Here is a 57,671-nt window from a genome sequence, read left to right as displayed (position 1 = left end):
CGTCCAAATCAATCAAATAGGCTTTATACTTTTTCATGCTGAAATTCCTCTCTGTTTCGTTGCTTATTCCCCTTTAAAAGCGTTAACCGGGCCGAGTTCGTTTGCCAGGTAAGTACGCACATCTTCCGGAAACCGTTCGAGTGCCTTGAAATTAGCCGCAAGCACTTCCTGAAGGGTGCCGTAATCCAGATCTGTATACCCCCGGACAAGCTGCTTCCTGAGCGCGATGACAGCCGTCAGCTGCTTTGCCGATTCAGCGGAAACCACATTTTCATCTTCCAAAATGTCAATGATGTCTTCATAGCTCCCCGGATCGCGCATAATAAACCCGTCAATGATCGCGTTTCCGACATCCAGAACCGATTCGATGACGGTTTCTGCAATTCTTTCCAAAGCAGCCTTTTCGATTTCCGTCTGCCAGGCCGGCTGCGCTTGAAACAAGGCAAGCCGTTTTTCCATAAATGACAATATCCCGTTTATTTTTTCACGATCGACAAAATACATCCTGTCACCTTCTGCCTAAAGTTTATCAAATGGCGGTGCCGGGCAAAACTTATTTGGCAACGATTTTCTTTGCGACAAAATAGGCACAGCCGAAATTGCAGTATTCATAAAGATATTCCGTGAGTGTACTGATTCTGGTGTCAAAAGTGGATTTCGGATTTCGGTCATCAAAAAAACCGCGCAGCCGCAGCTGTCCGTAACCCCAGTCGCCGACAATATAGTCGTACTTTTCCAGTATTTCACTATATCTGCTTCGGAATGCTTCTTCATTGTAGCCATTCCGGTAATTGGCAATAATCTCGTACGTATGGCGGTGGATGGTGACCAATTTCAATTCCTCCATTTTCCCCGTGTGCCTTCCTGCCTTATTTTATTATAACGAAAAACCGCCCAAATTCTAAGCGGAACGCGAAAAATTTTTTCAGCCCCATTGAACGGAAAAACTGCGCCCATTAAAGTGCGCAGCCCGTTTCTCAAATTTTTTGCGTCTGTTCCACGTTCCCTAAAATATGCTTTGCTTTTGCAGCGGCACTGACCTGTTCATCCGCATGGTATGAAGAGCGGACAAGCGGACCGGATTCGCAGTGGCTGAATCCTTTTTCAAGTGCAATTCTTTTTAATTCGGCAAATTCATCTGGATGGTAATATTTGACCACTTTCATATGTTTTTTCGTCGGCTGTAAATATTGCCCGAACGTCACGATGTCCACATCGTTGGCGCGCAGGTCATCCATCGCTTCCGCCAATTCTTCCATCGTTTCGCCGAGGCCGACCATAATGCTTGATTTAGTCGGAATCTCCGGCTGCATTTCCTTTGCCCGCCGCAAAAATTCAAGCGACCTGTCATACGTGGCGCGGGCGCGGACCCTTCTTGTCAGCCTCCGGACGGTTTCAATATTGTGGTTTAAAATATCCGGTTTTGCATCCATCAATGTTTTTAAACTTTCGTACCGGCCCTGCAAATCGGAAGGCAGCACTTCAATGGTGGTAAACGGGTTCATGCGGCGGATCGCTCGGATCGTTTCAGCCATCACCGCTGCACCGCCGTCTTTCAAATCATCACGGGCCACCATCGTCACAACCACATGCTTTAAGTTCATTTTTTTCACCGATTCAGCAACCCGTTCCGGTTCCTGCCAGTCGAGTTCGGACGGCAACCCGGTTTTTACGGTGCAAAAACGGCAGGCGCGTGTGCACGTATCGCCCAGAATCATGAAAGTCGCAGTCCGCCTTGTTCCCCAGCATTCATGGATATTCGGGCATCTCGCTTCTTCGCAAACCGTATGTAAGTTTTCCGTACGCATTAATTTCTTCAGTCCGGTATAATTTTCATTCGTATTGAGCTTGATTTTCAGCCATTCGGGTTTCCGCAAAATCTCTTCCTGTTTGTTCATTTTCCATCTCTCCCACCGGGTTCGTTCTCTCTCACTTTACCACATTCGTCCCTTTTTTGAAAAGAAAACGCCACCGGTTTTTCCAATATTTAATATTGATGAAAATCCGCTTCTCTTTCCACAATAAGCGTAAGAGGATTTTCATATTGCGGTTTTTCTGTTTCGACAACATTGATAGAAAGAGGGTTTTCGCATTGCGGTTTGTTTTGCTTTTCTGCCTTGTAACAGGGCTTTCATTTTCTGCCCTTCATGCCCAAGCAAAAGAAATATCCGATAAAGAAATGTACAAAAAACGGATGGAACTTTATCAGCATATGGAGGCATTTACCCAGATTCCGTGGTACAATTTGGCAGCCATCGACCAGTATGAACGGAGCATCCGGTTTGTCCGTTCCGACCTACCGAAACCAGCCGGCCTTATTTCCATTTATTTTCCCCCTGAAAAATGGTCCGGGCTTGCCAATCCGAACCACAATGATACCCATCCGCTTTCGATTGCGTTTTTCGGCGGGATCGGAAAGGACGGGAACGGGGATGGGAAAGCTGACCGCAACGATGATCTTGACGTGCTTTTTACACTGAGCGAGTATTTGTTGCGGTATGGAACGGATGATGATGACTTTGAAATTGCGCTGTGGCATTATTACAAACGGGATAAAGCCGTACAGCTGATCACGGAAAAGGCGAAGATTTACAAGACATTCGGCACCATTCAGCTGACAGACAAGGCGTTCCCGATCCCGCCCGGATACAATTACAGCTATCGGAGCACATGGGGCGACCGGCGAGGCTGGGGCGGCCGCCGTATCCACGAAGGGACGGATATTTTTGCAGATTACGGCGTCCCGGTACGTGCGACTTGTTACGGGGTGATTGAATTGAAAGGGTGGAACAAGTACGGCGGCTGGCGCATTGGTATCCGTGATTTGAACAATTCGTATCATTATTTTGCCCATTTAAGCGGTTATGCAAAAAATTTACATGTCGGCCAAGTCGTCAAACCGGGCATGTTGATCGGCAGCGTTGGCAGCACCGGTTACGGCCCGCCCGGCACATCCGGAAAATTTCCGCCGCATTTGCATTATGGCATATACAAAGACAACGGCCGAAGCGAATGGTCTTTTGATCCTTACCCGTCCTTAAAGAGATGGGAATTACTTGAGAAACAGCGGAAATAAGGAACGCTGGAGCGAGCGCAGCGCTTTTTATTTCGTGTTTTTTGGCAGTTCGATGAGCGGCTGCGCTCCGCCACCGTTTCCATTATAAAATTGCGGGACATCGCCATTATAGTTACCCATTGCAAGCGGGACATCATGTGTATAGGTGATGACATCCGATGCAAACGGGATAATGACCTGCATTTTGATTTTGATTTCAACATAAATATAAAAAAATGCGTTGTTAATGCCATATTCTTCTTTTTTCACTTTAATATTGGAGCTTTCAACATCCCCCACCATTTGAAAGGTCACGGGAATATCCGGCCCCATGTTTCCGAGCAGAGCAATATCGGTCACTTTCCCGAGCGGAACGGAAAAAATTTCAGGTTTTGATTTTTTCTTTTTCCCGAGCATGCCGTCGTTTGATATTTCTTCAAGAGACGTAATGTCTCCTTCTTCCACTTCTTTAAATTGGCGGGTAATCTGGTTTTCAATTTCAGACTGGGTGACGGCCAATTCCCGCGGGTCAATCGTATCCAACTTGCTGTTTTTTCCGCCACTCACATGGTCTTTGATCGCTTCGTTCGTGACATATGAGGCGATTTTTTTCATTTCCGACTCGGCGTACCGCATTAAAGTAGGTTTTATGCCTTCGTCAATAATGACAATGCTGATAATAGTGGTAACCGTAAAAAATGCGATGGAAAGCAAAAGCACGTACCGCGTCGGCAAGGGTCCCCGCCGTTTTGAGGTGCGGAATTTTCGCATAAAAAATCCCCCCCTGCAAGCAAATGTATGTCTGCATAAGGGGGATTATGATCATATTAAAAAGCGTGGGTCCGGATGTTGTGCTGAAGGACATTTTATGCTTTCAGGCACAGTGGTTTGTCTTTCATGATCTGGATGAAGGACATTTCGCTGGTTCACGGCTCATGTTTTGTCTTTCATCGACCTGATGAAGGACATTTTGTTGTTTCACGGCACGCGTTTTGTCCTTCATTGCCCTGATGAAGGACATTTCGTTGTTTCACGGCACGCGTTTTGTCTTTCATCATCTCGATGAAGGACATTTCAGGGGTCCTGGCACTGCGTTTTGTCTTTCATCACCACAATGAAGGACATTTCGCTAATTCTCGGCACGCGTTTTGTCCTTCATCACCCTGATGAAGGACATTTCACTGGTCCTTGGCTCTCGTTTTGTCCTTCATCACCACAATGAAGGATATTTCGCTGTTTCACGGCACACGTTTTGTCCTTCATCACACGGGAAGGACGAATGCAACATCATCTTTTGTGCTTCAACCTAATCGAACGTTTAAATCATTTTTAACAATGCTTGTTTCCCGATCATGCCGGCGGTAACCCCGATCTTTTCCGCTTCATGGGTGACCGACTCGAGCGGTGCTTCCAGCAATTGTTCAATCGTCTTCACACCGACTGCCCTGCCGGCGATAATATGGCGGTCCTTTAGTTGATCATTCAACAAGCCCACATCGAGCGCGCCGCACATAATATAGCCTTTGTCGCACGATACGGCCAGCAAGGTTGTTTTCGGCAGCCGGACAGTTGTCGCGATAAACGTATGTCCCCCGATCTCAACAGGTGTTACGGTTACCATTTCCATCCGCCCCTTTCTTTCATATTTTATGAAAAGAGCGGTGAAAAGTGCCTGCCAGCCAATGTGCTGCCATATTACATCCCAAATTCGATCTTTGGAAACTCCATTGACCGTCGCTGCTTCTAAGAAGCCAGGAAACTGCCATTGATTCATTGCTACATTGCTTTGCGCATGGGCATTTCATCCTACTGACCATATTCCTGCAATAACTTCCATTCCATCACATCACGCAAAAATTCCGGCATAAAATAATGGATTTTCGCCTCCCGGATATGCGGGAAAAAGTCGCCAAATGTATACATATCAATCGTACCAAGCCTGTAGATACGATCCGGTTCCAGCGGCCTGCCCCCCACCTCTATTTTCCGCAAAGCATGATTGAAACCGATATTCCGGTAAATAAACCGGCCCATGATTTTCCCGCGGAAGCCGAGCCCCTTCAGCTCCAGATGCGGCCATTTCGGGTCGAGCGTTGAAAGAAGTACTTCCTGAAGTTTTTCGCCCGTCAGCTCGATCAGACACGGGTTAATCGGATGCGGGAGAATCCGGTGGAGATCAAATTTCGTGACCGGCCCGTGTTCCAGACTGTCAAGCACAAGGCCGGCATTCAAAAATGCGCAATCGGCATCGCACCATTCCATGACCGCATCACAAAGCAGGCCCGCAAGCCGGTTTTCCTTGAACCAGTCCGATTCCAGTTTTTCCGGTAAATACACGAGTTTTTGATTCAATAATTTTTTTCCTTCAAAATAATAATGTTCAATCTCGGCCGCTTCTCCGGGCGGTTCCTGGAAGTTCCCGGTCGGTAAAGCACGGGCTGACTGATAGACGATTTTTTTGGCAGCCGGATCGATTTCAAGCTTGACATGCCCGATATAATAGCCGTATTTGCCGGCTGCCGCAAGAAGCGTCCGCCCGTCCAGTTCACCTTTTGCCAACACATGGTGCGTATGCCCGCCCAACACAAGGTCCACTTCCGGGTACAGCTTTGCAATAAGGCGGTCTTCATGAATGCCGAGATGCGATAAGACGATGAGGATATCCGCCTCTTTTTTTAAAATATTCATTTGTTTCCCTAGTTCTTCCAGTGGATTAGAAAGCTGCCAACCCAGCAGCCGGTACAGTTTATAAAATCCTGCTGTCACACCGGTTACCCCGATTTTGACACCGCTTTTTGTCGTGTACAGTTTCCGCGGCACTGCCCACTGCGGCCGTTTCCCGTTTTCATCGAACAGGTTGGTAAGAATCACGTCAAATTGTGCTTCCTCATACAATGTGTCTAGCGCCTCGTGCGGCATCGTAATCCCTTCATTATTTCCAATGGTCGCAGCCAAGTACCCCAGTTGATTTAAAAGCCGGACATTTGCCTTGCCCATGGTCCCTTCTGTATACGGATGCCATCTGTCGACGTGGTCGCCGAGGTCAAACAGCAGCATCTCTTCATTTTGCCGGGCATGCTGCGCCTGTTTCCTCTCAAGAAAATGCCGGATTTTCGGCCAGTTTTCAAAATGGCTGTGGATATCATTTGTATGGTATATATGTAAAATTTCGTTCATATTTGGTCCCCTTATCATCATGAGGGTAATCTCGTCATGCCGTTTCATACGGCCGCTTTTTATCCTTTATGCTTATGCAGTTTATTTTACCACGATTTTCAAATTGGCGCCCCATGAAAAAACAGCCGTGCGGAATCCGCAAGCGGCTGTTTTTTCTGCCATCACCGTCTAAAACTAGGCTTTACAGCAATATATGAGGGGTGATTTGTGGGTAAATCGCACCCCTACGTTCAAAAACTCTCTATAACCGTTGATATATCAAGGTTATCCAATCGAACCTTCCATTTCAAACTTGATCAAACGGTTCATTTCGACGGCGTATTCCATCGGGAGTTCTTTTGTGAACGGTTCGATGAAGCCCATAACGATCATTTCCGTTGCTTCCTGTTCGGAAATGCCGCGGCTCATCAAGTAAAAGAGCTGTTCTTCCGACACTTTTGATACTTTTGCTTCGTGTTCCAAAGAAATATTGTTGTTTAAAATTTCGTTATAAGGCACGGTATCTGATGTGGACAGGTGATCCATAATCAGCGTGTCGCATTCGACATTGGAACGCGCGCCGTCCGCTTTCCGGCCGAAATGCACCATGCCGCGGTATGTGACTTTTCCGCCGTGTTTTGAAATCGATTTGGATACGATCGTGGACGACGTATTCGGCGCAAGATGGTACATTTTCGCGCCGGCATCCTGGTGCTGGCCTTTTCCGGCGATCGCGATCGACAGCGTCATACCGCGCGCCCCTTCGCCTTTCAGCAGCACGGAAGGATACTTCATCGTCAGTTTTGAACCGATGTTGCCGTCAATCCATTCCATTGTCGCATTCTCTTCACATACGGCGCGTTTCGTTACAAGATTATAAACGTTGTTCGCCCAGTTTTGGATCGTCGTATAACGGCAATACGCATTTTTCTTAACGATGATTTCAACGACTGCGCTGTGGAGCGAGTTTGTCGAGTAAACCGGCGCCGTGCAACCTTCGACATAGTGGACGGAGGCACCTTCGTCAACGATGATAAGGGTCCGTTCAAACTGCCCCATATTTTCCGAATTGATCCGGAAATAAGCTTGCAGCGGGGTATCCACTTTTACACCCGGCGGAACGTAAATGAAAGATCCTCCCGACCAGACAGCCGAGTTTAAAGCCGCAAATTTATTGTCCGTCGGCGGAATGACGGTTGCCCAGTATTTGCGGAAAATATCTTCATTTTCTTTTAAAGCGGAGTCCGTGTCTTTGAACACAATCCCGAGTTTTTCGAGATCCTGCTTCATGTTATGATAAACGACTTCCGATTCATACTGTGCGGAAACGCCGGCCAGGTATTTTTGTTCCGCTTCCGGAATGCCAAGTTTATCAAATGTATTTTTGATTTCCTGTGGTACTTCATCCCACGAACGGCCGGCATGTTCCGTCGGTTTGACGTAATACGTAATGTCGTCGAAATTTAACGCGGAGAGATCGCCGCCCCATTGCGGCATCGGTTTATTGTAAAAGTGTTCAAGAGACTTCAGACGAAAATCAAGCATCCATTGCGGTTCTTCTTTCATTTTTGAAATTTCTTCCACAATTTCTTTCGTCAATCCGCGTTTTGCACGGAAAATGGAAACATCTTTATCATGAAAGCCGTACTTGTAATCACCGATTTCCGGCATTTTTTTAGCCATCAGCCATCATTCCTCCAATCCTTTTTCGCTTCTTACCCCTTTTTCCATTGCTTTCCATGCCAAAGTTGCACATTTGATCCGGGCAGGGAATTTGGATACGCCGTGTAACGCTTCAATATCGCCAAGATCTTCAGCCTCTTCATAGTCTTTTCCCTGCACCATTTCCGAGAAAATGTGGGAAAGTTTCAGCGCTTCGTCTACTGTTTTTCCCTTTACGGCCTGCGTCATCATGGAGGCCGATGCCATCGAGATGGAACAACCTTCACCAGTAAATTTCGCATCTTGGATGAGGCCGCCCTCCACTTTCAATGTCAAATGAATCCGGTCGCCGCAAGTTGGGTTATTCATATCGACTGTCAGGCTTCCATCTTCCAAACTGCCCCTATTCCGCGGATTTTTATAATGGTCCATAATCACACTGCGGTAAAGCGCATCAAGATTAGAAGACATTTGTAAAATACTCCTTTGCTTTCACGATACCGGCAACAAGTTTGTCAATATCTTCTTTCGTATTGTATAAATAAAAGCTTGCACGTGCGGTCGCTGTCACGTCCAGCCATTTCATCAACGGCTGTGCGCAATGGTGGCCCGCGCGGATCGCAATGCCTTCCGCATCGAGGATGGTCGCGGCATCATGCGGATGCACGTTTTCTAAATTAAACGTCACAAGGCCGGCGCGTTCGTCTGCGCTTTCCGGGCCGTACACCGTAATCCCTTCTATTTCAGAAAACTGACTGAGGCAATAGGCACTTAAATCCTGTTCATGCGCCGTAATTTCATCAAGCCCGATTTCTTCGAGAAAATCGATGGCTTCCCCGAGCCCGATTGCACCGGCAATCACCGGAGTGCCGCCTTCAAACTTCCACGGAAGTTCTTTCCAGGTGGAATCGTACAGGCCGACAAAATCAATCATTTCGCCGCCGTATTCAAGCGGTTCCATCTCTTCAAGCAGCGCCTTTTTGCCGTACAGGACGCCGATGCCGGTCGGACCGCACATTTTGTGACCGGAGAAAGCAAGAAAGTCGCAGTCAAGATCCCTTACGTCCACTTGCATATGCGGCGCACCTTGGGCGGCATCGACGACCATGTAAGCACCATGGCTGTGTGCGATTTTCGCTATGTCTTTTACCGGGTTAATGGTGCCAAGCACGTTTGAGACAAGCGCTGCAGCCACGATTTTCGTCCGCTCCGTAACCGTTTTTTCCACATCTTCAAGTCGCAGCGTACCGTTTTTTTGCATCGGCACATATTTCAAAACGGCGCCTTTTCTTTTGGCGAGCTGCTGCCACGGGATGAGGTTGCTGTGATGCTCCATGTAGGTAATGACGATCTCATCGCCTTCCTGCACTTGTGCATCGCCGAAACTGTGGGCAACAAGGTTCAGCCCGGCTGTCGTCCCTTTTGTAAAAATGATTTCTTCCGTTGATTCGGCACCGATAAATTTGCGGACTTTTTCGCGCGCGCCTTCGTAATGGTCAGTCGCTTTTGTCCCAAGCGTATGGACGCCGCGGTGAACGTTCGAATTATATTCACGGTAGTATTGGTTGACGGCTTCAATGACACGGAGCGGCTTTTGTGAAGTCGCAGCACTGTCTAAATAAACAAGCGGGTGGCCGTTTACTTCCTGGTCCAATATGGGAAACTGCCGGCGAACTTCATTGATATCCATTATCTGACTTTCCTTTCAATGACTTCCGTCAATTGTTTTTTTACACTTTCGATCGGGAGCTGTGTGACAACCGGTGCAAGAAAGCCGTGGATGATCAGCCTTTCCGCTTCATTTTTCGAAATCCCGCGGCTCATCAAATAGTAAAGCTGAACCGGATCGACACGGCCGACAGATGCGGCGTGACCGGCCATCACATCATCTTCATCAATGAGCAACATCGGGTTTGCATCGCCGCGCGCTTTTTCGCTTAGCATGAGCACGCGCGATTCCTGCTCAGCGTCCGATTTGCTCGCGCCGTGCTCGATTTTGCCGATCCCGTTAAAAATCATCGTCGACGCGTCTTTGACAACGCCGTGTTTTAAAATAAAGCTTTCTGTATTTTTCCCGAAGTGGGTAATGCGCGTCGTAAAGTTTTGCGTCTGCTTGCCGCGGCTGACCACAACCGTTTTGGAATGGGAAACGGATCCGTCGCCCACAAGGTTGGTCGTATTATCTGAAATCGTATTGCCGTCGTTCATCATGCCGAGCGCCCATTCAATTTGGGCATCGCGCCCGGTGTAACCGCGGCGGTTCACATATGTGGTGACCCCTTTTGCAAGCGTATCAACCGCGCCGTATTCGATCTTTGCATTGGCGCCGGCAATGACTTCCGTTATGATGTTCACAATGCCTTTCGCGCCATCGTTTGCCGAAATATAGTTCTCCACATAGGTGACGGCACTGTTTTCTTCGGCAACCACCAGCACATGGTTGAAAAGCGGTGCCGTTTCATGGTCGTGCACATAAATGGCCTGAACCGGTTCTTCAAGCACAACATTTTTTGGCACATATAAGAATGTCCCGCCGTTCATGAGTGCAGCATGTAGTGCCGTCAAACGGTGTTCATCGACTTTAACCGCCTCTGTCATGAAAAATTTTTGGACAAGCTCCGGATGTACTTTGACCGCTGTCAATATATCGGTCAAAATGACGCCTTGTGCTTTTGCGCTTTCCGACAAGGACAGATAAGCCGGTGTCTGGTTATGCTGGATATACAAATTTTGCTTCGCGTTTTCGAGATCCACGAGCGCCTTCACTTTTTCCGGCAATTCGTTCAAAGCGCTGTAGGTTGTGCTTTCCACGCTAAAATCGGTAAATTGTGTAAAGTTCCACTTGTTCAGTTTTGTCTTGTCCACTTCCGGAAGCGGCAGGACCTGGGCCCGGGCGAATGCCTGGAGGCGGAACTCCTTCAGCCATTCCGGTTCACCGTTTTGTTCGGAAAAGGTGCGGACATCTTGCTCGTTCATTGCTAATTTCGTTTCTGTCATCAAGTCTCTCGCCCCCTGCTTAAGCTTCCTGGCCGACCGTTTCGTCTTCGATGCCAAGTTCCTGTTTAATCCATTCGTAGCCTTCCGCTTCAAGGCGGTTTGCCAGTTCAGGGCCGCCCGATTTGACGATGCGCCCTTGCATCATGATGTGGACAGCATCCGGTGTAATATAGTCTAACAAACGTTGATAGTGAGTAATGATGATGCATCCGAAATCTTCGCTGCGCATCGAGTTGATCCCTTTTGCGACAACCTTCAATGCATCGATGTCAAGGCCGGAGTCGATTTCATCGAGAATCGCAATTTTCGGTTCGATCATCATGAGCTGTAAAATTTCGTTCCGTTTTTTCTCACCGCCGGAAAAGCCTTCATTCAAATAGCGTTGCGCCATGTTCGTATCCATTTCAAGATATTCCATTTTTTTGTCGAGTTCGCGGATAAATTTCATCAGTGGAATTTCATTGCCTTCGCCGCGGCGCACGTTAACCGCCGAGCGTAAAAATTCCGCATTCGTCACGCCGCTGATTTCGCTTGGGTATTGCATGGCGAGAAACAGGCCGGCTTTCGCACGTTCATCCACTTCCATTTCCAGCACATTTTTTCCGTCAAGCGTGATGGTCCCCTGGGTGACGATGTATTTCGGATGCCCCATAATGGCAGAAGACAGCGTCGATTTCCCTGTTCCGTTCGGGCCCATGATCGCATGGAATTCACCGCTGTTTACTTCAAGATTGACCCCTTTTAGAATTTCTTTTCCCTCTACTTCGACGTGAAGATCTTTTATTACGAGTTTTGATCCTGCCATAAAAAATTCCTCCGTTATTTGTATATTCAGTTCCAATTTATTCTCAATTTATTCTCATTATTATTTTATAACAAATGAAAACTATGCGCAACTAGTAAAAACCTGTGGATAACCATGGCATGCCATCTTTTTTCCGCGGTTTTCCGGCCTTGCTTATTCATTAATAATAGCACAAAATGTACCCGGCATAAAATTCCTGATACAGATTTCTTGAATTTCCCTGTATTGCACATTGGAAATCCGGCAAGCTGCCTGAAACAGCATAAAAAAAAGCCGGGATTTGTTTTGCAATCCCGGTTATGCTGTGATTCTCATTTTCAGCCAGTTATTTGATAATCAGGCGGATTTGGCCTTACTTTTTGGTGCAGGTTGCGGGGTTCCTGCAAGCCAAAACAAAGATTCCAGCAGCAAAAAATGGCGGTACGTGCCCCTGTACCGGAGTTCGCCCATTTTCAGAAATGTGCCGAGGCGCGCGCGGCGGGAAAGGAGCTGTTCGAATTGCCGGAGCGCCATTTCCAGTTCAAAATCGGCATTGCCGGTTTCAAGCTGCACGCATCGCTCCTTGGAAAAAGCAACGAGGCAGCATTCGTCCCCATCACGGAATAATACGGTAACAGGCACCGCCGGCAGCAGCATCCGCAATTGTTTTTTCCGTGCCAGGCTATTCAGGAAAAATTGGATGGTCTGTTTCATGACAACACGCTCCAATCATCATTTCCTTTCCCTATTCTGCACGGACGCTGCTGATCCTGCTGAAATCGTTCAACAAATCGCGCGCTTTCCCGGCTGATTTTGGCGGCCATGCTCGAACGATGTCTGAAAAAAGTTTTTTTGCGGTTGAACGGCGTTTCCGCGCAAAAGCCCTGCCATTTTTTCCGCCATTCAAGCGGGGTTTCCGTTTATGAATGCCCACACCGGATTGGTTTGCGCTGTTGTCTCATTAAAAAGAAGACAATTTTTCAAATAGTGACGGGACGGATTGAAAAGCGTACACTTTGTCTATTACTTTCCCGTTTTCAAGTAGAAGCAGGCACGGCACGCTTTCGATCTGGTATTTTTCCGCCATTTGCGGCACGTAATTCAGATTGGCTTTGGCATAAGGAAAGCGGGGGACAGCCTGTTCTGCAATCTCCAGCATCCTCCCCGCCAGCTGGCATGTTCCGCATAAAGGGGTGTAAAAGTACAGGGCAAGTTTTTCTTCCTGCAAAATCCGTTCCTCCAGTTGTTTTTCCTTTGTCCAGTCTTGCATCGTAATCCATCCTTTACACAAAAAGGCACCGCAGCTTGGTGTGCAGTGCCTGTTAATTTTATGCTTCGTTGATCATTTCCTCGTACTGTTCCGCCGTCAGCAAATCATCCAATTCAGCCGGGTCGGACGGTTCAACGACAATCATCCACGCTTTTTCGTACGGGGATTCATTAACGAATTCCGGGCTATCGCATAAATCTGCGTTGACCGCAACGACTTTGCCGCTGACCGGCGCATACAGTTCCGATACCGTTTTCACGGATTCGACACTGCCAAACGGTTCTTTTGCCGTGACTTCATCGCCTTCTTCCGGCAGCTCAACAAATACGATATCGCCGAGTTCGGCCTGGGCAAAATCGGTGATGCCGATCCGGACATGGCCGTCTTCTTCTTTCACCCACTCATGATCTTCCGTATACCGCAGTTCCTCAGGTACCGCCATCTCAATCCCTCCGTTATGTATCCGTAATAGCCTTCAGTTTTAAATTACCGAAAAACAGCGCTTAAATCAATCACTTTTTCAGCAATTTTTCATACGCATCCTCTTTAAATCCGAACATGGCAAAGGCATCGCCTGCAAGAATCGGCCGTTTGATCAGCATGCCGTCGGAAGCCAGCAGTTCAAGCGCTTCTTCTTCGCTCATTTCCGGGATCTTGTCTTTCAAACCGAGTTCGCGGTACTTCTGCCCGCTCGTGTTGAACAGCCTTTTGATCGGCAGCCCGCTTTTTTCATAAAAGTCCTTAAGAAGTGCTTTTGAAGGGGGATTTTCGACAATGTGCACCGCTTCATAGGCAACGTCATGTTCGTCCAGCCATTTTTTCGCTTTCCGGCAAGTCCCGCATTTCGGATACCAATAGAAAGTAAGGGCCATTTTTGTCCACTCCTGTCATCTTGTCTTATCTGTATGTTAGCCGATTTTTCCCGGCGATGCAAAAGAAAAGGGACTCCGGCCAGGCCGGAAATCCCTTCTTTTATTACAGCACATAGCGTTCTGCATCGATCAATTTATCCGCGGCTTCGCGTTTTTTCGCAATGACATTGGTTGGCGTATGGCGCGTCAGCTTGCGGAGGGCGGAAAGCGTCATTTGCAGCTGGTCGCCTTCAAGGCAGGCTGCGAGCGATTCTTTTGCAATTTGTTCGCATTGATTGAACGCTTCCTGTGTGAAAATTTGGGTATACAGCAGTTTTTGGTTCTGTTTTTCGGCACCGTCTTTGTTGATTGCTTTTTCCGTCCGAAGCACGCACGATTCTGCCGCATATATATTCGAAACGAGATCTGCCACGTTGGCAAGCAGTTCCTGTTCGTTTTCGAATTTTTTGCCGTACGTTTGCAACGCAGTGCCTGCGACGAGCAGGGCGATCTTCTTCATGTTGCGGACGAGGTATTTTTCCTGTTCAAGCGGCGCGTCGCCGACTTGTTCCGGCATCATCATCATGAGCTCTTCCTGCAGGCTTTGCGCTTTTTGCAACAGCGGCAGTTCCCCGCTGAACGCTTTTTTCACGTATGTGCCCGGCACGATCAGGCGGTTGATTTCGTTTGTTCCTTCAAAAATGCGGTTAATCCGGGAATCGCGATAGGCGCGCGAGACTTCGTATTCGTCCATAAAGCCGTAACCGCCGTGGATTTGCACCGCTTCATCGACAACATAATCCAGCACTTCAGACGCGAAGAATTTGTTCAGCGAGCATTCAATCGCATATTCGGCGATCGCATTGGCCACTGCCCGCCCGTCTTTTTCTTCTTCCGGCGTAAAATGGCTCATTCTTTCATCGAACAATCCGACTGTCCGGTAGACGGAGCTTTCGGCTGCATACAGTTTTGATGCCATCGTGCCGAATTTTTCTTTTGTCAGGTTAAACTGCGAGATCGGTGTTTTGAACTGCTGGCGGCCGTTCGCATATTTCAAGGCGATTTCAAGCACGTGTTTGCTGGAGCCGACCGCACCGACGCCTAATTTATAACGACCGATGTTTAAAATGTTAAACGCGATTTTATGCCCTTTGCCGATTTCCCCAAGCACGTTTTCAACCGGAACCGGTACGTCTTCCAGGATAAGCGTTCTTGTGGAAGAAGATTTGATCCCCATTTTCTTTTCTTCCGCACCCGTTGAAACGCCCGGGAATGTGCGTTCCACGATAAAGGCCGTGAACTTATCGCCGTCAACCTGCGCATACACGGTGAAAACATCAGCAAATCCGGCGTTCGTGATCCACTGTTTTTCTCCGTTTAAAATATAATGCGTGCCGGCTTCGTTTAATCTTGCAACGGTTTTGGCGCTCCGTGCGTCCGAGCCCGAGCTTGGTTCCGTTAAGGCATAAGCCGCAAGCCATTCGCCGGTTGCGAGTTTCGGCAAATATTTTTTCTTTTGTTCTTCGTTGCCGAACAAAACGATCGGAAGCGAACCGATGCCGACGTGCGCGCCGTGGGAAATGGCAAAACCGCCGACTTTTGCGAGCTTTTCGGAAATCAGGGCGGAGCTTACTTTATCAAGGGCGAGACCGCCGTATTCTTCCGGGACATCGGCGCTCAAAAGCCCGAGTTCGCCTGCTTTTTTCAACAATTTGACAGAGCGGTCAAATTCATGGTTTTCCAGATATTCAATTTGCGGGACCACTTCATTGTTCGTATAGTCTTCCGCCGTTTTGGCGATCATTTTTTGTTCTTCCGTCAGCTCTTCCAGCGTAAACACTTGGTCCGGTGTGATGTCCTCAATTAAAAAACTGCCGCCTTTTACAAATGCATCCGTTTTGTTTGCCATTTACAATTCCTCTCCTTTTTATCTATAATGATCGGCCGCAGATGTGCTCCGCGGCTCTTATTTCCATTAATAACGATTCAACAGGCGGATCCGGCTCCGGCGTTTTGCCTTTAGAAACATCTGATCCGCTTTTTACCATGGTCCGTTGTTTTGCCGTTCGGAACCGGCTGCTCTGCTTTTGGCCCCGGCATCTATCCATTTCAAGATCGGGTATCTGACGTTGCCATTTGAAACCGGCCGCCTGGTTCGGCTCACTGCAATCAGGACACGAGTTCAAACACACCAGCTGCACCCATGCCGCCGCCGATACACATCGTGACGACGCCGAACTGCACGTTTCTGCGCTTCATTTCATGGGCAAGCGTCAAAGTCAGCTTGGCACCTGTGCAGCCGAGCGGATGGCCGAGGGCAATTGCGCCGCCGTTAACATTGACGATGTCTTCATTCAGGCCGAGCTGGCGAATAACCTGGATAGACTGGGAAGCAAAAGCTTCATTCAATTCGAACAACCCGATATCCTCAAGGCTCAGCCCTGCCAGTTTCAAAGCTTTCGGCACAGCTTCCACCGGGCCGATCCCCATGATTTCAGGCGGCACCCCGGCAACGGCGAACGAGCGGAATTTCAACAGCGGCTTAAGCCCGAGCGATTCAGCCTTTTCTTTATCCATGAGCATTACTGCAGCCGCGCCGTCGCTTGTTTGCGACGAGTTCCCGGCCGTTACGGTTCCGGTTACCGAGAATGCCGGGCGCAGTTTTCCGAGCGTTTCTACATTTGTATCCGGCCGGACCCCTTCATCCTGCGAAAAGACGACTTTCTTTTCAACAAGTTTGTTGTCTTCGCCGACCGAACGTAATGTGACCTCAACCGGCACAATTTCGTCTTTGAATTTGCCTTCTGCAATCGCTTTTGCCGCTTTTTGGTGGCTGCGCACGCTGAAGGCATCCTGGTCTTCGCGGCTGACGCCGAATTTTTTGGCGACTTCTTCGGCCGTATGCCCCATGCCCATATAATATTCCGGCGCAGTTTCTGCAAGTCGTACATTCGGGCGGACGACATGCCCCATCATCGGGACAAGGCTCATCGATTCCGCACCGCCGGCAATGATCGTGTCAGCGTGGCCGAGCATGATCCTTTCGGCGCCGTAAGCAATCGCCTGCAGCCCGGATGAGCAGTAGCGGTTGATCGTAATCGCCGGCACCGTATCCGGCAATCCTGCTAGGGCCCCGATATTGCGTGCCATATTGAGCCCCTGTTCCGCTTCCGGCATGGCGCAGCCGATAATCAAATCATCAATATTTCCTTCATAGTTGCCGGCGCGTTTTAACGTTTCTTTTACGACAAGTGCACCTAAATCATCCGGCCGTGTTTGTGCGAGCGTCCCTTTTTTTGCTTTGCCGACCGGTGTTCTCGCCCCTGCAACAATGACAGCTTCCCTCATCACATTCCCCTCTTTCCGTGTTTTTGTAAAAGGCCCCTTCATCACCGCATGGGGTGATGAATCGGGGTTTTCCCATATACAGCCGCTTTCCTTGGGAGAACCCCTTTATGTTGTATGCGAAAAATTTGGACGGAATCTTTTCCTGCCAGAGGATCGGCATTCGCCAATCCGTGTGGCTTTAATTCCGTAACGGTTTTCCTTTTAACAGCATGTGTTGCATCCGCTGCTGTGTTTTCGGCTGTGCAATCAGGCTCAGGAACGCTTCCCTTTCCAAATCGAGCAAGTATTGTTCATCCACTTTTGTCCCGAACGGCACTTTCCCGCCTGAAAGCACAAAGGCGATCTTTTTCGCGATTTCAAGGTCATAGTCGGAAATATAGCCCGACAGATGCATTTGCTGTGCCCCGAGCAACAGCGCCGCATAACCGGATTCACCTGTGACCGGCACTTTTTCGCGGACAGGCGGTTTGTACCCTGCGTCAGCAAGGCGTAGCACAGCCTGTTTTGCATCATAAATCAGATGGTCCTGGTTAAAGCTGACGCCGTCCGTCCGGTCAAGGAAGCCGGACTCGCGCGCTTCTTCAGCAGAAGTGGACACTTTCGCCATTGCAATCGTTTCAAATACCTTGTTCACGACATTTTGCAAGTCAAACTGTACGCCTTCCGGAATGTTTTTCAAATGCTTGATGTACAGCTCTTTGTTACCGCCGCCGCCCGGAAGCAGGCCGACACCGGTTTCGACAAGGCCCATATACGTTTCGCTTGCCGCCTGGATATGCGCCGTATGCAGGCACACCTCCGCGCCGCCGCCCAAAGTCATCGCAAACGGTGCCGCGACAACCGGTTTTTGGCTGTATTTGATCTTCATCATCGTGTTCTGGAACTGGCGGACGACCATGTCAAGTTCAAAAATATTGTCATCCTGCGCTTCCATCAGCATCAAAGCAAGGTTTGCGCCGACACAGAAGTTTTTGCCCTGGTTGCCGATCACAATTCCTTTGTAATGCTTTTCTGCTTCGTCCACGGCATAATTGATCATTTGCAAAATGTCGAGCCCGATTGCGTTGCTCTTTGAGTGGAATTCAAGCAGCAGCACCCCATCGCCGATGTCGATTAAGCTTGCGCCGGCATTTTCTTTCAGCACTTTGCCCTGCGTTTTCAAAGCTTTGAGATTGATTTCTTTCGGATTGGCTGGGAGCGGCTTGTATGCTCCATTGTCATAGTACGAGACAACGCCGTTTTCTTCTTTGTAAAAAGACGTGAAGCCTTTTTCCAGCATGCCTTTCACCCAGCCGGGCACTTGAAGGCCATCCTCTTCCATTTTTTGCACGGATTTTTCAACGCCGATTGCATCCCATGTTTCAAACGGGCCGAATTTCCAGCCGAAGCCCCATTTCATCGCCTGGTCGATGGCGAGAATATCATCGGCAATCACGCCTGAAAGTTCTGCCGAATACACAAGGCAAGGCGCGAGAATATTCCAGAGCAGCCGTCCGGCACGGTCATCCGCATACACAATCGTTTTGATTTTATTGGCAGTTCCTTTTGCCTGCCGGGCCGCTTCCAAAGAAGCCGCTTTCATTTTCGTGCGTTCGCCGTATTCCAGCGTTTCCGGATTTAATTCATAGATTTCTTTTCCCTTTTTTTCATAAAAGCCTTTGCCGGTTTTGCTGCCAAGCCAGCCGTTTTCAACGAGCTTGTGCATGAATGCCGGCACTTTAAAAACTTCTTTTTCTTCGCCTTCCGTTTTTTCATACACGTTATTCGCAACATGGACGAACGTATCGATCCCGACCACATCGAGCGTCCGGAACGTTGCGCTTTTTGGCCGGCCGATCACCGGGCCTGTCACGGAATCGACTTCGCCGACCGTGTAGCCGCCTTTCATCATCTCCCGCACGGTGACAAGCAGGCCGTATGTACCGATGCGGTTGCCAATAAAGTTTGGCGTATCTTTTGCAAGCACGACACCTTTTCCGAGCACATCTTCGCCGAACTGTTTCATAAATGAAGTGACGTCCGGGTCGGTGTCAGCGGTCGGAATCACTTCGAGCAATTTCAAATAGCGCGGCGGGTTAAAAAAGTGGGTCCCGAGAAAATGCTTTCTGAAATCTTCGCTCCGCCCTTCCGCCATCGCTTCGATCGAAATGCCGGACGTGTTTGAGCTTACAATGGTTCCCGGCCGGCGGAATCGTTCCACTTTTTCGAATACTGATTTTTTAATATCCAAACGTTCTGTTACCACTTCAATAATCCAGTCGGCTTCTTTCAGCCGTTCAAGATCGTCTTCCAGGTTGCCCGCTTCAATGAGCGCCAGGCTCTTTTTCGATGTGAGCGGGGCCGGTTTCTGTTTTAAAAGCTTCTGCAGTGCAGACTGGCTGAAGCGGTTTCGGACGGCTTTGTCCTCCAATGTGTACCCCTTTGCTTTCTCTGCTTCCGTGAGTGCATTCGGGACAATGTCGAGCAAAAGTACCGGAATCCCGATGTTTGCCAGATGTGCGGCGATGCCCGATCCCATTACACCGGAACCGATGACAGCCGCTTTTTGAATGGTATACCGCATAGTGCATCCCCTTTCTTTTTGAATGAATGCTCATTCATTAAGTGCTTAAAAAAATAACGCTTTCATCTTTAATAATAATATATACGAATTTTTTCATTCTATCAATCACTTCATCTCAAAAAATCGCCATTTTTTAAAATTTTTTATATGTCTAGCCGTTTTGGGCAAGCTAAACGAAAAGCGTGGGGAGGTGAACCAATGGCAAAGCTAAAGAAAAATCCGTCAAAAGCGGGTGTGAGCGCGGCAAGCGTAAAAGGCAATGCCGGCCCGACAGTGGAGCGTGACGGCGGCGGAAAAGTAAACAGCCAAAACAACCAGTACAAAAAATAAGCAGGCGGCTGCATAGGATCCGCAGCTCATTCAAACAATAAAGGAAGACTTGGATAAAGGAGGAAATGGAATGCAACAACAGCCTTTTTCACAGCAGCAAAACGGGCAAACGGTTTACAACGCCCCACCCGATGTCATGTCAACAAAAGATTTGGCCTATGTGGATGATATGCTGGCCTGGAATCTGCTGGCGATGAAAAAAGCGCATGATGCGGCAACGCGCTGCCAGGACAATGAATTGAAAGCTGTTTTTGAAGCATGCGGGCAAATGCACCAGCGCCACTACAACCAGATTTTGGGTCATTTGAAAAGCCACTTGCAATAACAAAAACGAATGCCAGCCCGCCACAAAAAGCGAACCCTGCTTTTCCCGTTCATAAAGGGCATGCGTTCGCAGCCGGAAAGGGGCAGGTACCCCGCTCCGGAATGCGCGCACAGCTCGGGCCAAAGAAAAAAGCAGGCTGTCCGTCCGGGGCAACCGCACTTCCCGGCCTGAATTAGCCGCCCCGGCAGCCGGGCTTAATGGAAAAAGAAACCGCCCCGCTCGAGCCCTGGCAGGCGAATCTGCACGGGGCTCGCGGCAGAGATACCTAAATGCGGAACGCGCATAATACGACCATTTTAAAAAAGGAGGTACAACATTTGGATTCCCAACAACAGCAGCAGCAAAAAATTCAAAACCCGAAGACACAATTTCCTGAAACACCAGAAATGAACGACCGCGATCTTGCCAATGACCTGCTTTCGATGGAAAAATATATGACCGCTTCTTATAATACTGCTATGAACGAAGCGAGCCACGAAAAACTGTATCGCGATCTTCTGACCATTTTTACGGAAACGCAGAATGAGCAGCGCAAATTGTATGAGACGATGTTCCAAAAAGGCTGGTACAGTATGGAAGCGGCAGAACAGCAAAAACTGCAACAGTCTTACCAGCAGCACCAAGGCTACGCTTCGCAGTTCCCGTACGGCGGTCAGGTGCAATAGCCGCAAAAAACAGGCGGCACGATGCCGCCTGTTTTTTATTTTTCGTTAGAAAACATATATTTTCTGTAATGATAACGGATTGAAAAAATAAATCCGACCGCAAGCATATTCCCCATCAGCGAACTCCCACCGTAGCTGATAAACGGCAGCGGGATCCCGGTAATCGGCAGCACCTGGATCGTCATGCCGATATTTTCAAACACGTGGAACGTAATCATCGCAATGACGCCGGCGCAAATGTAGGAATAAAAATCATTTTTCGTCTCAAGCCCTGCTTTTATAATATGGTAAATAAGCATAAAAAACAGGCCGATAACAATGCTCCCACCGATAAAGCCGAACTGCTCGCCGATCACGCTGAAAATAAAGTCCGTCTGGTTTTCCGGAAGGCTCACTTCAGTTGCGCCAAGCCCCTTTCCAAACGTCTGGCCGGAACCAATGGCCAAAAGGGACTGAATCAGGTGGTAGCCGTCTGTATTGGAATAGTTATAAGGATCAATCCAGGCATAGATCCGGCCAAACTGGTACGAACGGACGCCAAGATATTTTTCGAGAAGTGCCGGCTGCCAGAGGACAAGATAAAAAATTAATCCTGCCAGTGCCGCGCCGCTGCTAAAAATCGGAAGCAATAGTTTCCATGTGATGCCTGACACAAATACAAGCCCGAAAAATATCGCAATAAACACAAGTGACGTTCCCAAATCCTGCCCAATGGTCAACATGAGCGGCACAAACAAGCAGATACCGAGTTTCACAAACAGCCAGAAATCCGATTTTACTGACCGGTTTAGCACTTTTTCATTATGATCCGAAATGAGGCGTGCCATTGCTAAAATTAAAAATGGCTTCATGATTTCAGAAGGCTGGAATGTCCCAATCACCGGGAACACAAACCAGTTTTTCGCCCCATTACGCTCCGGGGCAATGCTGGCTGGTGCCAGGATCAGCAAAATCAACAGCAAAATCCCGAACCCGTAACCGTACCACGATATTTTTTTCAGCTGGTCGGAGTCAAGGCGGATCACCAATGCGATAATGATCGCGCCGACCACATAGTTGATGACTTGTTTTATCAGAAAGCTGCTGTCAGCCGTATAAATGGCAACAAGGCTGACAATGCAGAACAACATCAGCGTTAAAACCAGCCCGTAATCAATTTTAGAACCTTCATCCCGCGAAGACAATTCCATCACCTGACTTCTCAATGCCGGAACCGCCGGCCGTAAAATAAAATAAATGATACGGATCCTTCAAAACAACTGACCCCCATCATTTTTTCATACAAGCTTTATTATACATCATACGTGAAGAAGCACAATCCTTTTCGTTTTGGAAATATTTCTTTGGCAGGTTGAAAAATGTTGAAATTCCTCTGCCGCTCTATATACAATAAGAAAGAATGATGAAAGGATGGAGATGGTCTGGAGTGGAAGCGATTAAAAGTGCGGAAGAATTTAAAACGGTAACGGGAGGAGAAGCACCGGTTATCGTGAAATTTTATGCAGATTGGTGTCCGGATTGCAAAGTGATGAATCTGTTTATTGGTGATGTGATCAAGGACTATCCGCAATATAAATGGTATGAAATCAACAGCGACGCGTTCCGAGCGATTGCGGATGAAAACCAGGTGATGGGCATTCCGAGCCTGCTAGTTTTCCAAAACGGTGAGAAAAAAGCGCATCTGCACAGTGCAAATGCAAAGTCGCCGGAAGAAGTACGCGAATTTTTAAATCATGTCGTATTGTAAAAAAAGGACCCGGAGCCGGGGAAGGCGTTCCGGGTCTTTTTTAATACGTTGTCAGTTTCAGCACTTCCTGGAGTCGATAAAGGACTTTTAACAAATAAGTGGAGAAGCCTTCGTGTTTTTTGTACGGGACGGTAAAAGCGCCGTCTTCATTGTTCCACAGCCGCCCGAAGTACCGGCGGATCTCTTTTGTGATGGCCGCATCATTCCGTGCCTTCACAAATAAATCGGTCTCCAAATTATAATCGTCCAGGTTGCGAAGCGTTAAATTGGTCGACCCGCCGAAAAAGAGCGAGCGGCCGGGCTTTTCAATCCAGACCAGCTTCGGATGGAATTGCTCGAGCCCGGTATTATACCAGCGGATTTTGATCTTTCCATCCGTTTTCTTTACGAGTTCCTGTGTAACAGGCTGGTTGGGAAGCCCGATTTTTTTATGCCCGAACGCGTTTAAATTCGGGTCGAGGATAAGCCGGATGCGGACGCCGCGGGAAGATGCCTTCTCAAGCGCACGGACCACTTTCCGGTCAGCCAAATAAAACATCGCCATCGAAATCGAATCGCCTTTTTTTGTCGCCTTGATTTCTTTCATCATCCGGTCGTAAACTTTCCCCTCCGTTAACAGCTGGACGGCAATCCTGCCTTTTCCCCTTTCTTTCCCTTTGTATTGCGGCAGCTCCGGGCCGTCCGACATATCGGAAGCCGCCTGCTCCGATTCCAGAACATCCCGAATGACCGGCCCTTTTACAAGAAAAGCGATATTGGAATGCCAGCCGCTTGCGTCATGCGGGTTGCCGGATGCAATGACCGTTCCGTTTTCAGTCGTAAACGTTTTGCGGTGGTTCGCTTTAATATTAAAAAGTTCAAGATACGAGCGGAGCGTCATCTTCGGCGCATTGTCCCCGAAAGCATTTGGCAGCCAGCCGGTCCCGCCCTGGCCGAACCACTGGAAAAACATATGCCAAATGCCGGAATAAAGCGGTGTCGGGTCACGCAGCGAGTCCAAATGCGTAAAGACCACACGGATGCCATGTTCCTTTAGCCGTTTTAAAATGCCAGCTTCATGGGACCCGTAAGAAGTATTGATCGGATCGGTGATGACGATGATGCGGATACCAGGTTCTTTTTCTTTTTTGGCAATCAGCCTGTCCGCGAGCCTCTCAGCAAGCGGCGGCACTTTCATCTTTTGATCATGGTAGCCGTTAAAAAGGAAGAGATCGGCGACGATATATTGATGGGCTTGGTCAATCATCCGGTAAATTTCAGGATAGACGGTCTGCTCCACCTTTCTTTTTCCTGTCCCCTTTTCCCGGTATGTTAAATCCGAAAGAAAACGGATGTCTTGATCGTGAACGTTATATGTTCTGCCTTCATAGGAAATCCCTTTTGGAAGCGGCTTATATGTATGGTACAGCATGACAGCCGCATAAATGGCAATTAAGACAAGCAACCCATAAGACAGCCATTTCTTTCTGCTTTTTTTCATTACAACCCCCCGTTTTCCTGTATCTTTCCCCTCCACCACGCCTGACAAACATGCAGGCAAGCGTTTGAAAAGCAACGGAACGGGTAACATAAAAGTACTTTAATTTAGAAAGGAAAAGGCTATATGATCTGGACAATTATTGGGATTTTGCTCGTACTTTGGATTTTAGGCATTGTTTTTCACATCGCCGGCGCTTTTGTGCACCTTCTGCTTGTCATCGCCGCCATTGTGCTGCTGTTTAAAATTTTTTCAGGCATGCGCGGAAATAACAGCCGATAGAGGCTGAGGGTATAGATATATAAAATAAACTTAAGTTTTTACTCAAGCCCGAGCACCAATTTGCATCATGACTACTTTTTACAGTAGGCAACAGAGCTAAAGAAATTTTGTTCATTTTATATAGAAGGTTGAGCCGCACCAAAGGCTTTAACCTTCTTTTTTTAGGCAACCCTTTCTTTATCCAATATTCCTTCCGAAAGCTCCGCTCTTTTTCTAAGCGATGCATCAAGTACTGCAATTCTATCCTGTATCTATAGAAGATGCCGGAAAATACTGGCGCATTTCCGGGTTTAAAGGTATAACTATAATGGAGATAGGCTAGCCCATTTCTATCCGGCTCTAGAACGAAAAGACAAAGGAGTGTTGTAAACACTGTGAAGAAGATCATCCAGTTTTGCCTAAACAACAAATTTGCCATTTGGCTGATGACCCTCATTGTGGCGGGTGCTGGGATTTATGCCGGCATGAATATGAAAATGGAAACCATTCCGAATATCGACGCGCCATACATGCTGGTGACAGCCTCTGATCCGGGTGCCACACCGGAAGAAGTCGAAAATAAAATTACGCAACCGATCGAACAACGGCTGAAAAACCTCACCGGCGTCAATACGGTCTCCACTTCCTCGACGGAAAGCAATTCCCAGATCCAGCTTGAGTATAAATATGGCACGGATATGGATCAAGCGAAAAAAGACATCCAGGATGCGCTCGAAAAAGTGGACCTGCCGGATAATATTGACAAGCCGTCCGTAACAAGGATCAGCATCAATGATTTTCCGATCCTGTCTTTAAGTGTGTCGGATAAAAGCCGGTCTTTTCAGCACTTAACGAAAATTGTCGAAGAGGATCTTGTTCCAAAACTGCAGAGCATTGACGGCGTGTCCGATGTGCAGGCTTCCGGCCAGTACGTGCAGGAAGTCCAGCTGACCTTTAAACAGGACAAGTTGAATGCACTGGGGCTCGATGAGGACACTGTCAAAAAAGCGATCCAGGGCGCAAACGTTTCGGTACCGCTCGGCCTCATCAACTTCGGAAAAGAAAACAAATCGGTAGAAATCGATGGAAACGTGAAATCGCTGAAGCATTTTGAGAATCTGAAAATCCCGTACACCCCGAAAACGGGTGCAGCTTCCGCTTCGTCCGCAGCCGCGCAGGCTTCAGGGGCACAATCCCCAAATGCGGCGCAGACTTCAGGAACGCAGGCCTCGGGTGCGCACGCTTCAGGGGCGCAGCAACCGGCGAATGCCGGAACGCAAGCGACGCAAGCCAACGTCGGTATGCCAACCGTTGCGTTAAAAGAGATTGCCGATATCAAAGTTGTCGGCAAGCATGAATCGATTTCTAAAACGAACGGGAAAGATTCAATCGGCATCCAAATTACAAAAGCTCCGGATGCAAACACGGTGGATGTTGCCGATGCAGTAAATAAAAAAGCCGCACAGTTTAAAGCGGACTATAAAGGCACACAAATTTCCACCATTCTGGACCAGGCAACACCTATCAAAGACTCCGTCAAAACGATGTTCGAAAAAGCAATCATCGGGGCCGTATTTGCGATTGTGGTCATCCTGCTGTCTTTGCGGAATGTGCGTTCCACCATTATCGCGGTCATCTCGATCCCGCTCTCGGTGCTGATTGCTTTTATTATTTTGCACCAGCTTGACATCACATTAAACGTGATGACACTCGGAGCCATGACGGTGGCAATCGGGCGCGTTATTGATGACTCGATTGTCGTCATTGAAAATATCTACAGACGCCTGACGTTGCGGGAAGAAAAACTGCGCGGAAAAGCGCTGATTCGTGAAGCGACGGTTGAAGTTTTTAAACCGGTTATGTCTTCCACGATCGTAACCGTCATCGTCTTTGTCCCGCTTGCACTTGTGAGAGGGATGGTCGGGGAACTGTTCATGCCGTTTGCCCTGACGCTAATTTTTGCCTTGCTAGCATCGCTTCTTGTGGCGATCACGGTGGTGCCGATGTTTGCCCATTCGTTATTTAAGAACGGGTTGAAGAAAAACACGCGGACTACGAACGAAGGGCACGGCCGGATCGCTTTATTTTACAAAAAGATTCTGAACTGGTCGCTCAACCATAAGCTGGTCACGTTCGGCATCGCATGCCTGCTTCTTATCGGTAGTTTGTTTTTAATCCCGCTTATCGGCGTCAGCTTTATTGAAAACGAAGGCCAGAAAGTCGTGTATGCCACCTATGCGCCGGAACCAGGGGAAACCCTTTCCGATGTGAAGAAGATAGCAGGAAAAGCGGAGGATTACTTAATCCACCGTAAAAATGTAAAAAATGTGCAATATTCCATTGGGGAGTCGGCTTTCAGCACCAACAGCAACTCCGCCATCTTTGTTGTCGAATATGACCAGGATACCAAAAATTTCGACCGCGAACCGGAAAAAGTCATTAAAGCCCTGCAACAAAGGACGGACCAGGGTACATGGAAATCACAGGACTTCGCATCTATGTCGAATGATGATTTAACGATGTATGTCTATGGCAACAATCTGGATGAAATCAAACCGGTCATCCATAAAATTGAAAAAGTCATGAAAAACAACGACAACTTGAAAAATGTTGAAACCAGCCTTTCCGAAACTTATCAGCAATACACGCTTGTCGCCAACCAGAACAAACTGGCTGCTCTCGGGTTAACAGCCGGCCAGCTCGGAACCGGCCTTGCGCAAACCGGCAACCGGACCGTGCTTACAACCGTTGAAAAAGGCGGAGAAGAATTAAATGTTTACGAACAGAACAAAACCGGGCATTACGACAATATTGGCGATCTGACCAATCAAAAAGTCACGTCGCCCCTCGGCACAAAAGTAGCGCTAAAGGATGTCGTGGACGTGAAAAAAGGCGAAACACCGGATGCAGTCTCGAAACGGGACGGCAAAATCTATGCCAGTGTAACCGGCAAGATCAAGACAGCTGACGTTGCGAAAGTGACACAACAAGTTCAAAACAAAGTGGATAAACTCGATATTCCAAAATACATCCATGTCGAAACCGGCGGCGTAACGGAAGACATCAATGACTCGTTTACAAAGCTCGGTTATGCGATGCTGGCTGCTGTTGCGATCGTTTATCTTGTGCTCGTGATTACATTCGGCGGGGCCCTCGCGCCGTTTACCATTCTTTTCTCACTGCCATTTGCCGTAATTGGTGCACTGGTCGCCCTGTACCTGGCGCATGAAACGATCAGCGTCACCGCCATGATCGGCGCCCTGATGCTGATCGGCATCGTGGTGACGAATGCCATTGTGCTAATCGACCGGGTGGTGCATAAAGAAAAGGCGGGGCTGTCCACACGCGAAGCATTGCTTGAAGCAGGCGCGACAAGGCTGCGTCCGATTTTAATGACCGCTTTTGCAACAATCTTTGCACTGATCCCGCTTGCTCTGGGCTACGGCGGCGGCGGGCTCATTTCGAAAGGGGTCGGCATCACAGTAATCGGCGGCTTGACCAGCTCCACTTTACTGACACTTATCATCGTTCCGGTTGTTTACGAATTTTTAATGAAGTTCAGGAAAAAAGAAAAACATCCGGAAGAAGTATGAAAAAAGAGGTTGCCCAGGGGCAACCTCTTTTTTCTGCATGTGGAAGCAGCACCAGCGCTTGCGTCGGAGAGGTAAAACTTGGGAAAGCCGGGATTTACCTGCAAACCCCGGTTCCTGTTCGATTTAGCTTCTTTCAAGTAGGGATGAATAAGCAAAATTCTTAGATTTGGTAAGAATGCTGGAGGCCGGTTTTTTTTCGTGCTTCTTTAACGTAGACGCGCTCTATGTGAAGGAAGGCCTTCGTTTTTCCACGCTTCCTTAACGTAGACGCGCTCTATGTGAAGGAAGGCCTTCGTTTTTCCACGCTTCCTTAACGTAGACGTGCCCTATGTGAAGGAAGACCCTCGTTTTTGCTTGCTTCCTTAACGTAGACGGGGTCTATGTTAAGGAAGGGCTTCGTTTTTCCATGCTTCCTTAACGTAGACGGGGTCTATGTTGAGGAAGGACTTCGTTTTTCCACGCTTCCTTAACATAGGGCTTGCTGAATCACCAAACTTCCTAGATTTGGAAAAACTTAATACAATGTGCAAGGGTTAAAGATGGATTCTTCTATATTTTGAAAAAGAGCTTGCTGACAAATTGGGTACAAATTCAGAATCGGATTCGTTCACCAAGCCCCAAGTAGGACATTTCGAGCCAGGATGCAGCTCCTTTTGTCCTTTTGGCAGATTCAAAAGGACATTTCGGGCTCGGATGCAACGTGTTTTGTCCTTTTGACGGCTACAAAGGGACATTTCGAGCCCAGATGCTGCTCCTTTTGTCCCTTTGACAGCTTCAAAAGGACATTTCAGACCCGGATTCAGCTCCTTTTGTCTTTTTGACAGCTTCAAAAAGACATTTTGGGCCCGGGTGGAGGTCAATTTGTCCTTTTGACGGCTTCAAAAGGACATTTCGGGCTCGGATGCAACGTGTTTTGTCCTTTTGACGGCTTCAAAGGGACATTTTGGGCCCGGGTGGAGGTCAATTTGTCCTTTTGACGGCTTCAAAAGGACATTTCAGACCCGGATGCAACGTGTTTTGTCCTTTTGACAGCTTCAAAAAGACATTTCGGACCCAAACGCGACTCCTTTTGGTCCTTTTACATCACGCAAAAGAACAATTTGACCTCACTGTACGGCTAGTTTCTCTTTTTTTCCAGGTCCGCTGATTCGCATCCTTGCTGAAGAAATTAAAAAAGCCGACCTATCTTTCAGGTCCAGCCTCGTAAACGCAATGAAGATTCATTTTTTAGCAAACGCTACAAAAACGGCCATTGCAAAACCCGAAAGCCCCTAATTTCCCCCAAGAATGATCGCAGCGGGTTCGGGAGCGGGTTTTCCAATATAGTACCCTTGCGCCAAATGCATGCCGATCGATTTGCAATAGAGCAGTTCTTCTTCGCGTTCAATTCCTTCCGCTAGCACATAAATACCGGTTTCTCCCGCAATTTCCATGACTTCCTGCAAAAAGCGCTGTTTGACCTTATTCTCGTCGCAATGGGAAATAAAAAAACGGTCGATTTTCACATAGTTCGGATTTAAGATTTTCAAAGTTTCAAGCGTTGCGTACCCCGAACCGAGATCATCAAGCGCCACGCTGACGCCAAGATCACGGTAAATCCCGAGTATCTTTTTTAAAAAGTGGACATCGTTGATCTTCTCGGTTTCCACGACTTCAAAGACAAGGTCCTCGGGGGAAATATCGTACTGTTCAATCAAAGTGAACGTATGCCGCAAGCAAAACTTGTAATCATAAATCGAAGCGGGCAAAAAATTGATAAAGCTCTTCACGCCGCGGGGCAGTTTCTCAACACGGGCTTTCAGTGCCGCTTCCCTGGCGCGCAAATCCAATAACGAATGCAGCCCGGTTTTATGGGCGGCATCAAATAACAGGCCTGGGGGAATGTTCCGGTTCGGCAAACGGGTGCGCAGCAAAGATTCATAGCCGTATATTTGGTTGTCCTGAATGCGGATGATCGGCTGAAAATAACTTGTCAGGCTGCCGGAAATAATCACTTTCACAAGCATCTCATAGCGGATGCGCTCTTTCAATTGAGAAAGCGGCAGGGAGAGCGTCGAAAATCCGGATCCGGACGGATGGACACTGGTGAAAAGATCAACCGTTTCGGGCATATCTTTTATGATATCAAATAAAGTATCCTTTGCTTCAAACGGAATCATTAAATACTCGGAAAGAACTTCGTATACACAGGATTTCTGCGTCATATATTCAATGACAGCCTGCGTTTTTTGTATGTATAATAAACCGCTTTCCGGAATATGAAAAGATGCATCGTTCTCCAGGTTTGGCTTCTCATTCAGCATGTGATTCATCCTCATCCAGTCGTTTAACTTATTTATACCAAAAAATGCCCGGCAAAGCTACTATGAAAAGCAGGCTGCAGGCGGCATCATCCCGGCCGAAAAAACGATCAAAGACGCTTTTCTCCCTCCTTCCCTATTCTACAATTGATAATCAAACGCTGCAAATGAAAATAGCACATTTCCCTCACACTTCTATTAGTCCTCCTTTCCATTGATATGATAATCTTTACTTTAAATTTATTATAAATAAATATTGATTTTTATAATGAACCAGTTATAATATAGATATCAAATAGCAAAAGGTGGGAACATGATGAGCGATCAAAAAGACAACAAAAAAATGACAACTGCATTCGGTGCCCCGGTTCCGAATGACACAGATTCAAAAACCGCCGGCAAAAGAGGCCCGTTATTGATGGAGGATGTCTGGTTTATTGAAAAGCTGGCCCATTTCGACCGGGAAGTGATCCCGGAGCGGCGGATGCATGCAAAAGGTTCCGGCGCGTACGGGACGTTCACAGTGACAAACGATATAACGCAATATACGAAGGCAAAACTCTTCTCAGAAGTCGGCAAAAAAACCGATATGTTCATCCGCTTCTCAACCGTTGCCGGTGAACGCGGCGCGGCGGATGCCGAACGCGATATCCGCGGGACAGCGATGAAATTTTACACAGAAGAAGGCAATTGGGACCTTGTCGGGAACAACACGCCTGTATTTTTCCTCAGAGACCCGAAACGTTTCCCGGATTTGAACCATGTCGTCAAACGCAACCCGCGCAGCAATATGCACAGTGCACAGGCAAACTGGGATTTTTGGACGCTGCTTCCTGAAGCGCTCCACCAAGTAACGATTACGATGAGCGACCGTGGCATTCCGGCAAGCTACCGGAATATGCATATGTTCGGCAGCCATACGTACAGCATGTTCAACGCAAACAATGAACGCGTCTGGGTCAAATTCCACTTTAAAACACAACAGGGCATCAAAAACCTGACGGATGAAGAAGCACAGGAAATTATCGGCCGCGACCGCGACAGCCATCAGCGCGATTTGTACGAAGCGATTGAAAGCGGCGACTATCCGCGGTGGACGATGTACATCCAGGTGATGACGGAAGAAGAGGCGAAAAACCTTCCGTATAATCCGTTCGATTTAACAAAGGTGTGGTACCATAAAGACTTTCCGCTGATTGAAGTGGGTGTCGTGGAACTGAACCGCAACCCGGAAAACTATTTTGCAGAAGTCGAACAGGCCGCGTTCGCCCCGACCAATATTGTGCCGGGCATCGGGTTCTCACCGGATAAAATGCTGCAGGGCCGCCTTTTCTCTTACGGCGATGCGCAGCGTTACCGGTTAGGCGTCAACCACTGGCAAATCCCTGTCAACTATCCGAAAAAAGCGGAACACTTCCATCCGTACCACCGTGATGGCGCAATGCGGGTGTTCAATCCGGCTGAAGGCAGCTCCGTTTCATACAGCCCGAACAGTTACGGCGAATGGGAAGACAGCAAGGAACACGCAGAACCGGCACTCGATATTTTAGGTACGGCCGACTATCACAATTTCCGTGAAGATGACGACAACTATTATGAACAGCCCGGCAAACTGTTCAGGCTGATGGCGCCGGAAGAACAGCAACGACTGTTTGCAAACACCGCCCGCAATATGCAGGGAACGACAAGAGAAGTCCAGCTCCGCCATATTACGAACTGTTATTATGCGGATCCGGCATACGGCGAGGGCGTCGCGCGCGCACTCGGCATTCCGATGAGCGAAGTAGAGGCGGCTGTTTCGAGGAAATAACTGGCGGATGAAGGTTTGCTGTGCCGCTAAAATGCACATTTATAAATGCTCTTCAGTTTTTGCATCAAGCCCGCGCACCAATTTGCCGAATGATGACTTTTTGCGGCAGGCAAAAGAGCGGCAATATTTCGTTCACTTTATATAGATATAAAACACAAAAGACGTTGAGGCACCATTTCGATTTGTGCCTCAACGTCTTTTAAATTGATTTAGAGTGACAGGGCACAGTGCTAGATGGTGTCCCGCCCTCTTTTCGATTGATTTTGCTCGTTCATTTATATCCTTTTTTTGTAATTTTCGCCCATATGTCATGATACCAGCCGATCAGCATGCTAAAAGCCGGGTCAAACAACCCTTTCATTTTTTGGATGGTCCATACTGTGAACAAGGCAACAATAATGCTTGCCGCAATATCCCCCGGATAATGGTGCCCGACCCATACACGGGAAATGCCGGTCAAAACGGCACAGAGCATCATCGCTAATCCGAGTTTCCGGTTCCGCACCCATAAGGCGAAAGCCATGGCAAACGTGCCTGTCGCATGGTCGCTCGGAAATGAGTCGTCGGCCGCATGCGGAATTAAAATGCTGGTATGATACGTGACAAATGGCCGCGGTTCATAATAAACAAGCGTAATCACATAATTGACCAGCAAAGCGGCAACACCGGCAATGCCGGCATAAAGCACCATGTTTTTCATTTTATCATTGCCTAAAAACCACACAATCAATAAAACAGCGGCAAAAAGCGGCAAGGCATCCTGTGTAAAAAAAATCATGATGTCATCCAGTAATTTTTCATGCCCTGACAAGTTGTGGACCATAAAAAAACAATCTGGCGTTCTCATTCATGGCTCTATTTCCTTTCTTCTATGGCTGGTTTTGATAGAAAAATGTTTGTCAAACATCTCGTCCATCCGCACGAACCGGAAGCCGCGCGCTTTTAATGCCGGAATCGCAACCCGCAAACCTTCAATTGTATACTGCGGGGCATCCTCATCTGCGCCCGGCGTGACGCCGCAATCATGCAGCAAAATCACATCGCCGCTTTCCACCCGGGTGATCAGGCCGTTTGAAACCTTTTTCGAACCGCCTTTTCTCTTCCAATCGCGGAACATTTTCGACCAGTGCACCATGCGGAACTGCTTGTGCAGAAAAAAGTCCAGCAGATGCATCATTCCCCACGGCGGGCGGTAAAAAACCGGTCTCTCGCCGGTGATGTTTTCAATAATCCGTGCCGACTGCTCAAGCGTGCGCGCATTTTTCCAAGGGCTGATCAGCCAGTTGCACTGGTGCTTATAATTATGAAGGCCGATACAATGCCCTTCACGCGACATGCGCAAAACGAGTTCCGGATACCGGGCCGCCCTTTCCCCGACGAGAAAGAAAGTGGCCTTAATTCTTTCCCGCTTTAAAAGATCAAGCAGTACCGGCGTATAGACCGGGTCCGGCCCGTCATCAAAGGTGAGCGCAATCTCCGCATCTTTTTTTCCTTTCCAACATACCCAAAAACCGAGTTTGGCCGCTAAAACATATGGAATAATAGCATATATGAGAATGAATAAAATCAATACCCAGATGATGACTTCCAAACCGTGCCGCTCCTTTCATCCAAAGATTCATGCGGGTGATGCACAAGCAAAGCCTTTTTTCGCATCCTTGCATACTTTCCGTGCGCGGTATCCGGCATTTCCGGATCAGACGCATGAATGAGCCGTGCATATTTCGCCTGGTCAATAACGGAAAGCACCCGAAAAGCGGCCTCTCTGTTTTGAATCGATAGCGTGTTTCTTTTCATCTTCGCAAGCTGTGCCCTGTTTTCATTCAGGCGGGCTAAACACCGGATTAACGTGCCTTCATCTGCTGCCTCAACTGCTGCGCCCGCTTGTGTTAAAAAGGCTGCGTTATCTTCTTCCTGGCCCGGCAGCGCTTTGTATAAAATCATCGGCAGTTCCATGGCCAATGCTTCCGCTGTTGTCACGCCGCCCGGTTTCGTAATCATCACGTCCGAGACAGCCATTAAATCACGCACATAATCAATATAGCCGAGCACGAAAACCTTATGCTTCGTCCCTTTCAGATCATCCATCAGGCGGGCGCGTAGTTTTTCATTATGCCCGCACACGATCAACAGCTGCATGCGGAAAGGTACCGCGTCCAGTTTTTCAGCCGTGAACAGCCCGTCCCCGAACAGGCCTTCCCCGCCGCCCATGACAAGCACGGCCGGTAACGCCGGATCGAGGCCGTATTTTTTGTACAAAGCCTGCTTGTTCACCGGTTTCAGGAAACTCGGTTTAATCGGGATCCCTGTACAGGAAATTTTTCGGCCGGGAATGCCGAGCCTGATCAACTGCCGGCGCAACATATGCGAACCAACGACATAGTGATCTGTGTACGGGTGCAGCCATGAACTGTGGTGCGTATGGTCGGTAATGACGGTAACGAGCGGAATATCCGTAAGCCCGTATTCCTTTAATTTTGAAATCATAGAAGACGCAAAAGGATAGGTGCTGACAATAACGGATGGGCGTATCGTTTCGAGCATCCGCAGCGTCTTTCTCATCCCCGTTGAAAATAAGCCGGTCAATGTTTTTGACAGGGCATTCCTTCCATACGTTTTACGGTACAAATACCCGTAAAGATTCGGGAACTTTTCAATACCTTTCATATAAACATAGTGGCTGACCGGGAATAAGGTGGGATGGACCCATTCCATGAAATCGACGACAACCGGGTCTGCTTTTGGGGAACGAATTTTCATCGCCTGTTCAATTGCCCGGGCGGCCTGCAAATGCCCTTCCCCAAAAGCGCCTGTTAATATCAACACTTTGTCTTTTTTCTTGTTGGCCATTCTCTTTTCCCCCCTGCTTTTCGGTCTGTTTACAGAAAACGCGCCGCTTCTCCTTCTCATGCGGCCTCTTTCGATACAATACAATAGACTTTGAGGGTAAAAGAAAAGTTCATTTATAGGCGATAAAAATTTGCGGTCATTGTTTTCCTACTCTTCCATTTAAACGAATTATGGAAAACACTGTAAAAATTTGCTTCGAAAAAAAGAAACAGGCAAGGCTTTTTTCGGAAACAAAAACCCCGTTTGGAATTTTTTTTCAACAAGGACAGGCAAAAAAACGCAACAGGGTACTCACAAAAAAACATGCGGCTCCTTATTTTGCGGCCGCATGTTTTTTCCTGTTTCTCCATTTTTGAAATAGCCATGTGACCGAAAGCCCGAGCGAGTACCAGAACAAAATCAGGAAAATGACTTCCCCGACGAGCGGGATGCTGCAAAGGGCAATCAGGATCGTCACACCCGTTAACAGTTTCAGCCATTCCTGCCTGCCGTTTAAAACGGCAAAGGTGCTACCGATTTCCCGGCCAAGAAACACGAGTCCTGCCAGGAGGGATACAAAAACAGCAAGGCATAACAGAAGGACAACCGGTATTAATACCACTGTAATCGTCAAAAACAGGCTGAGCGCAAGGACGACAAGCGACAGCAGGCAGCCGGTAATGATCATCCTTCCGGGCCGCGTGTAGAAGGACCGAATCCCAGAAAAAAACGGTTTTTTCGCGACTAAGCCGAACAAAACAGTGCACACAATCAACAGTAGGCTTGCGGAAAGCCGGAAAAACCAGAGGGCAAGAAGCATGACAGCGGCAAAAATCATACTGTCAAGCGTTTTATTGTTCATATTGATAGATACGACATGTTCCGTTACACGGGCACCCGGCTGCTGTTTGATATTTCCACCGAGCACAAATACAGAGCCGCGGATATCCGCTGACTTACGAATATTCAAATTCCCATTGATCACAATGACGGCTGTTTTGACATATCCGCTGACGGTCGCGTTATTCCCGATCACAACGACATTTTCGACTTTTTCATTTTTCGGGATGACCGTATGCCGGTCGTGGATGATGATTCTCATTCTTTTTTCCTTTGCAAACGCAGGGTGGAAACCCGCCCCTGCGCTCAGAAAAAGCAGGAGCAAGGACAATAAGCAAATCAATATTTTTGCGGCTTTCATCTTTTTCTCCATCCCCTACTCCTTCACCGGCTTCATGGTGAGAAGGCCAAACAAAATCCAGATACAAACGGCCAAAATCACCGCTATCACCACCATAATCCCCGCAGACAAAGCCGGGAGCGCGGAAAGAATGGAAAGCGCAATATGAAAGCCGCTTGAAAGAATATTGCAGAGGGCCTGAAAAATATTCATGCCGACATAAAACGGTTTTCTCATCACCGGGTAGGCGCAAAGCACAGAAGCGGCACAGCAAACCGCAAAGAACCAGACAAAAACGCGGTAATGCATCGCCATTTTTTCCTGCGGCATAATTTTAGCCAGAACCGCCTTTTCAAACTGGATTCCCGGCACATCAACCGAATGGTAAAAACGGCTGATTTCCGCCTTCACCGTCTCCAGTTCTTCCAGTTCACGGCGGCAATCCGGGCAAAGGGCAAGATGGGCTTCAACCATTTTTCGGTCCGTTTCACTTAACGCATCATCCATGAAGGCCGGCAATAAATCCCGGACGTGTGTTTCCATGTGATCACCCTCTTGAAAGTTCTTTTTTCAAAATATTTCTCGCTGTGTTGATGCGCGACTTGACGGTACCAAGCGGGATGTTCAAGATGTCTGCGATCTCTTCATAGGAATAGCCCTGGATATCGCGCAATACGATCGCTGCCCGGTGTTCCGGCGACAATTTTTCCATCGCGCTGCGGATGTCAAATCTCAAATTGGCGTTGTCGATATTGGAAGTTGGCCTCCTAAGCGGCTCCTCTTCTATTTCCGCCTGAAGATCCACTTTTTTTCGCATTTTTTTCAGCCGGTCATAGCATAAATGAGAGACGATCTTCGACATCCAGGAGGCAAAAGCATAGGCATGTTCCAGTTTATCTAGGGCGTACCAGGCTTTCACAAATGCTTCCTGGGCGATATCTTCCGCTTCCATCCGGTCGCCTGTCATGGCATATGCATGCCGGAACACCTCCCCTTTAAACCGGGCCACCAGCACGGCAAACGCATCTGTATCTCCTGCTTTTGCCTGCCGGATCAACTGTGTTAAATCCTGCTCCACCATTTTCAACTCCCTGCTTAAGCAACGCGATCTTTTGTCGTTGCCCGGGCATGTGCAAAAGCGGCCGGGAAATTGCAGGTGCACTTGCCCATTTCATTCCATGTTCATTATGGCATATTTTCCTTTCCGCCATCAGGAAGTTTTTTTCATCCGCTTAGCGCCTCATTTGGATAGGAGTACCCCATACCGGCCGGAAAACGGGCGGCAAAAAGCCGATGCAAGCGTTGGGCCGGCCTGAAACATGCGCCCGAATTCCACGGCAGGAAGATGGTAAAAGTACCCGGAAACAAAAACGACAAGTCCTTTCCAGCAATACGGCCCCATAGACGCCCCGCAAAAAAATCAATAAGAGGTTGAAACATAGTACTGGTCCTTCAGCACTTTATCCGGCGTTTGGTTTGCTTTGCGGCCGAGCAGACCGCGGATCAATACATCAAATTCTTTCCCCCTGAGTTCGATTTCGCTCCCATATTGGCGCAGCCGTCGGTAAAACCGGGCCAGTTGCTTCCCGTCTTCCAAAATTTCCATCACCTGTTCCTCCACCGGTTTGGTGAAGTCCAGTTCAAAGACAAGACCGTGTTGTTTCAAAAAAGCAAGATTGATTTCTTCCTGACCGGGGAGGACGGAGTGGATAAAAATCGGCAGCTTTTTTTGAATCACTTCGCTGATCGTGACACCGCCCGGCTTTGTAATGATCGCATCCGCTTCATCGTACAGCCGGCTCATTTCCTTTCTGGACTGGATATAGGGAACCGGGATGATATGTTTCATCCCCCATCCATTCAGCTTGTTATACAGCTTTTCGTTTTTTCCGCATAACACATAATAATCGGCCTTGCCTGGCTGTTCCCGTTTCAATGCTTTCAGAAGGCGGTACAGATCGCCGAGGCCGCTGCTGCCACCGGATATTAAGATTTTTTTCCGTGATGTATGGCGCAAAACCGTTCTTTCTTTAAACGCTTCATGAATCGGAATGCCGGTGACAAAAATGTTTTGTTCGGGAACGCCGTTACAGATGAGCGTCGTTTTGATCGTTTGGTTCGGCACAAAATGGATGTCAATTTCTTTCTTTCCCCACAAGCCGTTGACGAAAAAATCAGTGTATGCATTGATAACCGGGACATCAATTTTTCCTTTTGACTTCAGCCGGCTGAGCAGCATCGACGGAAAACTATGCGTGCAAATGACAAGATCCGGATTTTCCTCGGCAATCAGTTTTTCCATTTGCTTAATAAAAGAGAGTTCATAGAATTTCATTAATGCGGTCTGGTCGGCATCCGCATAAATAAAATGTTTGTACACCCATTGGTATGTCCGCGGTGCTTTCTGGATCCATTTCAAATACATTTTCGTGACGATTTTCTCAAGCGTCCCGCTCGTATAGGAAATCAAATCAACTTTTTTCATTTCAATGGTACTGTCCATACATTTCAATTTATGCATTAACGCCTCTGCGACCTGATGATGGCCGGACGGCATTTTTAAAAGCGGTAAAATGAGCACTTTAGCCAAGCTGTCTTCCTCCTTTTCCGGAAGCCTGTTCTTTTTACAATAAATAGACTTCCGCAATTGCCGGGAAGTTCATTCTGTTTTTTACCAAAAAAGCAGATTTTAAACAATTGAATTGTATACCGGATGGATGTCTTACAACAAGTATTTTGCCAATATTGGCCGTATTTTGAGCAGCAGCCGCCTGCACGGCTTTTAAGGGCGTTTTGGACCAACATTTCACCTCCTTAAAACGACCATGCAAAAGGATGGAAATCAACCGACAATTTTTTCTGAATATATCGCAGTTCTGTTGCCTGCTGTAAAAAACAGTCATCGTGCAATTTGGTGCTCAGGCTTGATGTAAAAACTTATATAGAACCGTGCTGCGCGGTATTTCGCTCGGAAAACCTTTCACGTAAATCACCGGCCGGCTTGTCGCCAGTTTCCCGCGTGCCACATTGGTCGCTGAAAAACTGCGGGTTTTTTCATGGAATTCTCACGGTTTATTCAGAATAAGCCGCTATACTGGTCCCTTGAGAAACCTGGAAAATTATGCAAGAATACGAAGTGCAGGCGGCGGGGCATGATAAAAAAGACTGTTTTCATGCACCACTAACCCATTACACGCCAGAGAATGGATTCTATGCGTAAAGAACATTACATGAGGTGAGTCCTCCATGTTCGTGAAGAAGATAACCATTAGTCTTTTCAGTATCATATTTACGGTGTCATGCGCTCTTATCACAATCGGCAGTTTCTTTATCGCACCGCTGTGGGCCAAAAAAGATGACCCGCATTTCGTGCTGCTTGATGGAAAATGGAATATTTCAACGGGGCAGATGGCAGCGCTGTTCCTCTTTTCCGTAGTGGCCATCCTGTTTTATCTTGGCTGTTGCCGCATTTTTGCAAGGCTTTCAGACAAAGGGCTGAAAAGAATGGCAGCCTTTTTGTTTGCCATTATTTTGTCTATTGAAACGGCGATTCTTATCCTGTTTCACGGGGTGCAGCCGCCCAAGGTGGATGGTGGCCATATTTATCTGGAAGCTTTGTATTTATTAAAGCACGGGACATTGCTCGGAAATGAGTACTATTTGCAGCTGTACCCGAACAATGTACCGATTACCATTGCCCGTTACCTGCTTTACCGTTATGCTGCGTTTGGAAATCCGGACTGGTTTTTGATTGTTGATAAGCTGGCAGCGGCTTTGTTCCTGAATATTGGGATCTTTTTTCTCTGGCTGCTAGCGGTGAAAACATCCGGCCGCAAAACGGGAAATTTACTGCTTGTTTTCACAATCACATGGCTGCCGCTCTTTCTTTATATCCCGTATTTTTATACAGAAAGCCTTGCGATCGCCTTTCCGTCCATGGCGGTGTATTTTTGGTACTGCCACAGCCGTACGGGGCGCCCGGTATACCTTTTTCTGCTTGGTGCAGTGCTTGCTGTTGGATGCCAATTAAGGGAAAATATGGTATTGCTTTTGCCTGCCCTTTTGATCTACATGCTCTACACGCTCCGGCTGAAACAAACCGTGCTGCGAATAGCGTTCATTATGCTTGTTTTTTTGCCTGTCACTTTTGGGGCAGAGGCGTATTACCATCATCTCGGCTACCGGGAAAACGCGACCATCAAGGCACCGGTAACCCACTGGCTGGCGCTTGGCCTTTCAAATGAAGGCCGATACAATGTCGCGGATACGAGATTGTCAGAAAGTCTTCCCACACAACAGGCAAAAAAACAGGCGGATTATGCACTGATCAAACAGCGGATCGAAACGAGGGGTACATCCGGTCTGCTCAAGCTTTGGGCGGTAAAAGCCTTCCGCACATTTTCACAAGGCGATCAGGCCTACGCCAAGTACAATCAGCGGATGGACCATTACAACGCCGCATACCGTTATGTTTACGGAGACCAGAATCAAGTGCTGTTGTTTATCATCCAGGTATTTCATATCGCAACGCTCTTTTTGCTGGCCGTTTCGGGCTTAACGTTCTTCCGTAAAATAAGATTTGATGTTCAATTACTCATGCAAATTTGCTTATTTGGCAGCTACTTGTTTTTCATTTTTATTTGGGAAGCAGAACCGCGCTACTCCCTCCTGTTCACGCCATTGATGATTTTTTGCGCTGCACGGGGTCTTGAAAAGATGCATCAGTTCTTGGAAGCAAAAAAATGGCTGCCGGCACAAAAAAGATGGAAACTGCAAACAGCAGGAAACTGGCTGCTCGTTTTAAGCCTTATTGTCCTGCTCGCCGTTTGCGCCAAATGGAATGAAAAAGCATTCACAGGGACAACCGAAAAATACGAGGATTATATCGTCAACCAGCAGGCGGCCAGAGGAAAACCTGTTGCGCTTGTTGACCGGCATCATACCGTTACCCAAACGTTTATCGCAGACAAAGCTTTCGACCGAGTCGCTTTTATGCCTGCCCGATTCCACGGTAAAGCCGCATACCGCGTTTCTTTATGGCATAAAAGCGGCGGGCGGCAAAAAATGGTGTTTGAACGAAAATTTACAAACCATAAGCGAAAAACAAACGGCTATAAGGCATTTCTTTTGAAAAAAGCCTTGCCCGGTGAAAACAGGCATTATGCACTCCGGGTCGAACAACTCTACGGACCGGCGCATGCCCGGATGTTCCTTCATGCGAACGGCCCAAGCGGACATTTTGAGCAGATGGATTTGTACGGAGGGGGCCAATTTTACCAAAACGGCAAACCGATGGCAAAAACAGACCTTACGTTTACCGTATCAAAACAGATTACCGGTCCCCATATAAACCGGCACCTGTACAGATGGCTGTTTGGATGTGCTTTCTTTATGCTTTTACTCTATGGGCTTACTGTCCTGCCGGGAGGGGCAAGCAGAAAAGCAGCTAAAAAAATCCGCGAATTTGTGGATGCCTGATCAAAATCTCCCCGCCTGAGCCGTTTGGCAGCCCGGCGCTTGACCAATAGAAAAGTTGGCAGATGCGAAAGACCTGAGCCGGCAACAAACGGGAAGCTTGTGGAGGCCTGAACCAGCGGGCGGGGAAAATTTCTGCGATCATACCGCGCGCTGGCCCGGATGTTCCAATGCTGATGGAAGCCAAATCAAAACGGCGAGAGCAGTTTCTCGCCGTTTTTTTTTGAGAACATCTTTTAAAAATCAGGATCATAGCTGATATCAAGGTCAAAATGGCCGGTGATGCCATCGATCGTTCCGGTTTCGGTGTACTGCCAAACGTCTGCATTCGTACCGAGCGTGATGTTATACCGTGCCAGCCAGATTTTGGTATTGCTAGGCCAAGAATCTGTATGGCCCTCAAGATAGCTTTTCCAATTAAAGTAGCCGGCATAAATGCCCACTTTCGTCTGCCCGAGCGTCTGCATTTCATTTAAGAAATAGCCAGCACAAGCCGGGGCCGCATTTGCCCACCAAGTTGTTGTAATGCTATTCGTCCCGGTAGGTTCTATATCTTCGAAAGCGTAGCCCGTAAACGCATAGCCGGTTTTCGCCTTTGTTTGGGCCAGCACTTGATAAAAATGCTTGGCTTCTGCAATATGCTGTGCGGAAGTGGTGGTGGAATTGCCGATCATATGATAAGCATGGACCGACAAGCCGGCGTTTCTGGCATACTTATAATAGGTATAAAACTTCGAATCCGTATATCCGCTTCCTTCTGTTGCTTTCAGAATGACAAAATTGTAGCCCTGGCTCTTCATAAGGTTAAAACTGTCTTGTGTCAGAGTTTGATAATGGCTGACATCCAGTCCCTTTGTCGTCGTGGCGGATGCAGTGGCTGATCCGGTACTGCCCGTTGTGGTCGTTCCGGATGCAGAACCTGATCCGGTGTTGCCCGTTGCGGTCGTTCCGGATGCAGAACCTGATCCAGTGTTGCCCGTTGCGGTCGTTCCGGATGCAGAACCTGATCCGGTGTTGCCTGTTGCAGCTGTCCCGGATGCAGAACCTGATCCAGTGTTGCCCGTTGTGGTCGTTCCGGACGTAGAACCCGATCCGGTGTTTCCCGTTGTAGTCGTTCCGGATGCAGAACCTGATCCAGTGTTGCCCGTTGTGGTCGTGCCACTTGTTGCTGCGGCAGACCCTGTAGATCCGGACGTGCTGCCGGTTGCCGTTCCCGTCGTTTTCCCACCCGCTGTGGAAGACCCCGTTTGGCTTGTTCCCGTCGTTGTGCTTGTTGTTCCACCCGCTGCCGGTGCAGGTTTTGTGAAGTGGCTCGTATAAATCCAGCCACTTTGGGTTGTCCCAACGACGCAGATATGGGACATATTTTGGGTGCTTTCTTTCACATACACCTGCTGATTCGGTCTAATAACAGCCGTATATTTTGTATGGGATGCAGATGTATACAGTTTGGAAGAAGCATAGACCGTTTTTTTCGCGAGCAAGCCGGTTAAGTTGTTCGCATAAATATATCCGGAGCTATTGCCTGCTTTCACTTGGTAACGACCGTGCGACCCATTAAAAACCGACACCTTTTGCCCATCTTTAATCGTCTTGTTATACGAATTTCCGGTTGCGGATGTGTATAATTTAGACGGCATCCACGTATATTTTACAACCGGTTTAATAAAATGGGTTTTGTCAACATAGCCGCTGTACCCGGTTCCGATCACGTGGGCCAGATACATGCCGTTTTTCGTTGCTTCCATTTTGATATACATCATCTTCCCCGCCGGTACGGAAGCAACATACGGGCCGCCTGCCGCCTGCTTATAAATTTTCGAACCAAAATAGTCCTCTTTTTTCACTTTGCTCCTTGTCAGGTTATCAGCATAAATGTAACCTGTTTTCCCACCTGCTTTCACCTTATAGCGCTTGCCTGACTTGCTGTAGACGGTTACCGCTGTCCCGCTGTTCACATTTCTGGAGTAAGCCGCGCCGGACGCCGTTTTATAAAGCTTCGACGGTGTCCACGTATACATGGTAGACGAGGCGGCTGAAGCAGGCTTCACAAAACTTAGCGCAAACAGCAATAAAAAACCCGCACCCCCGAAAAAAATCAATCTTCGCAATCTGTCTCCTCCTTTTGTTCTATGTATCAAACACCATTATAATCAATAAATCTCGTAAATTTTATCCCGAATTTGAAAAAAATAGCGAACAATCATTCTAAATGAGTCTATATACCTATACAGGGTTACATTTTGCCTATTTGAAAGGGGATCGATCAAAAAAATTGCAAAAACCACTCCAAAACGGAGAATTGCCTGGATTGAGAGAAGAAATTTATCCGCAGCAACTGAGATTTAAACCATTTAGACTGAAATATTTCCGCGAGATCACGAGAGAATGATAAAAAGAATGGTTTGGGGGGCGCCACAGTTTTTACCATTCCATAGCTAAAAAGCATTCCTTTCCTTTGGCAAGTGGATCAGTACCAAAAAAAGAATGCTTTTCATTTGCTATGAAAAAAGGTCGCCAAGCGTGAATTAGGGGTGTTTAAGAGTGAAGCGTATCTACGAATGATACAAAGTGAACTGCTGGCCTTCTGTTTCGAACGGATTTTCTTCTATTTCAAATCCGAGATCTTCAATTAACTGGTAATCTTCTTTTGCGTCCTGGCCCTCTGTCGTTAAATAATCACCAATAAAAATGGAGTTGGCAATAAATAGCCCTAAATTCTGCAAAGAGCGCAAATGATATTCCCGCCCGCCAGCAATCCGAATTTCCTTTGTGGGATTGATAAACCGGAACAAGGACAAATTCTTTAAACAACGAATCGGTGTCAATTCGTCCATATTTTCAAGTTTTGTTCCCTTAACAGGATGCAGAAAGTTGACCGGAATAGAATCAGCGTCCAGATCCTTGAGCGCGAATGTCATATCGATAATGTCCTTATCCGTTTCCCCCATTCCGCAAATCACACCGGAGCACGGGGAGATGCCTGCCTTTTTTACGTTTTCGATTGTGTTGACTCTGTCTTCATAACCATGTGTGGTTGTGATATTCGCATGGTGGTTTGCACTTGTATTAATATTGTGATTAAACCGGTCCACACCCGCTGCCTTCAGCTTGAACGCCTGCTCTTCAGTAACGAGCCCTAAACAGGCACAAATTTTTAATTGTTCCACATCCCGCTTAATTTCCTCAACCGCCGCAATTACTGTGTCCACTTCACGGTTGGTTGGTCTTCGTCCACTCATCACAATGCAATATGTACCAATTTTATTCTTTTTCGCTTCCTTTGCCCCTTCCACAATCGTTTGTTTGCTGACTAATGGATACCGGTCGATTTTTGTTGCCGCCTTAATTGACTGTGCACAGTAGCCGCAATCTTCCGGACAAAGACCGCTTTTGGCGTTAATAATCAAATTCAGCTTTACCTTTTTTCCATAAAAATGCCGGCGGATCTGATAGGCTCCATGGACAAGTGCTAATACTTCATGATCACGAACCGTTAAAATTTCCCTGGCCTCTTCTTCCCTTATCACATAACCTTCAATCACCTTTTCTGCCAAATTCGTCCAATCCACTACCGTCACCCCTTTTTATATGTCAACCTAAAATAATTTATGGTTTACATTAAAAATTATAAGACACTTTCATTTTTGGTCAAGTACTTTTTTTATTTTTCACACAAAAGGGTTTGAAAAGGGAAAAAGCCCGGCACTCCAGGAAAAAACAAGAGTGCCGGACGATTTCTATTCTATGAGGCTCCTGAAACAGGAATGCTAGGCTTTTTACCGTGTGGCTACTAAGGCGGCCGATTTCATAAACGCATCCAATGCTGCCCGCGTCGGCAGGCCGTCATTGTCCCCGAGGCTTTGCATCTGGATGGAGCAAATCGCATTGCCCTGCATTAAAAGCGCCTGATCGTCAAGATGCTCCAGCATGCCGGCCAGAATGCCAGATACAAAACCATCACCTGCCCCAATGCGGTCAACCAAATGTTTCACTTCATATTTTGGCACTGCCGCTTCAGCAAATGAACCATCTTCGAATTTTTTCTTTGAATACGAACCTTTTTCCACTAAATTGATGATCACCTGCCGCACACCTCTGGATAAGTAAAAATCCGCCATCTTTTCTTTTTCATGCTCGCCGGTTAAAATCTGTGCTTCTTTTGCATTTGGCATGACGACATCACAAAGGCAAGCGATTTCATTTGTCCGTTCCATCATCTTTTCTTCCGATTCCCAAATTACCGGACGCAAATTCGGATCAAACGTAATCGTAAGGCCGTATTTCCGGGCTTTTTCAATCAGCGCCAAAGTTGTCTCGTAACCACTATCGCTTAATCCCGCCAAAATGCCGTCTAGATGGAGGATCTTTGCTTCTGAAAAATCAACCTGGCGAACGGCTTCTTTTGTTAGTTTAGAAGCAGCACTGTTCTTCCTGAAATAAACGGTTTCCGGATCGCCAATCTCCGACAGCCCTTTTAACATGAAACCCGTTGGATATGTTGGTGTTGAAAAAACATAGGTGGTATCAATGTTCTCATTGTTTAAGAAATTTTTCACATATACGCCGAAAGGGTCTTCCCCAATCTGCGTCAAAAACGAAACCGTGTGCCCGAGCCTGGAAACCCCGACAGATACATTCACATCCGCACCGGCCATATAACGGGTATAATGCCGGACAGCATGGAGCGGCCCCTTTTCATCCGCAATAAACAACACAAGCGGCTCACCGGCAGTGATGATCTCGCTCATTTGATTCGCCTCCATATAATTTCTAAATAAGAAATTAAGTTTACTATTTGTATTACAATTTCATTATAGAGGATTATGGCGATTGGTCAAGGAATTTCGGCATTGTGTTGTAAAAAAAGAAAGCTCCTCTTTGGAGAAGAGAAGCTTATTGCTATACATCCTATTTCAACTCTTCCATTGGGACAAAATCCATATCATCATAGGTAATATTTTCCCCGCACATTGCCCAGATGAACGTGTAATTGCTCGTCGCTACCCCGCAATGGATCGACCAGCTCGGGGAAATCACCGCCTGTTCTGAGGATAGGATAAGGTGCTTGGTTTCATCCGGTTTGCCCATGAAATGGAATACCCGTGTATCCGATTCCATGTCAAAGTACAAATACGTTTCCATACGCCGTTCATGCGTATGGCTTGGCATGGTGTTCCAGGCATTGCCCGGTTCAAGCACAGTGTAACCCATTTGCAGCTGGCAGGACTCGCAAATATTCGGATGAATATATTGATAGATTTTCCGCTTGTTCATAGACAGATCTTCGCCTGTTTCACGCGGCGTAATCTGGTCAATGCTGATCTTCACATTTGGATATTTGTGATGCGCGGGCACTGAAACAACATAAAACTTCGCCGGGTTAGTGGGGTCGTCCGATTCAAACACGACGTCTTTTGTCCCTTTTCCTATGTAATAGCCGTCCTGTTTTTTCATCGGGTCTTTTTTGTCTTCTATCGTGATACTGCCGGGCCCTCCGATATTGATGACGCCCAGTTCCCTTCTTTCCAGAAAGTAGTCTACACCAAGTTCTTTTGAAAGCCGGATCTCTAGCGGCTCATTTGTCGGTGTAACCCCACCGAAAATCTGCCGATCATTATGGGTATAAGTCAGCATGATTTCGCCGGGAACAAAAATCTTTTCCACTAAAAACTCTTTCCGTAACTGTTCTGTAGTGTAGTGCCGGATGTCTTCCGGGCTGTGGGTATATCTTGTTTCCATGGTTTGGGACATTTCAATCACTCCTTGTGAATTTTTTATAAATCAAAGTTGATTTACCACACGAGCCAGCCACCGTCTACTGCAAGAATATGGCCGGTCACATAGTCAGATGCAGGGCTTGCTAAAAAAATGATGGCGCCCATTAAATCGAAAGGTTGTCCCCATCTGCCCGCCGGTATTCTGCTTAAAATTTCTTCATTCCGGTTTTCGTCCGCACGAATCGGGGCAGTATTAGCAGTCTCAATATATCCTGGGGCAATCGCATTGACCTGGATATTGAACGTGCTTAATTCATTGGCAAACGCTTTCGTAAGGCCTGCAACACCATGCTTGCTGGCCGTGTAGGACGGAACGAACTTCCCGCCCTGAAAAGAAAGCATAGAAGCAACATTGATGATTTTCCCGCTTTTTTGTTTCGCCATTTCTTTTGCGGCTGCCTGGCTTAAGTAGTAGACGCCATTTAAATTCACATCAAGAACGTTCTCCCAGTCTTCATCTTTATACTCCAACAGCGGCGCCCGTTTAATAATGCCAGCGTTGTTCACAAGAATATCAATCTTGCCGTACGTTTCAATGCAGCCATCAATCACTTTCTTTGCTGCTTCTTTCCCGCTCAAATCTGCCTTTACGATCACGGCTTTCCTGCCCTGTTTTTCAATGAGAGACTTCGTCTCCTCGCCGCTCGACCGGTGCACCGGCAAATACAAATCGGCCCCCGCTTTCGCCAGCGCAACGGCATATGCCTGCCCAAGCCCTGTCGCCGACCCGGTTACCACCGCCACTTTGCCTTTTAAACTGAAAAAGTCAAGGGTGAAATCGTCTAGATCCATGTGAAATCCTCCTAATAATTGAAATTATAAAAAAACTGAATGCCGACAGTACAATCTGCCCCGCGAATTCACGATCATCTGTCATTTCCCGCGCTATGCTGGACGCAACAATAACTTAGAGCAATATAGAAAGATAAATCATGACAGCCGTTCCTTATCCCGATCTCCCGTTCCTAAAAGGAAGCCCTGTAAAACGACATGCGGCAGAGTATGACAGAATAGTACACTTGCATTCACAGCTTATTCGTCGAAACACAGCGAAAAATGATCTAAATGGAACCAATAAATACACCTATAAAACCTCATTACTAAATGAACAGAGCTGCCTTCTTGAATTTTAAGAAAGCAGCCGCTTATCAAAATTTTATGATTATACCAAGTAAACTGCTGTGTTTTCTATCCCCTGTTTCTTTTTATCCTTGAATAAATGTACCCTTTTCCCAACGACCGTTTTCCAAATCATTTGCAATTTGTTTAAATTTATCATCAGGCAAATTATATAAAAGGGTGATAATAATTGCAGCAAGTAGTAAAGCGACAGCCGGATAAATCGTCATTGCCCCTTTAATTCCAAGCAATGTTGTTGATGATTGATGGGCATTCGCAATATATCCCGTTGCAGCAAGAATACCTGCTGAAACCAATGCTGCAATAGATTGGGCAATTTTTCTCGAGAAGTTAAAGGCAGCATAGGTAATCCCTTCTTTACGTACACCTGTATGCCAGTGGCCGTAGTCAATCGTATCAGATACAAAAGCCCAGGTAACACCGTTCGGAATGGCTAAAGCCACATACCCGATCGTAACTAAAATAATGAATGTTACAATGTTTGTTGGAATGACAAAATTCAATGCGTCCGCAACGACTCCAATGATAAGCCCGCCAATTGCTGTTTTTTTCTTGCCAAACTTTTTTACCAAAAATGGGATGAGTGTAATCCCTGCAACAGAGCAGCCCATCATGATAAAATTAATAATTGGTTGCAAACCGATGTTATTCAGATTGTATTTACAGAAATAAATCATCATTTGGTTGTTTGTATTCATAGCAGAAATTGTAAATAATGTCATTAAAATCAGGCTCCACAGCGGTCTGTTCGTAAATACGACCCGAAGATAATCTTTCATCGTTTCGCGTTCTTTGCTTCGTGAATTTTCAGCATGAATATGTTCTTTTGTATTGATATAGCATATAAAGAAACCGCATATACCAATGAAAGCCATAATAGCTGCAGTAACGGCATAACCTACTTTTGTGTTTGAGAACAACAGCATAATTGGAACAAAAGCAACACCAGTTACCAATTGGGCGCCAATTGAGCCGGCCTGCCGTGTAGAAGCCATGAAGGATCGGTCATCTACATTTCTTGTCATGACAGAAGCCAAAGACCCGTATGGCACATTTGTAAACGAATACAAAATACCCCAAGCCATATATGTTGCATATGCGTAAACGATCTTCATCGTTGGTGATAAACCGGACGGCATTATAAAGATAATGACTGTCATAATCGCTAGCAATACAGAAGAAACCATCATAACTGGACGAAACTTACCGCGCTTTCCGGGGGTTCTCGAATCAATGATGGATCCGGCTAATGGATCCATAAATGCATCAAAGATTTTTGTAATCGAAAAAACACCGGCGGCTGCCGCAGCGCTAATGCCTGCGACATCCGTATAGAAATTGGTCAAATAAGATTGCCCCAAATCAAACATAAAACCATTCCCAAAATCACCAAAACCGTAACTCACTTTTTCTTTTAACGAAATACGCTTGGATGCATGCTGCGGATCAATTATCTTTTCCGCGGTCGTTTTTACAACGCTTTCAGCCATGTTTCTGCACCACCTATTTTTATTAAAAAGTGTGAAATCCTCCAATTCCGGAACATACAAAAGCCTTATTACTCAAAAAAGCCAAAATATCGATAAGCGTTATTGTAAGCAATATCTTCAATGATTTTCCCGATCTGTTCTTCATCATCGGGGATTTGTCCCCGTTCTGCCCATTCGCCAAATAGCTCGCATAGTACCCTGCGGAAATATTCGTGGCGCGGGTATGACAGGAAACTGCGTGAATCGGTTAACATGCCGACAAAATTTGGCAGGAGGCTTTCTTCTGCAAACATTTCCAATTGCCTACGCATCCCGCTTCTTGTATCGTTAAACCACCAGGCGCATCCCAGCTGCAATTTCTGAACCGTATCTTTTTGGAAACAGCCCATCATTGTGACAAGCGGAAGCCAATCATTCGGGTTTAAAGAATAAAGAATCGTTTTTGGAATGATATCTTCATTTTCTGCACGGGCAAATAATTTCCCGTAAGATTCTGCAATACTTCGATCATTCAATGCATCATACCCCGTATCAGGCCCCAGTTTTTCAAACATGGGCCCATTTAAGTTCCTGTAAGCATGGATGTGATATTGCATGACCCAGCCTTTTTCGTGATAAATGCGCATAAGTTCTATTAACAGCGCTGTACGATATTGATTGATTTCGTTTAGATTCAAGTCTTCCTTTGATAACGCTTTCTTTATAATCATATCCAATTGTTGCGGCGCCGTCTCTGCATACGTAAAAGTATCCAGGGCATGGTCGGATAACCGACCGCCTCTTTCATGAAAATATTCAATTCGGTTTCGAACAGCCGAAACGAGATCCGAGAAGTTTTGGATTGAAACGCCTGAAACAGTTGCTAATTTGTGGACATAATCAGCGTATTCTTTATTCTGGATGTTCAGCACCTTATCGGGCCGGAAAGCCGGCAGCACCTTAAAACCATTTTCCATCTCGGATTCCTGTAACAATTTATGGTATTGAAGGTCATCCACCGGGTCATCTGTTGTGCAAACCACTTTCACATTGCTGTTTTTAATTAAATTCCGTGGTTTAAAATCATCTGTCGCCAGCAATTGATTTGCCTGTTCCCAAATGGCCGGTGCCGTTTTGCGGTTTAAAATCGTATCAATTTCAAAGAAACGCCGCAACTCCAAATGCGTCCATTCATAAAGTGGATTGCCCACTGATTTTTCAATCGTTTCCGCCCATTTTAAAAACTTTTCGTAAGGGTCAGCATCACCCGTAATATATTTTTCCGGGACACCGTTTGCGCGCATTAAACGCCATTTATAATGGTCACCGTAATGCCCTTCATTGATCCACACTTGTGCCAAATCTCTGAAATTTTTATTTTCGTAGATTTCCTTCGGGTTCAGGTGGCAATGGTAATCAATAATCGGCATTTTTTCGGCATGGTTGTGAAATAATTTCTTGGCAAAATCTGTTGTTAAAAGAAAATCTTGATTTAAGAACATGTTCTATACCTTCTTTTTGGAATGGAATAATGGTTTATTCAGTAACGCCGTTCTTAAATATCGCAATCTCATGCAGATGGCGGATCTCATTTTTCGTCTTCTTCCCGCTCGCGACTTCAAGAATAAAAGAAATAAATTGTTCTACTACTTCGTCCATTTCTTCATCAAGCAGCCGTCCCGCGTTGAAATCAATCCACTGCTTTTTCTTTTCATAAAGTTCGGTGTTCGTCGATACTTTCACAGTTGGCACAAAGGTTCCAAACGGTGTGCCCCTGCCGGTTGTGAACAGGACCATCTGGCAATCCGCCGCTGCAAGCGCTGTTGAGGAAACAAGATCATTTCCGGGTGCCTGAAGTAGGGATAACCCTTTTTCCTTTAGTTTTTCTCCGTATTCCAGCACATCGACCACTGCGGATGTCCCCGCTTTTTGCGTGCAGCCGAGCGATTTGTCTTCCAAAGTGGTGATCCCGCCGGCCTTATTGCCCGGAGAAGGATTTTCATAGATTGGCTGCCCGTAAGAAGCAAAATAATCTTTAAATTGATTAATGAGCTTCACAATTTTATTGAATACGATTTCATCTTTTGCTCGTGCCATTAACATTTTTTCGGCACCGAACATTTCCGGGACTTCCGTTAAAACAGTGGAGCCGCCTTGAGAAATGACAAAATCTGAAAATCTTCCAAGCAGTGGATTGCCGGTAATGCCCGAAAATCCGTCTGAGCCGCCGCATTTTAATCCAATTTTCAATTCTGATAGAGGCAGATCGATCCGCTTGTCTTCTTTTGCAGCCTCATTCAATTCTTCCAGTAGTTGGAAGCCTGTTTCCACTTCATCTTCAACATCCTGGCAAATCATAAACTTTACGCGCTTTTCATCAAACTCTCCCATTTGTGCCTTCATTTCATCTAGCTGGTTGTTTTCACAGCCAAGCCCGAAGATGAGCACACCGCCGGCATTTGGATGGGCGGCCGCATCCATTAAAATCTTGCGGGTGTTCTGCAAATCATCCCCCAGCTGGGAACAGCCGTATGGATGTTTAAACAATATAATTTCATCAAATGCGCCGTTATCAGGGTGATTCGCCTTAAATTGGTCAACGAGGAGATCACCGATCATATTGATGCACCCAACAGTCGGAATGATGTATAAATCATTGCGTATCCCGGCTTTTCCGTTTTTCCGCAAATAACCTTTAAAAGTGCGGCTGTCTTTCGGAAAGATGCGGGGATGCAGTTCCGGCTTGTACTCGTATTCCACTTTTCCGGAAAGATTGGTGCTCACGTTATGGGTATGGACCCAGCTGCCTTGTTCAATCTTTTTTGTCGCATGCCCAATGGGTGACCCGTATTTTATAATGTCCGCGTTCTCCTCGATATCTTCTAAAGCAATTTTGTGTCCTCTTTTTATTGCCTCATTTACGGTGATCGCCCTCTCCCCTGATGTAAGGACATCACCCGGCTCTAAATCCTGAAGAGCAACGAGTACATTATCCCGGGGGTTTAGCTGAATGGTTTTATTTTTCAACCGGTAATGCCTCCTCGTTGGCCTGCTGCACTGCCCTGCGAACGCCCTCTTTTTCTATCAACTGTAAGCCTTTTTCAACTTGAGCGGGCAGGCCGTCAATTTTTGTCAAATCCATTCCCCATAAGGTTTCGTTGCTTAAAATGTCCCAAACATAGCGATCGGAGTGATACGCCATTGAAAACTCTTTCAAAACATCCGGCAAATCAATTGCTTTAGCAGAGGCAGGATCCTGCTCTCCATAAATTTTCAACAGCCCGGATAAAGCTAACGCAATTCTTGACGGGATTTTGTGGAACCTTTTTACATGCTCCGCCAATATGGGAAGGAGGCGTGCCTTAAATTTTGAAACGCTGTTTAAAGCAATCGCGTCCAGCTGGTGTTCCATATACGGGTTTCTGAAACGTTCCTGAATTTCCGCCGCGTAACTTGTCAACTCTTCTTTTGGCAAATCCAATGACGGGATGATTTCCGCAAACATTTCGCGGTCAATCAACCGGTAAAAATCGGGATCTTCCATTACCCCGCCGACAGTTTTAATGCCGGCAAGTCGCGCCAAGCAGGCCATTGTTGTATGGGGGGCGTTTAGTAAGTATACTTTCCGGTCGCGGTACGGTTTTAAATGCTCGGTAACCACGACATTCAGCCCCGCTTTTTTGAGCGGCAGTTCTTCTTCAATCTCCTTGGGCCCTTCAATCACCCAAATGAGAAATGGTTCTGCTTTTGCAATTAACGTATCTTCATAGCCCCATTCTTCCCAAAATTTTTCTGCGCGGTCTTTCGGGTAGCCCGGGACAATCCGGTCGACCAAGCTGGAACAGAAAGTATTTTCTGTTTCAAGCCAGCTGCTGAAATCTTCGCCAAGCTGCCACTTATCCGCATAGCGGTGCACAATTTCTTTCAGTGCCTTGCCGTTATTTTCAATGAGCTCGCAAGGAATGATGTAAAACCCCTTTTTTCCGGCCTTATATCTTTCATAGAGCAGTGCCGTCAGTTTTGCCGGGAAACTTACGGGGGGCCGGTCGGATAATGCATCTCCTTCATGATAGACGATGCCGGCTTCCGTCGTATTGGAAAAAATAAACCGGATGTTGTCATCATGAGCCAATTGTAAATAGGCGTCATAATCTTCATAAGGATTGATCCCGTTATTTACCGATGAAATAATCTCATGGGACTGGACTGCTTTTCCATTTTGCATTCCTTCCAGCATGACTGTAAATAAATAGTCCTGTCCAGCAAGTTGCCCTACTCTTCCGCGTGGCATTGATTGTACAATTGTCACCCCACCTTGAAAAAGTCCACGTTTGTTCATTTGCTGAATCTGCCAGTCGACAAAAGCCCGAAGAAAATTTCCTTCTCCAAACTGAATGGCTTTTGTTGGATACCGTTGCAGGTCTTTCACGTACGAGTAGGATAATTTTTTCAAATTCGCCCCTCCTTTATTTCCTATTTGGAAATCAAGTTTCTTATTTGTTCTTACACTCCTTATTATAATCCGCTTTCAAATTTATTCAATAGTTTTTTTGCTTTTTTTGAGCACTTGTTTACCGAACGACTTCCCGGCCGGAAGCGCCTTCCCATGATCGGACTTCGTCTGCTGAAAGCGGCAGCGCATCCCCGTTCACAGAATGTTTCAACACAGAGGTGGCAGTCGCAAATTGTACGGTTTCTTCCGGATCCATCCCGGTTAAGAAGCCGTGGAGCATCCCCGCCGCATAGGCATCCCCGCCGCCGATCCGGTCTACGATCTGCTCCATACGGTAACGCCTGGATTGTATAAAAACACCGCCAGTCCAGAGCATGCCCTGCAATTCATGGCAGGTCGGGGAGATGACGTTCCGGTCTGTCGCATAGAGTGCGCGGAGATTCGGGTACTTGCGGCTGATTTCCCGGTAACATGCTTCCATATTGCCGGGCACAGCCACCGATGCATCAATGCCAAAAAAGTTTCGGGCATCAAGATAGTTGGCACAGCAGTAAGTGAGCATCGGCAAGATCGGGATAATGGCTGCCCTCGCCTCTTCCATCGTCCACATTGCCGGCCGGTAATTGATGTCGTAGCTGACCGGAATGCCGCGATCAAAAGCCGCTTTAACGAGAATTTGCCCATAATATTTCCATGATTCGGACACAGCAAAGGTAATGCCGGTTAGGTGGAAAAGGGCCACATCCGCAAAAAGCCGTTCAAAATCCCACTCGCCAATATCCATCTGTGAAAAGCTGGAACTTTCCCTGTCATAGATCACTTTGGAATTGCGCAATGTGCCCCCCTGTTCCAAAAAATAGATGCCAAGCCGGTTGCCGCCCATTAGAAGACGGGAAGTATCAATACCGCTTGCCCGGAGGCTTCTTACTGCAGCCGCTCCCAAAGAGGAAGCCGGTACTTTGCTCGCAAACGCAACGTCATGCCCGAAACTGGCAAGCGTTGTGGCAACATTCGCCTCCGCCCCGCCGTAATTTACATTGAAAGAATGGCTGCAGGATAAAAGATCTCCCGGGGAGGTGGAAAGGCGCAGCAAAATCTCTCCAAGTGTTAAAATTTTAGGCATATTGACCCCTCGATTGCTGATGCACGGCTTCTGTTAGTTGCTGATATTTGTCCACAAACGCTCTTGCTGTCTCGGTCACTTTCGCAAAATCATTGGTTTCGGCAGGTTTCAATAAACTTCCGCCCACGCCAAGGATTTTACAGCCTGCTTTGATCCAATTTTCCATATTGTCCAGACTGATTCCGCCTGAAGGCATGATTTCAAGTTGCGGCAGCGGGGCTTTAACGTCTTTTACAAATGCCGGCCCGACAATATTGCTTGGGAACAGTTTAATTACTTCCGCCCCCGCCTGCATGGCCGCTTTCATTTCATTCACCGTCATACAGCCCGGGATATAAGGGATTTGATAAAGGTTACAAAAAGCAGCCGTTTCCGGATCAAATGTCGGCGCGACGATGAATTTTGCCCCGGCCATTTGCGCGGTCTGGGCGGTCTGGGCATCCAGTACAGTGCCGGCTCCAACGAGGACATCATCACGGTCTTGGTACAGTTCCGTCAATTTTTTGATGGCAACATCCGCATTCGGAACGGTAAAAGTCAATTCGATGCTGTTGATCCCGCCGGCAATCAGTGCATCCGTAATACGTAAAGCTTTTTCCACGGAGTCTGCACGCAGCACGGCAACGATTCCATTTTTTTCTAACGCCTGCAAAGTCTGCATTTTTTTCATGGTGGACGCTCCTTTTAATTTCTATATAATAAACTTTATTTATGAATAGTAAATTCAATTTCATTTTACAACACACTCTCTCCTATGTAAACCATTTCATGAAAGAGAAAATAAAAAAAACTTGCCCCGTGTCGGAACAAGTTTTTTCCATTAGCCATTCACTTTGCTTTCAATTTTTTGTCGTGCCTCTAAGATGCTTGTAATCATTTTTTGCTTCTTTTCTTCTGTGATCCGGAACCGCGGGGCACTAACGCTCATCATGCCTTCGATCTTTCCGTTCCGCTTGATAACCACCGCAATACAGTAAATATCTTTTTCATTTTCTTGGTTGTCAATTGCATACCCACGCTGTTTGACTTCCTGGAGATCTTGAATCAGTTTTTCCGGGTCCGTAATCGTGTTTTCCGTTCTTTTTTCAATCGTAATCCGGGACAAATAATCACGCACATCTTTCTCGCTCTGTTCAGCCAAGTACGCTTTTCCCATCGCAGAACAATACAGCGGCAGCGTATGCCCGACCTGCGAGCTTAAAATGATTTGCCCTTTTCCGTTCAGCTTTTTCACGTACACCACATGATCCTGTTCATAAATACCAAGGTGGACGGTTTCGCCAATGGTGTCATTCAGTTCTTCGAGCACCGCTTCCGCCACGTTTACAATATTAAAAGATTTGCGGGCGGTTTCCCCGTAACGGATAAGCGCGGTACCGAGCGTATATTTTTTTGTCTCTTCATCCCGTTTCACAAAATCAATCGAGCAAAGGGTATTTAAAATTTTTAAGACCGTGGATTTGCTCGTATTTAAAGCCGTGCAAATTTCCTGCAAGCTCACCGGGTCCACCCGGTATTCCAGATAGTCCAGTATATCTTTCGCACGGATCAGCACCGTGCCGTACGGTTTTTTTTCCGTTGTCGTCTCCATCTTTTTATGCTCCCGTCTTTTTGAAGTAGCCAAATAAGAAACTTTGAATACCCTCTTTATAACATAATTTAAAAAGGTTGTAAAACGGGACGTGATGGATTTCCAGAAGAGAAAATGATGGATAAGAATCGTGAAGTTGTCCGAAGTATTGGACAAACGTATGATGCGCATCATATCATTGAGAATAACTTTGATGGCCCTCATGCGTGGTGGAATATGGAATATTCATCTTGCAAAATATCCGAATGAAACCAAGCGGCATACATGGAAAGGGAGCGACGTCAGAAAAACTGTTTTCAAGGAGGTAAAAGATCAAATTGGCTAATTTTGAATTTATGAATAGGTACAAGCATAAAATTTATAATGTAACGGAAAATGATATTTTAATCGCTGAGCAGAGAATGAACATAAGTTTTCCGGTCAAGTCTTTTTTTGTG

General features: G+C 47.0%; 49 protein-coding genes and 1 pseudogene (1 of these 50 running past the window's edge). 9 read left to right on the top strand and 41 right to left on the bottom strand.

Going from position 1 to position 57,671, the window contains the following annotated elements; all coding sequences use genetic code 11:
- The 4 genes and pseudogenes from P9687_RS05225 to lipA form a co-directional block, all read right to left on the bottom strand.
- Positions 1 to 37: the start of a TIGR01457 family HAD-type hydrolase gene (locus P9687_RS05225; protein WP_071452013.1), read on the bottom strand. Its footprint begins 728 nt before the window's first position; the window shows 37 of its 765 coding nt (coding positions 1-37); it begins with the start codon at positions 35 to 37; its stop codon lies beyond the left edge, outside the window.
- 26 nt (positions 38 to 63) lie between these two features.
- On the bottom strand, positions 64 to 504 hold the full coding sequence (locus P9687_RS05220; protein WP_071452014.1) for a DUF86 domain-containing protein: 441 nt from the start codon (positions 502 to 504) through the stop codon (positions 64 to 66).
- 49 nt (positions 505 to 553) lie between these two features.
- Positions 554 to 847 carry a YutD family protein gene (locus P9687_RS05215; RefSeq protein WP_017552020.1) on the bottom strand — a complete coding sequence of 98 codons (294 nt, stop codon included), beginning with the start codon at positions 845 to 847 and terminating at the stop codon, positions 554 to 556.
- A gap of 130 nt (positions 848 to 977) precedes the next feature.
- Positions 978 to 1,901 (bottom strand): annotated as a pseudogene (lipA, locus tag P9687_RS05210) (lipoyl synthase); the annotation flags it as partial.
- A gap of 191 nt (positions 1,902 to 2,092) precedes the next feature.
- Here lipA and P9687_RS05205 point away from each other — a divergent pair.
- The gene (locus P9687_RS05205) at positions 2,093 to 3,076 is read left to right on the top strand and encodes a M23 family metallopeptidase (protein ID WP_014097534.1); all 984 of its coding nucleotides are present in this window, start codon (positions 2,093 to 2,095) and stop codon (positions 3,074 to 3,076) included.
- Between the two features lie 27 nt (positions 3,077 to 3,103).
- On the opposite strand, the gene yunB is transcribed toward P9687_RS05205, so the two are convergent.
- The 15 genes from yunB to P9687_RS05130 all read right to left on the bottom strand — a co-directional run bounded on the left by yunB (position 3,104) and on the right by P9687_RS05130 (position 19,686).
- A complete protein-coding gene (gene yunB / locus P9687_RS05200) occupies positions 3,104 to 3,826 on the bottom strand; it encodes a sporulation protein YunB (RefSeq protein WP_328228453.1) in 723 nt (240 codons plus the stop codon).
- Between the two features lie 547 nt (positions 3,827 to 4,373).
- Entirely contained in the window at positions 4,374 to 4,676 is a 303-nt protein-coding gene (locus P9687_RS05195; RefSeq protein WP_014097532.1) for a YunC family protein, read from the bottom strand.
- A 185-nt stretch (positions 4,677 to 4,861) separates the two neighbouring features.
- Positions 4,862 to 6,232 (bottom strand): bifunctional metallophosphatase/5'-nucleotidase, encoded by a 1,371-nt coding sequence (locus P9687_RS05190; RefSeq protein WP_328228452.1) that lies wholly within the window; start codon positions 6,230 to 6,232, stop codon positions 4,862 to 4,864.
- 264 nt (positions 6,233 to 6,496) lie between these two features.
- Positions 6,497 to 7,894: a Fe-S cluster assembly protein SufB gene (gene sufB / locus P9687_RS05185; protein WP_014097530.1), complete on the bottom strand. Its 1,398-nt coding sequence runs from the start codon at positions 7,892 to 7,894 to the stop codon at positions 6,497 to 6,499.
- A 6-nt stretch (positions 7,895 to 7,900) separates the two neighbouring features.
- Complete coding sequence (gene sufU, locus P9687_RS05180; RefSeq protein ID WP_014097529.1) at positions 7,901 to 8,344, bottom strand: Fe-S cluster assembly sulfur transfer protein SufU; 444 nt, start codon at positions 8,342 to 8,344, stop codon at positions 7,901 to 7,903.
- Positions 8,334 to 9,563: a cysteine desulfurase gene (locus P9687_RS05175; RefSeq protein ID WP_026683851.1), complete on the bottom strand. Its 1,230-nt coding sequence runs from the start codon at positions 9,561 to 9,563 to the stop codon at positions 8,334 to 8,336. Before P9687_RS05175 ends, sufU begins: the two co-directional genes overlap by 11 nt.
- Complete coding sequence (gene sufD, locus P9687_RS05170) at positions 9,563 to 10,873, bottom strand: Fe-S cluster assembly protein SufD (RefSeq protein ID WP_017552017.1); 1,311 nt, start codon at positions 10,871 to 10,873, stop codon at positions 9,563 to 9,565. Before sufD ends, P9687_RS05175 begins: the two co-directional genes overlap by 1 nt.
- 16 nt (positions 10,874 to 10,889) lie before the next feature.
- Positions 10,890 to 11,675, bottom strand: coding sequence for a Fe-S cluster assembly ATPase SufC (sufC, locus tag P9687_RS05165; protein WP_014097526.1), 786 nt, complete (start codon positions 11,673 to 11,675; stop codon positions 10,890 to 10,892).
- Positions 11,676 to 12,011: 336 nt separating this feature from the next.
- Positions 12,012 to 12,368 carry a hypothetical protein gene (locus tag P9687_RS05160; RefSeq protein ID WP_026683850.1) on the bottom strand — a complete coding sequence of 119 codons (357 nt, stop codon included), beginning with the start codon at positions 12,366 to 12,368 and terminating at the stop codon, positions 12,012 to 12,014.
- 247 nt (positions 12,369 to 12,615) lie between these two features.
- The gene (locus P9687_RS05155) at positions 12,616 to 12,924 is read right to left on the bottom strand and encodes a thioredoxin family protein (RefSeq protein ID WP_061086880.1); all 309 of its coding nucleotides are present in this window, start codon (positions 12,922 to 12,924) and stop codon (positions 12,616 to 12,618) included.
- A 58-nt stretch (positions 12,925 to 12,982) separates the two neighbouring features.
- On the bottom strand, positions 12,983 to 13,366 hold the full coding sequence (gene gcvH, locus P9687_RS05150) for a glycine cleavage system protein GcvH (protein WP_071452018.1): 384 nt from the start codon (positions 13,364 to 13,366) through the stop codon (positions 12,983 to 12,985).
- A gap of 70 nt (positions 13,367 to 13,436) precedes the next feature.
- On the bottom strand, positions 13,437 to 13,796 hold the full coding sequence (locus P9687_RS05145; protein ID WP_071452019.1) for an arsenate reductase family protein: 360 nt from the start codon (positions 13,794 to 13,796) through the stop codon (positions 13,437 to 13,439).
- 103 nt (positions 13,797 to 13,899) lie between these two features.
- On the bottom strand, positions 13,900 to 15,684 hold the full coding sequence (locus tag P9687_RS05140) for an acyl-CoA dehydrogenase family protein (RefSeq protein ID WP_014097521.1): 1,785 nt from the start codon (positions 15,682 to 15,684) through the stop codon (positions 13,900 to 13,902).
- Positions 15,685 to 15,944: 260 nt separating this feature from the next.
- Positions 15,945 to 17,123, bottom strand: coding sequence for an acetyl-CoA C-acetyltransferase (locus P9687_RS05135; RefSeq protein WP_014097520.1), 1,179 nt, complete (start codon positions 17,121 to 17,123; stop codon positions 15,945 to 15,947).
- Positions 17,124 to 17,301: 178 nt separating this feature from the next.
- Complete coding sequence (locus tag P9687_RS05130; protein WP_035189623.1) at positions 17,302 to 19,686, bottom strand: 3-hydroxyacyl-CoA dehydrogenase/enoyl-CoA hydratase family protein; 2,385 nt, start codon at positions 19,684 to 19,686, stop codon at positions 17,302 to 17,304.
- A gap of 198 nt (positions 19,687 to 19,884) precedes the next feature.
- On the opposite strand from P9687_RS05130, the gene P9687_RS05125 reads away from it, so the two are divergent.
- From P9687_RS05125 to P9687_RS05115, 3 genes are all read left to right on the top strand, one after another.
- A complete protein-coding gene (locus P9687_RS05125; protein ID WP_013860151.1) occupies positions 19,885 to 20,016 on the top strand; it encodes a YuzL family protein in 132 nt (43 codons plus the stop codon).
- Between the two features lie 70 nt (positions 20,017 to 20,086).
- A complete protein-coding gene (locus P9687_RS05120) occupies positions 20,087 to 20,341 on the top strand; it encodes a hypothetical protein (RefSeq protein ID WP_014097518.1) in 255 nt (84 codons plus the stop codon).
- 317 nt (positions 20,342 to 20,658) lie between these two features.
- Complete coding sequence (locus tag P9687_RS05115; protein ID WP_035189621.1) at positions 20,659 to 21,006, top strand: spore coat protein; 348 nt, start codon at positions 20,659 to 20,661, stop codon at positions 21,004 to 21,006.
- 35 nt (positions 21,007 to 21,041) lie between these two features.
- Here the strand turns inward: P9687_RS05115 and P9687_RS05110 are convergent, their stop codons facing one another.
- The gene (locus P9687_RS05110; RefSeq protein ID WP_035189620.1) at positions 21,042 to 22,196 is read right to left on the bottom strand and encodes an FtsW/RodA/SpoVE family cell cycle protein; all 1,155 of its coding nucleotides are present in this window, start codon (positions 22,194 to 22,196) and stop codon (positions 21,042 to 21,044) included.
- A 236-nt stretch (positions 22,197 to 22,432) separates the two neighbouring features.
- On the opposite strand from P9687_RS05110, the gene P9687_RS05105 reads away from it, so the two are divergent.
- Positions 22,433 to 22,753 carry a thioredoxin family protein gene (locus P9687_RS05105; RefSeq protein ID WP_035189619.1) on the top strand — a complete coding sequence of 107 codons (321 nt, stop codon included), beginning with the start codon at positions 22,433 to 22,435 and terminating at the stop codon, positions 22,751 to 22,753.
- 40 nt (positions 22,754 to 22,793) lie between these two features.
- Here P9687_RS05105 and P9687_RS05100 read toward each other — a convergent pair whose 3' ends face one another.
- The gene (locus P9687_RS05100) at positions 22,794 to 24,233 is read right to left on the bottom strand and encodes a phospholipase D family protein (protein ID WP_328228451.1); all 1,440 of its coding nucleotides are present in this window, start codon (positions 24,231 to 24,233) and stop codon (positions 22,794 to 22,796) included.
- A gap of 123 nt (positions 24,234 to 24,356) precedes the next feature.
- On the opposite strand from P9687_RS05100, the gene P9687_RS05095 reads away from it, so the two are divergent.
- Both P9687_RS05095 and P9687_RS05090 read left to right on the top strand, forming a co-directional pair.
- Entirely contained in the window at positions 24,357 to 24,512 is a 156-nt protein-coding gene (locus P9687_RS05095) for a lmo0937 family membrane protein (RefSeq protein ID WP_014097513.1), read from the top strand.
- Positions 24,513 to 24,886: 374 nt separating this feature from the next.
- Positions 24,887 to 28,084 carry an efflux RND transporter permease subunit gene (locus tag P9687_RS05090; protein ID WP_017552014.1) on the top strand — a complete coding sequence of 1,066 codons (3,198 nt, stop codon included), beginning with the start codon at positions 24,887 to 24,889 and terminating at the stop codon, positions 28,082 to 28,084.
- Positions 28,085 to 29,355: 1,271 nt separating this feature from the next.
- Here P9687_RS05090 and P9687_RS05085 read toward each other — a convergent pair.
- Entirely contained in the window at positions 29,356 to 30,387 is a 1,032-nt protein-coding gene (locus tag P9687_RS05085; RefSeq protein ID WP_035189616.1) for an EAL domain-containing protein, read from the bottom strand.
- 313 nt (positions 30,388 to 30,700) lie between these two features.
- Here P9687_RS05085 and P9687_RS05080 point away from each other — a divergent pair, with 313 nt between their 5' ends.
- Positions 30,701 to 32,194, top strand: coding sequence for a catalase (locus tag P9687_RS05080; protein WP_035190401.1), 1,494 nt, complete (start codon positions 30,701 to 30,703; stop codon positions 32,192 to 32,194).
- A gap of 271 nt (positions 32,195 to 32,465) precedes the next feature.
- Here the strand turns inward: P9687_RS05080 and P9687_RS05075 are convergent, their stop codons facing one another.
- The 7 genes from P9687_RS05075 to P9687_RS05045 all read right to left on the bottom strand — a co-directional run bounded on the left by P9687_RS05075 (position 32,466) and on the right by P9687_RS05045 (position 38,784).
- Positions 32,466 to 33,017: an undecaprenyl-diphosphatase gene (locus tag P9687_RS05075; RefSeq protein ID WP_328228450.1), complete on the bottom strand. Its 552-nt coding sequence runs from the start codon at positions 33,015 to 33,017 to the stop codon at positions 32,466 to 32,468.
- Positions 33,018 to 33,041: 24 nt separating this feature from the next.
- Entirely contained in the window at positions 33,042 to 33,785 is a 744-nt protein-coding gene (locus P9687_RS05070; RefSeq protein WP_014097507.1) for a polysaccharide deacetylase family protein, read from the bottom strand.
- Entirely contained in the window at positions 33,761 to 35,044 is a 1,284-nt protein-coding gene (locus P9687_RS05065) for an MGDG synthase family glycosyltransferase (protein WP_035190398.1), read from the bottom strand. Before P9687_RS05065 ends, P9687_RS05070 begins: the two co-directional genes overlap by 25 nt.
- A 313-nt stretch (positions 35,045 to 35,357) precedes the next feature.
- On the bottom strand, positions 35,358 to 36,236 hold the full coding sequence (locus P9687_RS05060) for a hypothetical protein (protein ID WP_035190395.1): 879 nt from the start codon (positions 36,234 to 36,236) through the stop codon (positions 35,358 to 35,360).
- Positions 36,237 to 36,239: 3 nt separating this feature from the next.
- Positions 36,240 to 36,746 carry an anti-sigma factor family protein gene (locus P9687_RS05055; protein ID WP_035190393.1) on the bottom strand — a complete coding sequence of 169 codons (507 nt, stop codon included), beginning with the start codon at positions 36,744 to 36,746 and terminating at the stop codon, positions 36,240 to 36,242.
- Between the two features lie 4 nt (positions 36,747 to 36,750).
- Positions 36,751 to 37,284, bottom strand: a complete 534-nt coding sequence (locus P9687_RS05050; RefSeq protein WP_014097504.1) for an RNA polymerase sigma factor — start codon at positions 37,282 to 37,284, stop codon at positions 36,751 to 36,753.
- 339 nt (positions 37,285 to 37,623) lie between these two features.
- Complete coding sequence (locus P9687_RS05045) at positions 37,624 to 38,784, bottom strand: MGDG synthase family glycosyltransferase (RefSeq protein ID WP_235601858.1); 1,161 nt, start codon at positions 38,782 to 38,784, stop codon at positions 37,624 to 37,626.
- Positions 38,785 to 39,449: 665 nt separating this feature from the next.
- Between P9687_RS05045 and P9687_RS05040 the strand changes: the two genes are divergently transcribed.
- Positions 39,450 to 41,681, top strand: coding sequence for a glycosyltransferase family 39 protein (locus P9687_RS05040; RefSeq protein ID WP_035190387.1), 2,232 nt, complete (start codon positions 39,450 to 39,452; stop codon positions 41,679 to 41,681).
- Positions 41,682 to 41,914: 233 nt separating this feature from the next.
- On the opposite strand, the gene P9687_RS05035 is transcribed toward P9687_RS05040, so the two are convergent.
- The 12 genes from P9687_RS05035 to P9687_RS04980 form a co-directional block, all read right to left on the bottom strand.
- Positions 41,915 to 43,789, bottom strand: a complete 1,875-nt coding sequence (locus tag P9687_RS05035) for a glycoside hydrolase family 25 protein (RefSeq protein ID WP_168985490.1) — start codon at positions 43,787 to 43,789, stop codon at positions 41,915 to 41,917.
- Positions 43,790 to 44,233: 444 nt separating this feature from the next.
- Positions 44,234 to 45,250, bottom strand: coding sequence for a biotin synthase BioB (gene bioB, locus P9687_RS05030; protein WP_168985491.1), 1,017 nt, complete (start codon positions 45,248 to 45,250; stop codon positions 44,234 to 44,236).
- A 207-nt stretch (positions 45,251 to 45,457) separates the two neighbouring features.
- Complete coding sequence (locus P9687_RS05025; RefSeq protein ID WP_168985492.1) at positions 45,458 to 46,429, bottom strand: sugar kinase; 972 nt, start codon at positions 46,427 to 46,429, stop codon at positions 45,458 to 45,460.
- Between the two features lie 160 nt (positions 46,430 to 46,589).
- A complete protein-coding gene (gene kduI, locus P9687_RS05020) occupies positions 46,590 to 47,420 on the bottom strand; it encodes a 5-dehydro-4-deoxy-D-glucuronate isomerase (RefSeq protein WP_211161877.1) in 831 nt (276 codons plus the stop codon).
- A gap of 53 nt (positions 47,421 to 47,473) precedes the next feature.
- Entirely contained in the window at positions 47,474 to 48,250 is a 777-nt protein-coding gene (kduD, locus tag P9687_RS05015) for a 2-dehydro-3-deoxy-D-gluconate 5-dehydrogenase KduD (RefSeq protein ID WP_168985494.1), read from the bottom strand.
- Positions 48,251 to 48,663: 413 nt separating this feature from the next.
- A complete protein-coding gene (locus tag P9687_RS05010) occupies positions 48,664 to 50,088 on the bottom strand; it encodes a glycoside-pentoside-hexuronide (GPH):cation symporter (protein ID WP_168985495.1) in 1,425 nt (474 codons plus the stop codon).
- A 68-nt stretch (positions 50,089 to 50,156) separates the two neighbouring features.
- A complete protein-coding gene (gene uxaC, locus P9687_RS05005) occupies positions 50,157 to 51,569 on the bottom strand; it encodes a glucuronate isomerase (protein ID WP_035191114.1) in 1,413 nt (470 codons plus the stop codon).
- Between the two features lie 34 nt (positions 51,570 to 51,603).
- Positions 51,604 to 53,094, bottom strand: coding sequence for a UxaA family hydrolase (locus P9687_RS05000; protein WP_061565092.1), 1,491 nt, complete (start codon positions 53,092 to 53,094; stop codon positions 51,604 to 51,606).
- A complete protein-coding gene (locus tag P9687_RS04995) occupies positions 53,084 to 54,520 on the bottom strand; it encodes a tagaturonate reductase (protein ID WP_061565093.1) in 1,437 nt (478 codons plus the stop codon). The genes P9687_RS05000 and P9687_RS04995 overlap by 11 nt, the downstream gene beginning before the upstream one ends.
- Positions 54,521 to 54,638: 118 nt before the next feature.
- Positions 54,639 to 55,643, bottom strand: a complete 1,005-nt coding sequence (locus P9687_RS04990; protein ID WP_061565094.1) for a sugar kinase — start codon at positions 55,641 to 55,643, stop codon at positions 54,639 to 54,641.
- Positions 55,636 to 56,313 carry a bifunctional 2-keto-4-hydroxyglutarate aldolase/2-keto-3-deoxy-6-phosphogluconate aldolase gene (locus tag P9687_RS04985; RefSeq protein ID WP_168985496.1) on the bottom strand — a complete coding sequence of 226 codons (678 nt, stop codon included), beginning with the start codon at positions 56,311 to 56,313 and terminating at the stop codon, positions 55,636 to 55,638. The genes P9687_RS04990 and P9687_RS04985 overlap by 8 nt, the downstream gene beginning before the upstream one ends.
- Positions 56,314 to 56,463: 150 nt before the next feature.
- The gene (locus tag P9687_RS04980) at positions 56,464 to 57,234 is read right to left on the bottom strand and encodes an IclR family transcriptional regulator (protein ID WP_061565096.1); all 771 of its coding nucleotides are present in this window, start codon (positions 57,232 to 57,234) and stop codon (positions 56,464 to 56,466) included.
- Positions 57,235 to 57,671 lie beyond the last annotated feature (437 nt).

It is taken from the genome of Weizmannia sp. CD-2023, assembly GCF_036225245.1.
GTDB classification, from domain to species: Bacteria; Bacillota; Bacilli; order Bacillales; family Bacillaceae_C; genus Weizmannia; species Weizmannia faecalis.
This window is presented reverse-complemented; position numbering and strand designations above follow the sequence as displayed.

What these genes read in the sequence shown, in the direction of transcription:
- P9687_RS05220 (WP_071452014.1), bottom strand. Translation starts at nt 504, where the DNA reads ATGTATTTTGTCGATCGTGAAAAAATAAACGGGATATTGTCATTTATG.
- P9687_RS05215 (WP_017552020.1), bottom strand. Translation starts at nt 847, where the DNA reads ATGGAGGAATTGAAATTGGTCACCATCCACCGCCATACGTACGAGATT.
- yunB (WP_328228453.1), bottom strand. Translation starts at nt 3,826, where the DNA reads ATGCGAAAATTCCGCACCTCAAAACGGCGGGGACCCTTGCCGACGCGG.
- P9687_RS05195 (WP_014097532.1), bottom strand. Translation starts at nt 4,676, where the DNA reads ATGGTAACCGTAACACCTGTTGAGATCGGGGGACATACGTTTATCGCG.
- P9687_RS05190 (WP_328228452.1), bottom strand. Translation starts at nt 6,232, where the DNA reads ATGAACGAAATTTTACATATATACCATACAAATGATATCCACAGCCAT.
- sufB (WP_014097530.1), bottom strand. Translation starts at nt 7,894, where the DNA reads ATGGCTAAAAAAATGCCGGAAATCGGTGATTACAAGTACGGCTTTCAT.
- sufU (WP_014097529.1), bottom strand. Translation starts at nt 8,344, where the DNA reads ATGTCTTCTAATCTTGATGCGCTTTACCGCAGTGTGATTATGGACCAT.
- P9687_RS05175 (WP_026683851.1), bottom strand. Translation starts at nt 9,563, where the DNA reads ATGGATATCAATGAAGTTCGCCGGCAGTTTCCCATATTGGACCAGGAA.
- sufC (WP_014097526.1), bottom strand. Translation starts at nt 11,675, where the DNA reads ATGGCAGGATCAAAACTCGTAATAAAAGATCTTCACGTCGAAGTAGAG.
- P9687_RS05160 (WP_026683850.1), bottom strand. Translation starts at nt 12,368, where the DNA reads ATGAAACAGACCATCCAATTTTTCCTGAATAGCCTGGCACGGAAAAAA.
- P9687_RS05155 (WP_061086880.1), bottom strand. Translation starts at nt 12,924, where the DNA reads ATGCAAGACTGGACAAAGGAAAAACAACTGGAGGAACGGATTTTGCAG.
- gcvH (WP_071452018.1), bottom strand. Translation starts at nt 13,366, where the DNA reads ATGGCGGTACCTGAGGAACTGCGGTATACGGAAGATCATGAGTGGGTG.
- P9687_RS05145 (WP_071452019.1), bottom strand. Translation starts at nt 13,796, where the DNA reads ATGGCCCTTACTTTCTATTGGTATCCGAAATGCGGGACTTGCCGGAAA.
- P9687_RS05140 (WP_014097521.1), bottom strand. Translation starts at nt 15,684, where the DNA reads ATGGCAAACAAAACGGATGCATTTGTAAAAGGCGGCAGTTTTTTAATT.
- P9687_RS05135 (WP_014097520.1), bottom strand. Translation starts at nt 17,123, where the DNA reads ATGAGGGAAGCTGTCATTGTTGCAGGGGCGAGAACACCGGTCGGCAAA.
- P9687_RS05130 (WP_035189623.1), bottom strand. Translation starts at nt 19,686, where the DNA reads ATGCGGTATACCATTCAAAAAGCGGCTGTCATCGGTTCCGGTGTAATG.
- P9687_RS05125 (WP_013860151.1), top strand. Translation starts at nt 19,885, where the DNA reads ATGGCAAAGCTAAAGAAAAATCCGTCAAAAGCGGGTGTGAGCGCGGCA.
- P9687_RS05120 (WP_014097518.1), top strand. Translation starts at nt 20,087, where the DNA reads ATGCAACAACAGCCTTTTTCACAGCAGCAAAACGGGCAAACGGTTTAC.
- P9687_RS05110 (WP_035189620.1), bottom strand. Translation starts at nt 22,196, where the DNA reads ATGGAATTGTCTTCGCGGGATGAAGGTTCTAAAATTGATTACGGGCTG.
- P9687_RS05100 (WP_328228451.1), bottom strand. Translation starts at nt 24,233, where the DNA reads ATGAAAAAAAGCAGAAAGAAATGGCTGTCTTATGGGTTGCTTGTCTTA.
- P9687_RS05095 (WP_014097513.1), top strand. Translation starts at nt 24,357, where the DNA reads ATGATCTGGACAATTATTGGGATTTTGCTCGTACTTTGGATTTTAGGC.
- P9687_RS05085 (WP_035189616.1), bottom strand. Translation starts at nt 30,387, where the DNA reads ATGCTGAATGAGAAGCCAAACCTGGAGAACGATGCATCTTTTCATATT.
- P9687_RS05080 (WP_035190401.1), top strand. Translation starts at nt 30,701, where the DNA reads ATGAGCGATCAAAAAGACAACAAAAAAATGACAACTGCATTCGGTGCC.
- P9687_RS05075 (WP_328228450.1), bottom strand. Translation starts at nt 33,017, where the DNA reads ATGGTCCACAACTTGTCAGGGCATGAAAAATTACTGGATGACATCATG.
- P9687_RS05065 (WP_035190398.1), bottom strand. Translation starts at nt 35,044, where the DNA reads ATGGCCAACAAGAAAAAAGACAAAGTGTTGATATTAACAGGCGCTTTT.
- P9687_RS05060 (WP_035190395.1), bottom strand. Translation starts at nt 36,236, where the DNA reads ATGGAGAAAAAGATGAAAGCCGCAAAAATATTGATTTGCTTATTGTCC.
- P9687_RS05055 (WP_035190393.1), bottom strand. Translation starts at nt 36,746, where the DNA reads ATGGAAACACACGTCCGGGATTTATTGCCGGCCTTCATGGATGATGCG.
- P9687_RS05050 (WP_014097504.1), bottom strand. Translation starts at nt 37,284, where the DNA reads ATGGTGGAGCAGGATTTAACACAGTTGATCCGGCAGGCAAAAGCAGGA.
- P9687_RS05040 (WP_035190387.1), top strand. Translation starts at nt 39,450, where the DNA reads ATGTTCGTGAAGAAGATAACCATTAGTCTTTTCAGTATCATATTTACG.
- P9687_RS05025 (WP_168985492.1), bottom strand. Translation starts at nt 46,429, where the DNA reads ATGAGCGAGATCATCACTGCCGGTGAGCCGCTTGTGTTGTTTATTGCG.
- kduI (WP_211161877.1), bottom strand. Translation starts at nt 47,420, where the DNA reads ATGGAAACAAGATATACCCACAGCCCGGAAGACATCCGGCACTACACT.
- kduD (WP_168985494.1), bottom strand. Translation starts at nt 48,250, where the DNA reads ATGGATCTAGACGATTTCACCCTTGACTTTTTCAGTTTAAAAGGCAAA.
- P9687_RS05010 (WP_168985495.1), bottom strand. Translation starts at nt 50,088, where the DNA reads ATGGCTGAAAGCGTTGTAAAAACGACCGCGGAAAAGATAATTGATCCG.
- uxaC (WP_035191114.1), bottom strand. Translation starts at nt 51,569, where the DNA reads ATGTTCTTAAATCAAGATTTTCTTTTAACAACAGATTTTGCCAAGAAA.
- P9687_RS04990 (WP_061565094.1), bottom strand. Translation starts at nt 55,643, where the DNA reads ATGCCTAAAATTTTAACACTTGGAGAGATTTTGCTGCGCCTTTCCACC.
- P9687_RS04985 (WP_168985496.1), bottom strand. Translation starts at nt 56,313, where the DNA reads ATGAAAAAAATGCAGACTTTGCAGGCGTTAGAAAAAAATGGAATCGTT.
- P9687_RS04980 (WP_061565096.1), bottom strand. Translation starts at nt 57,234, where the DNA reads ATGGAGACGACAACGGAAAAAAAACCGTACGGCACGGTGCTGATCCGT.